Source organism: Pseudomonas sp. UF-293 (genome assembly GCF_058245595.1).
The window spans coordinates 114,022-170,365 of the sequence record NZ_JBSICA010000002.1 but is presented as its reverse complement, the minus strand read 5'-3'; the positions used below and the strand labels follow the sequence as shown (position 1 = coordinate 170,365).

Below are 56,344 nucleotides of genomic sequence, written 5' to 3'. Positions count from 1 at the left end.
GGTCAGGCCTTCTTCGGTGGCCGAGCCAAGCAGGCCGCCAGCCACTGCACCGATGACCGCAGCGACGATGCTGCCCTTGCCGCCGCCGATGGCACTACCGCCGACGCCGCCGACCACTGCGCCCGCTGCGCCGCCGATCGGGGTCTTGGTGCCTTCGATTTTTACCGGTCGCAGGGATTCGATGGTGCCCATGCGAATCGTCTGCACGCGACGCGCTTCGTCACGGGAGTAGGAGTCGCCGGTGAGGCTCGATTGGCAGCCGGTCAGCAACATCGCCATCGTCGAAAAGGAAGCAACCAGCAGAACAGACTTACGCATAGCATCAACTCCAAAAGAACATGTGTTCATTAAACCCCGTGGCCTGGCGCCTGTCACGACACCATCCGGATAAAATTGGCTTCCATTCAGGCCTGGTACAGATGCCCGCGAGCGTCCCATCAAGGTAGCGTCAAATCAGCGATCCTGCGCCATCCGCGTTTATCTCGCTCGGTAGACTGCTCAGGGTGCCAGTCGTTCCAGAATCCACTCGGCGCCCTGGAGGCGGTAGTTGAGGCGATCGTGCAGACGGCTCGGACGGCCCTGCCAGAACTCGATGCGCTCGGGCAACAAACGATAACCACCCCAATGTTCCGGGCAGTGCGGCTGAGTGTCGCTGAAGCGTTGCTCGGTGGCTTTGAGCAGATCTTCCAATTCACCACGACCGTTGATGACCCGGCTCTGCGGTGAGGCCCAGGCGCCGAGACGACTGCCCAGAGGACGCACCTGGTAATAAGCATCGGACTCCTGCGGCGTGACCTTCACTACCCGCCCTTCGACGCGCACCTGACGCTCCAGCGTTGGCCAGAAGAAAGTCATGGCGGCAAACGGATTGGCCGCCAGATGCTGGCCCTTGGCGCTGTCGTAGTTGGTGAAGAAGGTGAAGCCCTGCTCGTCCAGGCCTTTGAGCAACAAAATGCGGCAATGCGGACGACCGTCGGCATCGACCGTGGCCAAGGTCATGGCATTGGCTTCCACCGGCGCCTGCTCGGTTTTCACCGCATCGGCGAACCACTGGTGAAACAGCGCAAACGGCTCGGCCGGGGCTTGCGCCTCGGTCAAACCGTCACGGGTGTAGTCGCGACGCATATCGGCCAGAGCCTGGGTCATGGCGGATTCCTTTTCGTTAGCGGATCACTTTTTTGCGGCGTCGGCTGCGGCGACTTTCTTGTCGGTCGCGGCGGCTTTGGCTGGCGCAGTCTTTTTCGCCGGAGTCTTGGCAGGAGCCTTCTTCGCTGGGGCCTTGGCGGCAGCTTTCTTGGCTGGCGCCTTTTTCGCCGCCGGCACAGCGGCTTTTTTCGCGGCAGGCGCCGGGGTAACCGGTTTGGCCACTGGCTTGACGTCTTGCGCAGCAACCATCGTCACCGGCTTCGGCGCTGGCATGTTGTATTTGCTCAGCAGCGCGACCATGGTGTTTTGCGGCGTCACCAACAGCTCGACACGACGGTTCAAGGCACGGCCTTCAACGCTGTCATTGGCCGCACGCGGCGCTTCGGAACCCATGCCGCGCAACATCAGGCGATCGCGCTGCAAACCACTGAGGCGGAAGATTGCCGCCACCGATTGTGCACGCTCCTGGCTCAGCTTGATGTTGGCCGGCGCAGCACCGCTGGTGTCGCTGTGACCGAGCACCAGCACGGCGGTTTTCGGGTCGGCTTCAAGGATTTTCGCCACGCGAGTGAACGGGCCAAGGGTGATCGGCAGCAGCATCGCCGGGCGATCCGGGTTGAACGAACCTTCAACCGGCGCCGTCACCACCAGCACGTTGTCGCGACGCTCGAGTTGCAGGTTGCTGTCCTTCACCGCCTCACGCAGACGCGGCTCGTAGTCGTCGAGCCAGGCCTGAGTCACCTTCGGATCCGGCATCGGCACGGCTTTGACGGTTGGCTGATCCTTGCCGCCGAACGGCCACCACCATTTGCCATTGGACTGCGCCTCGGCTTTGGCCACTTCGACCGGTTTGGCTTCAGGTTTGACCTCGGCCTTCAGATCGGCCTTGACTGCTTCATCGCTGGAACCGAACGGCCAGTACCACGGGTTGCTGCTTTCGGCTTTGGCCACTGGCGCGGTCGCCGCAGGTTTCAAAGGAGCCGGGGCCGGGGCTGAATCTTTGGCCGCGACTTTGTCGGAAGAACCGAACGGCCACCAACTGCCACCGTCTGCATCGTTTTTCGGGTTCTGTGCGCAACCGGTGATCGCTACACACAGGGCCAGGGCGAGGGTCTTTTTAGATGACATTGAAAATCCACAAAATGAAGTAATGAAAAATCAGAGCACTTTCGCCCGGATAAACAGCCGTTTTGAAACGCAAATCCCTTCGAGGTTCCGACCCTGGAACCTCTGTTGAAGCTTTACAGACAAGTGGCAAGCACCCGCGCCAGCTTTTGTGCGCGCGGATCCATCAAAACGTAAGGCCCCAGGGTATTTGTCACGAAGCCGAAAGCCACATCGTGCTCAGGATCAGCAAAACCGATCGAGCCGCCCGCTCCCGGATGGCCGAACGCGCGCGGGCCGAGGCCATAGGTGGCGTTGGGCACGTCCGGTTGATCGAGCATGCAGCCGAGGCCGAACCGGGTGCGCGTGAGCAAGATCTTGTCGTCGCCGAGGCTGTGCTCGCGGGTCAGCTCTTCGAGCATCTCGCTCCCGAGCAGGCTGCCGTCGAGCAGGCCGGCATAGAACCCGGCGAGACTGCGCGCATTGCCGTGGCCGTTGGCCGCCGGTTGCTGCATGCGTCGCCATTCCGGCTTGTTGGTGCTGGTCAGCACTGACGGCGGATTGGTAAAAGCGCGGGTGGTCATCGCCGTCGGTTCGCGCATGGTCACTTGCAGCAGGCGCTGGGCCGCAGCGTCGCCGGCGTTGCCCTTGCCACGGGCGATGTGCGCTACCCGATGAAATTCTTCGTCGGCCAGGCCCACATGGAAATCCAGGCCCAACGGTTTGGCCACCCGAGCGACGATAGACTCGCCCGGCCCACGACCGTCGGCGCGGCGCAGCAATTCGCCGACCAGCCAACCGTAGGTGATCGCGGCATATCCGTGGCCGGTGCCCGGCGTCCACCATGGCGCTTCGGCCGCGAGTGCGTCGACCATGGTTTGCCAGTCGTAAAGGGCTTCTGGGGCGAGCAGTTCGCGCAGCGCCGGCAAGCCGGCCTGATGGCAAAGCAATTGGCGCAGGGTGACGGATTCTTTGCCGGCGGCGGCGAATTCCGGCCAGTAGCGGGCAACCGGGGCCTCGAGTTGCAACTTGCCTTCAGCCACCAGTTGCAGCGCGGTAACGGCGGTGAAGGTCTTGGTGCAGGAGAACAGGTTGGCGATGGTGTCGCTCTGCCAGGCTTCGCTGCCGTCCTTGTCGGCGGTACCGGACCAGAGGTCGAGGACGGTTTCTCCACCGACCTTGATGCACAAGGCTGCGCCGCGCTCCTGGGGATCGTCGAACAGTGCGGCGAAAGCCTCGCGCACCGCTTCGAATTGAAGCTCGTAATGTCCCTGAATCTGCACCCGCAACTCCCCCGCGAAAACGCTCTACAAAGTGGCCCGCATTGTTCCAGCCCTTGAGGGATTTGGGAACAGGCGCGGGCCAGACGGTTGATCGGCAATTTGTGGTGATCACTTCGCGAGCAGGCTCGCTCCCACACTGGGTCTCAACAGCAGCGGAGATCCCCTGTGGGAGCGAGCCTGCTCGCGAATAACGACTACGCGGTCTGAAACCTAGTGACCATTGCCCGAATGCCCACCCGCCTGTGCAGCCTCCGCCGCTTTGCCAGCCTCGGCCTTGCGCCCGCCTTCAACCTCGGCAGCCGGGGTTTTCTGCGCCTCCTTGCCCAGTTGTTCAAGCGCCTGCAGATTGCTTTTACGCACCGCCTCGACAAAGCCCTGATACGGCAGGTCAGTGACCCCGACCAGACCGAAATGGCCGTTCTCGCCGTCGAGCAAACGCCCGGTCACCGGTTGGTCGAGATACTGGAACCAGTGCACGCCGACAATCGACGGTTCGCTCAGCGCCTGTTTGAGGAAGTTGGCATAGGCCGGACCGCGATCTTCCTCCTTGGCCAGCTGCGTCACGCCGCCCCAGAACGGACCTCGGTCGGCCGAGCCGAAGTTGAATTCGGTGATCAGCACCGGTTTGTCCAGCGCCGCCAGCGCGGCGAAGTCGTAGCCGTCCTGCGGCTTGAGCGTGTACATGTTGAAGCTCAACACATCGCAATACTGCGCGCAGGAGGCCACGGCTTCAGGGGTACTGATGGCGAAGCGACCGCCAAGGAGCATCTGGTTCGGCGCGTGCCATTTCAGCGAATCGGAAATGGTCTTGAAGTAGGTATCGGCGAAGACCTTTTGGAAGTACCTGAAATCCGCCTCGATTTCCGGATGTTCCGGGTTCGGCAGCGGCGGCACGAACCCCGGGTCTTCCATCAATTCCCATGCCGGCAACTCGATGCCCCAGGCCTTGGACAGTCCGGCCTGATTGCGGTACTTGTCGCGCAATTGCTTGAGAAAGGCGCGTTTGGCCGGCACGTCGGTGGTCATTTTCAACGTGCCGTAAGCCAACGCGTAGCGAGCCTTCGGATCGTCGCCAGGGCCGGCCCAGGCCAGTTCGTTGTCGGCGTAATAACCGATCAGCCAAGGATCATCACGGTGATCGCGGGCGGCAATGGCTACGGCGCGCTCGGTGGCCATGGCGAAACGCGGATCGAACGGATCCGGCATGCCGCCCCACCAATCGCTGCCAGTGCTGATACTGGCGTAATCGCCGACGATCGACAGCGGCAAGGTGTACGGCACGCGTTCAGCGTCCGCCAGCGCTGGCGCGCTCCAGTTGCCAACGGTGTTGAAACCCCAGGCTTGCAGGCGATCAAGGGTATGGCGGGTCCAGCGCTCCTCATCAATCCTGGCTGTGCACGGAGCTGTTTGCGTGCCGGACGCTTGCACCGCGTCAGTCTGCGCCGCTTCGGCGATACCGGATTTCGGCTCGACAGGCACCGCTGCAGTTTCAGCCGCCTGCACCGAACCGGCCTCAGCCGCTCCAGCCTTCGCCGCTTCGGCAATCCCGGCCTTGTTGTCGCTGTCGGCCTTGCACGGTTCGCCGTACAGGCGTTGCAGATTGGCGCCATAGAAGTCGTACCAGCGGCCGTTGCCGTAGCCACGGCCCTGATCGGCACCGTTGCCGCCACGGTTGTCGCCCTCGCCGAAATGCGCGGCCAGCGGGTCGTCGTTCTTCGGCAACGATTCAAACATGTATTCACGACCAGCCACGTAGGTCTGGTTGACTTGCGAGCTCACCGTGTTGACGCCCAGCGAGTAGAACGGGTGGCCTTCAGGCGTCACCAGATACCAGCGGCCATCGCGTTTTTCCGTGCGAAAGAAACCGCTCGCCTTGAAGGCCGGGCCTTTGTTCCAGCCGCCGAACTTGTCCAGCGAAGCCTTTTCACGCGCGGCCAGCCACGTATTCAGCTGTTGCAGCTCTTTGCTGGCGGCGCTTTTCAGTTGTTCGTCGCTGCTGACTTTTTCCGGCCATTTACTCCGGGTTGACTGCCCGTAGGCGTCGACCAGATTGCCGTACACCGCGCGCGTCAGCGATTCGCCGTCCTGCACGCCGAACCGCTCGAGCAACAGGCTCTGGGCAACTTTCGGCTGATCCATCGACAGACTCACCGAAACCACCTGGCTGCGATCAATCTCGCCGGTGCTGCTGGCCAGCAGAATGCGTTGGCCATCGACAGTCATTGGCATCGGCGGCCCGGCTTTCATGCCCTGGCTCAGCGGCGTCGAAGCCACCAGCGGCACCAGCAAGGTTTGCGCGGGGCCGGCCGGCAGATCGACGCGGCTGATCAGGGTGCGGCCATCGTTGCTCTGGATCTGCACATAGACCGTCACCGCCCAGTTCATCGCACTTTGCAGACGCAAGCTCATCATGCCGGACTGCGACCAGTCCCAGGCGCCGGTCTGCGGGGTCAGGCGCAAGGTTGGCCGGGCGACCGGGTTGAACGTCACCCGCCGCAGCACTTCGCCTTCGGCGGTCTGTTCGGCATTGGCCTGCGGCAGGTCGGCGTTTTCCGTGGCGACCTTGACCACGTCGGCCGGGCGCACGAAGTTGAACAGCGTCTGCTGACCGGCAGGAGCCGCCAGCAACGGCGCGGCAAAGATCAAGGCGAAAACAGCGGGCAACGAACGGCGGATCATAAGAACGGAGTTCTCCCTAACGACCAGTCAAGGTCAGTGGAACAGCGGTGGCAGAGAGATAGACAACGCGGTGGGCCAATCGGCCCACCCGTGTCTCAGGATATTTCACGACGGAAAGGCGGCAACGCATTGAGGATCGCCTTGCCGTAGCGCTGAGTGACCAGACGCCGGTCGAGCAAGGTGATGGTGCCGCGGTCTTCTTCGGTGCGCAGCAATCGGCCGCAGGCCTGAACCAGTTTCAGTGAGGCATCGGGCACGGAGATTTCCATGAACGGATTGCCGCCGCGCGCCTCGATCCACTCCGACAACGCGGCTTCGACCGGATCGTCAGGCACCGAGAAGGGAATCTTGGCGATCACCACGTGCTCGCAGTAAGCACCCGGCAAATCGACACCTTCGGCAAAACTGGCCAGCCCGAACAGCACGCTGGAATCACCGCCATCGACCCGCGCCTTGTGCTTGTTCAGAGTTTCCTGCTTCGACAGGTTGCCCTGAATGAACACTTGCTTGCGCCAGTCGCGGTCGAGACCGTCGAACACGTCCTGCATCTGCTTGCGCGAAGAGAACAACACCAGCGTGCCACGGGAACCTTCGACCAGATCCGGCAGTTCGCGAATGATCGCCGCCGTGTGAGCAGCGGCATCGCGCGGGTCGGCCTTCAGGTCCGGCACGCGCAACACGCCGGCATCGGCATGATGGAACGGGCTCGGCACCACCGCTGTGACAGCCTTTTTCGGCAGACCGGCGCGCATGCGGAAACGATCGAAAGTGCCCAGCGCCGTCAGCGTCGCCGAGGTCACCAGGCAGCCGTAAGCGACATTCCACAAACTGCGACGCAAGGTTTCCGCCGCCAGAATCGGGCTGGCGTTGACCTCGATGTCGAACAGCGAACCGCTTTCGGCCAGGGTCAGCCAGCGTGCCATGGGCGGGCTGTCTTCCGGGTCTTCGGCGGTGAACGCGGTCCACAATTCCCAGTTGCCGGAAGCGCGGGACAACAGGCTGCCGAACAGTGGATACCATTCTTCGGCCTGATTGCTGGCGATGCCGATATTGACCTCGCCGTCCATGCCTTCCTTGAGCAGGTCGGTCAGGCGCTGGAACAGGTCGTTAAGGCGCGAATAGCCTTTTTTCAGCTCGATGCCCATCTCGCGCATGTCCTCGGGAATCACCCCGCCGACAAAGCGATGTCGTGGACGTTCGCGGCCTTCGACGTCTTCGCCGGGTTTGAAATCGGCGATCTGCTCGCACGCGGTGAACATGAACTGCTGCTGGGTCTTGATCTCCCGCGCCAGCTCCGGCACCTGCTCGATCAGCTTGCCAAGATCGCCCGGCAGCGGATGTTGCGCGAGCAGTTTGGTCAGATTTTTCGCGGTGGTCTCCAGCCAGTCGGCGGTGGAACGCAGGCGCGTGTAATGGGCGAAGTGGCCGATGGCCTTGTCCGGCAGGTGGTGGCCTTCGTCGAACACGTAAATGGTGTCGCGCGGGTCGGGCAACACGGCGCCGCCGCCCAACGCCAGATCCGCCAGGACCATGTCGTGGTTGGTGACGATCACGTCGACCTTGCCCATGCCTTCGCGAGCCTTGTAGAAGGCGCACTGGCCGAAGTTCGGGCAATGACGGTTGGTGCACTGGCTGTGATCGGTGGTCAGGCGCGCCCAGTCGGCGTCTTCCAGCGCGTTCGGCCAACTGTCGCGGTCGCCGTCCCACTTATTGCCGGCGAGTTTTTCGATCATGCTGGTGAACAGCTTCTGACTGGCCTCGTCGACTTCGATCTTGAAGCCTTCTTCTTCGAACAACTGCGCGGTGGCGGTTTGCGCGTGGCCTTCCTGCAACAGCATGTCGAGCTTGGACAGGCACATGTAGCGGCCACGGCCCTTGGCCAGGGCGAAGCTGAAATTCAGCCCGCTGTTGCGCATCAGGTCAGGCAAGTCCTTGTAGACAATCTGCTCTTGCAGGGCGACGGTCGCGGTGGCGATCACCAGACGCTTGCCGGCCAATTTCGCCGTGGGGATCGCCGCCAGGCTGTAGGCCACCGTCTTGCCGGTACCGGTGCCGGCTTCCACCGCGACAATCGCGGGGTCGCCACTGCGCCGGCCTTCGTCGTCGGTGTCGATGTCACCGAGGACCTTGGCGATTTCGGCGATCATCAGGCGCTGGCCGTAACGCGGCTTGAGGCTCTTGGCCTCTAGAAAACGCGAATAGGCGCCCTGGATCGTGGTTTTGAGTTCAGTGCTGATCATTGAGTGTCGGGCGCAAAACGCTGGATAAATTTTCAGTGGTTTGATTCGGCGGCTATCATACCCCGCTAATCGATCCCGCGCAGAACGGAGTGCCCGAATGACACCTTTTAGCCTCGTTTACCCCCTGCATGTCCTTGCCGCTCTGGTGTGGGTCGGCGGCATGTTTTTCGCCTGGATGGTCTTACGCCCTGCGGCTGTGAAGGCTCTTGACGGCCCTGCTCGCCTGACCCTGTGGGTGGAAGTGTTTCAAGGTTTTTTCCGTTGGGTCTGGGTCGCGGTGATCCTGTTGCCGATCAGCGGCGTGGGCATGTTGCATCTGCAGCAGGTCGGCTTCGAGACCGCGCCGAAGTATGTGCAGGTGATGATCGGTTTGTATGTGGTGATGACGGCACTGTTCATCCGCATTCAAGGGCTGATGCTGCCGGAGTTGCGCAAGGCGGTTGAGGCGAAGGATTGGCCCGCGGGTGCGGCGGTGCTGGGGCGGATTCGGCGGGTGGTAGGGCTTAATCTGCTGGTCGGGTTGGTGCTGGTGGCGGTGGCTGCGGCTCGGCCGATGTTCTGACGATGATCGTTCCCACGCCGAGCGTGGGAACCATCAGCCTTCTTACAAACGTTGCACGGTAACCGAACCCGCCGCCCCCACCGGCCCCGGCTGGCCATCCGCGCCGGCCTTGCCGTTCTTGCCGCCGTCAGCGCGGTACACCAGGCAGCCCTTCGACATGCCGCCCTTCCCTGCCTTACCACCGACACCCGCCGGGCCGCCGGCACCGCCAGCCACGTTGACCTTGATCAGCTCGGCCGGGAAATCCCGTGGCACGGCGAGGCGCACCAGCGCACCCGGCGCGCCTGGCTGGCCATCGCTGCCGTCACTGCCATCGGCGCCGTGGCCGGCCGAGCCGTAGGTGCAGCCCGGATCTTCACCGTTGCCGCCGTCGAGGCCGACAAAACCTGGCGCACCCCTGCCACCACGGGCATCGACCGTCAGTTGCGGCGCGCTCAGGGCCTGGAATTGCAGATTCAGATTGCGCCCGGCCCGGGCCGCTTTTTCGTAAGTGCCGGGGGCGCCGCGTGCAGTGATCTGGCTGCCCTCGCTCAACTCAGCGCGCTTGACCTTCACTTCCAGCGCTTGTTCAGCCGGAACGATGGCGATGCGCGCTTCGTGGCCCAGACGCAATTCATCGATGTTCAATTCGGTCACATTGGACGGGATCAGCAAGGTGCCGTAATCGGCGACCTCCAGCTTCTCCAGTTGCAGCGTGCTGGTGGTGTTGGGCAAACGCATCAGCGAATTGCTTTGCACATTGACCACCTGGGCGCAGGCCAGTGGACTGATGAATGCAGCGAGCAGGCAGAGTTTACGCATGGGAAGAAGCCTCCGGAGCGGCCGGGGCCGGGATGGTTTGCAGGTGGAAAACGCCGAACAACAGGATGCGGCCTCGATCACGCCAGGGATGCGGACGACCCTTGAGGCTGCGGTTGCACAGCAGCACTTCGAGTAGATGAATCAGCAACAACAGAGCGCCGGCCAGATTGACCAGCAGATGCAGCGGATGAACAAACGGCACCAACTGATTGGCCAGTACCACGCAGCAGAACAGCAGGGTCAGCAAACGCCCCAGCCCCCAGAACACCTTCATACGCTCCCCCGTGTTGCGAATTATTCTTTGCACGCACAGTACCGGCTTCTGCGGGGGATAAGCCAGAGGGAAAAATGAAATTTGTGCAAACGCTGATGAAATGGCTGCCGGGCCGATGATTTCGGCCCGGCAGCTCTAGCCAGCGGACTACAGACCCTTCCTAACGATTGATATGCAGTTCGACCCGGCGATTTTCCGCGCGGCCTTCATCGCTGGCGTTATCGGCCACCGGTTCACTCTCCCCCCGGCCTTCGCTGGTGAGTTTGTTCGGCGCCAGGCCTTGACTCAGCAAGTACGCGGCGACACTGCTCGCGCGCCGCTCGGACAAAGCCTGGTTATAGGCGTCGGAGCCTTTGCTGTCGGTGTGCCCGATAACTTTGATGCTGACCACATCAGCATTGCGCAGTTTGTCCATCAAGGTATCGAGCTGGGCTTTTGCCGCCGGGGTCAGATCGGACTTGTCGAAATCGAACAGCACATTGCCGGCATCGTTCAAGGTAATCACCTCGGTTTGCGGCACCGGTTCGACCGGTTTTACTGCCACCGGATATTGCGGCAGCGGGCAGCCACGGTGATCGACTTCGGTGTTTTCCGGCGTGTCCGGGCAGCGGTCGCGGCGGTCAAACACGCCGTCGCTGTCTTCGTCGCCGTCCTGGGCGTAACAGATCAGCCCGCCGGTGACGATACCCAGTGCCGCGCCGCCACCGGCCCAGCCGGCGCTTTCGATGGCGCCAAGACCGCCGCCGACCAGGCCACCAAGCAGGCTGCAGATCGGCCACGTACGTTGATTGAGAGGGGCGGTGCCATCGCTGTGAGTGGCACAACCGGTGAGCAAGCTGCCAAGCAGCACCGGCAAGACGGACCTTGAGAAAACACGCATTTGTGAACGCTCCTGTGTACCGGCCCATACCGGTTACACAGGAGTAAAGACCCGCATCCGCGACTGCACAAGCCGCGGATGCGAGAGGGGCTAGCGGACGATTTTGATTTCGGTGCGACGGTTCTGTGCACGACCATCGGCCGACTTGTTGTCAGCGACAGGCTGGCTTTCACCAAGGCCCGACACCGAAACGAAGCTGGCACGTGGCACGCCCTGCTGGATCAGGTATTCCACCACCGAATGCGCACGACGATCCGACAGTTTTTTGTTGTAGGCATCGCTGCCGACACTGTCGGTGTGACCGGTCACGGTCAGTTGCGCGGTAGAGGATTCCTGTTTCAGGCGATCGGCGACCTTGTCCAGCACCTGCTTGTCAGGGCCGGTCAGCGTGGCTTTGTCGAATTCGAAATGCACATCACGAATGACGATGGTTTCTTCCTTGACCACAACCGCTTCTTCGACCACTGGCGCAGGCGTCGGTGGCGGGCAACCGTCAGCATCGACCTGCACGCCTTTAGGTGTGCCCGGGCACTTGTCGCGACTGTCCGGCACGCCATCGCCGTCTTCATCGCCATCACCATGCACCCAGCAGTAAGCCGCTGCCGTACCGCCGACCAGCAGCGCACCGTAGCCAGCCCACGATGCGCTTTCCGTCGCGCCGAGACCGGCACCGACCACACCGCCGACCGCCGCACAGGTCGGCCAGTCGGTTTTCTGCAAACCTGCACAACCAGTCAACACACTGGTTAGCAGAACCAAGGGTAATGCTGTCCGAACTATGCTCATCTAGTTTTCTCCTGAGGGATCGGCTTAAAACCGATTCAGGGAGTAAAGACCGGAGTTTTAATCTCCGCCAGCAATAGGCCACCGCTGTTTGCGACCGTGTTCACAGGGGTTTGCCTCTTTATAGGGGAAACGACGCCACCGGGCGCTTTGCCGACGCAGTCTGGCAGGCTAGTCTTGGCGGTCTGACTGAGGAGCTTCGATGAACGTCGCCATTTCTTCGCGCACGCCACAACAGGCGTTGGCCGCTTTGCTGGATCGCTACGCCCCGGCTCGACTGCTGCTGATCGGCGCCAGCGAATTTCCCGCATTGAGCGCTTTCAAGGGCGCACATCCAGACACCGTGGTCGCCCATGCCGCGCCCGGCGCACTGCCCGCCGAACTGGCCGCGCAACGCTTCGATCTGGCACTGGTAGTCGATTGCCTGGAACATTTGCCCAAGCGCGATGGCCTGAATCTGTTGGGCGGCATCCGCAATCTCAACGCCAGCCGCATCGCGGTGCTGGCAGATCTGGCGGCCATTGGCTGGCAGGAAACCGATTTCTATTCGCTGGCCCTGCAGGCCAGCGAGCGCTTCCAGCGCGACGAGCAGGTGCTGACCCTGTTCACCTACGATCTGCTTGACTACAAACAAGTCCCCGACTGGCTCAATTCACGCTTCTGGGCCAATCCGGAAAACTTCGGGAAATACTGGTGGTAATGCAATGAGTACAGCCATTTGCCCTTGCGGCAGCGGCAATCTGCTGGACGCCTGCTGCGGCCCTTATCATGACGGTCACCCGGCTCCGTGTGCGGAAGCCTTGATGCGCTCGCGCTACAGCGCTTATGTGCTGGGGCTGGTCGACTATCTGGTGGCGACTACCCTGCCCGCCCAACAAGCGGGATTGAACAGGCAATCGATCAGCGACTGGAGTGCACAAAGCACCTGGCTTGGCCTTGAGGTCGAGAGCTCGGAAGTGTTCGGCGGCCAGCCGGAACACGCTTTTGTGTCCTTCACTGCGCGCTGGCATGACAGCCAGGGCGAGCACAGTCATCGCGAGCGCTCTTCATTCGTGCAGAACGCCGGGCGCTGGTACTTCATCGATCCGACGGTGCAGATGAAACTGGGGCGTAATGACGGCTGCCCGTGTGGCAGCGGGCAGAAGTTCAAGAAGTGTTGTTCGGGGTATTTCGGCGCTTGAGCTGAAGATCAAAGGATCGCAGCCTTCGGCAGCTCCTACACGGGATTAGCCGAAGGCTGAAATCTTTTAAGGTCTAGACTGGGCACAAAGGGAGTCAATTTCATGCTCGGTCGCCGGCGCACATTACATTTTCTGCTGTTGATGCTGATCGTAAACCTCGGCGGCTGTGCCTCGTGGTTCAGCGACGACAGCGTCGAGCCCGCCGTGCATCTGGTGAAAGTCGAGGTGGTGCGGGCCAAGCTGCTCGAACAGAAATTCATCCTGCACTTTCGCGTCGACAATCCCAACGACAGCGACCTGACCGTGCGCGGCCTCGAATACCGGATTCACCTGGCCGACATGCTGCTCACCGAAGGCGAGCATGAGCACTGGTTTACCGTCGGGCCCAAGCGCAGCGCTTACTTCAAAGTGCCGATCCGCACCAACCTCTGGCCGAAGGTCAAACAGGTGGTGAAACTGCTGAAAAACCCGAACCAGCAGATTCCCTATCGATTGCAGGGGGAAATGGAAACCGGTTTATTCATCGCCCACTACGTGCACCTTGAGCGCAATGGCGTGATAATCCCCGCCGATCTAACTCCGGAGTGACCTCGATGACCCAGCAACCCCATGTCCATGGCCCTGACTGCAACCACGATCATGACCACCATCACGATCACGACCATGGCCATGTCCACGGCCCGAACTGCGGCCACGCCCACCAGGAACCGGTGCGCAACGCCCTGAAAGACGTCGGCCGCAACGACCCTTGCCCATGCGGCAACGGCAAGAAATTCAAGAAGTGCCACGGCGCTTGATGGCACTGGCGAAGATCTTCTTCGCCTGACACACCGCTTTCGCGAGCAGGCTCGCTCCCACAGTGACCGCATTCCGATCTCCTGTAGGAGTGAGCCTGCTCGCGATGGGGCCGGCACATTCAACATTGTTGGCGCCTGACTCACCGCTTTCGCGAGCAGGCTCACTTCTACAGGGATCGCGTTTCATCTGAAGAGATATGGTCACTGTGGGAGCGAGCCTGCTCGCGAAGGCGGCGGCGCCTCCACTACAAAACTTCAGCCCGCCGCCAGAATCTGCGAAGAGCCGACCACCGTCGCATACTCCCCATGCAGATTCCCCAGCGACATCCCGTGCACCTCTTCAGCGGTACGCGGTGTGCCGAAATAATCGGCCTTGTCGAAGGTGAAGCACGCATCATCAGCCACAAACGTATCGAATCCCAAATTGCCTGCGGTGCGCGCCGTCGACTCAACAGAGTTATTGGTCGCCACACCAACGATGATCAGTTGCCCGATCCCAGCCTCACGCAACTGCGCCTCCAGCCCACTGACACAAAACGCATCCGGCACCTGTTTCTTGATCAGCCATTCCCCGTCCCGAGGAACAAATCGCTCTTGAAACTCCACTCCGTCCTGCTCGGGCCAGAACACCGAATCAAGCGAGCGCGACAAGTGCTGCACGTGAATCACCGGGCGCCCGCTGCGCCGCCACAGCGCCAATAACTCAAGCATTCTCTCTTCGGCCTGAAGATTATTCCGCCGCCCCAGACGCGGATGCAAAATGCCTTTCTGCTGGTCGATGATGATCAGCGCAGCGTTGCTCTGAAGCTCCATAGCGATCTTTCTCCTGACAGGTATCGAGACTTATTCCGTAGTTCAACATCAGCGCTTTCCCACAGGCAACTGTCACGCCTCTGACCGATCAGCCGACAACTGCATAAATAACCACTCGCCCCGCTTGCGCGGCCCTCGCGCCCTCACTAACGTAGCGGCTTTATTGCGCCCCCAGCCTTATACCCCCGCAGGAGCTTCGCCATGGCCTCGCCAGCCCTTACACATTTTCTTCCCCGGTTCGGCGTTGCCGCAGCAGTGGCCGGTGTCCTCGGCTTGTCCGGTTGCCAGACCTGGAACGCTCAGGACAGCCTGGCGCCGACCTCCGGCGTGCAACCGCTCAAGGGCCTGGCGCAAAACGTTTCGGTGCGACGCAATGCGATGGGCATGCCGCTGATCGAGAGCAACAGCTTCCATGACGCGCTGTTCAGTCTCGGTTACGTCCACGCCAGCGACCGCATCAATCAGATGGTCACCCTGCGCCTGTTGGCTCAGGGCCGGCTGGCGGAAATGTCCGGCGCCTCGATGCTCGATGCCGACCGCTACATGCGCGCGGTCAATCTGAAGAAAAGCGCCGGCGAGCTGTACAAGGCCTCGTCGCCACGGCTCAAGCGCTTCTTCGAAGTCTACGCACGGGGCGTCAACGCCTACCTGTTCCGCTACGCCGACAAGTTGCCGGGCGACCTCGCCGCCAGCGGTTACAAGCCGGAATACTGGAAACCGGAAGATTCGGCGCTGATTTTTGCCCTGCTGAATTTCAGCCAGTCGGCCAACCTGCCGGAGGAAATCCAGTCGCTGGTGCTCGCGCAAACCGTGACCACTGACAAACTCGCCTGGCTGAGCCCGTCAGCACCCGATGAAAACCTGCCAGTGGCTGAAGCCGACAAGCTGCAAGGCCTCAAGCTCAACGGGCAGATTCCGGGGCTGACGGAACTGAGCAGCGCCAGCCAGCAACTGTCGGCGCTGAACCTGCTCGGCACACCGACTGCGAACAACTGGGCGATCGCCCCGCAGCGCAGCCGTAGCGGCAAAAGCCTGCTGGCCAGCGATGCGCACGGGCCGCTGGCCGCGCCGTCGCTATGGAGTTTCGTGCAGATCCGTGCGCCGAAATTTCAGGCCGCCGGCGTCACGGTTGCCGGTCTGCCGATGGTGCTCGGCGGCTTCAACGGCAAAGTGGCGTGGAGCATGACCAGCGTGCTCGGCGATAACCAGGATCTGTTCCTCGAGAAAATCCGCCGTCAGGGCAGCAGCCTCACTTATGAAGTCAACGGCAAATGGCAGCCGCTGGGCGTGCGCAACGAGACCTACTTCGTCAAAGGCCAGCGGCCGATTCGCGAAGCCGTGTACGAAACCCGCCACGGCGCGCTGCTCAACAGTGCTCAGGCAGCGGCGCAAGGCAGCGGTTTCGGCCTCGCGTTGCAGACGCCAAGCTTCACTGACGACAAAACGCTGGATGCCTTCTTCGATCTGACCCGTGCGCAAAACGTCGAGCGGGCCTCGGACGCCAGCCGCGAAATCCGCGCCATTACCCTGAATCTGGTATTCGCCGACGCAAGCAATATCGGCTGGCAAGTCACCGGGCGCTTCCCCAACCGTCGCGAAGGCGAAGGTCTGCTGCCCTCGCCGGGCTGGGACGGACGCTACGACTGGGACGGTTACGCCGACCCGATGCTGCACCCCTACGATCAGGACCCGGCACAAGGCTGGCTCGGCACCGCCAACCAACGCGTCATCCCCGACGGCTACGGCATGCAGCTGTCGAAATCCTGGGCGGCACCGGAGCGCGGCGAACGCCTGGCGGAAATGGCCGGTAGCGGTAAGCACGACAGCCGCAGCGTGATCGCCATGCAATACGACCAGACCACCACCTTCGCCGCCAAGCTGAAAAAAGTCTTCGAAGCGCCGGGCATGAAGCAACCGCTGAAACAGGCGATCGACGCCCTGCCGGACGCCGAGCGCAGCAAGGCCCGCGAAGCCTTCACGCGCTTGATGGCGTTTGACGGCAAGCTGAGCCCGACCTCGGCGGATGCGGCGATCTACGAACTGTTTCTGCAGGAAAGCATGAAGCAGATCTTCCTCGATGAACTGGGTCCTGAGTCGAGCCAGGCGTGGAAGGCCTTTGTCGCCAATGGCGATCTGTCCTACGCGGCGCAGGCCGATCATCTGCTGGGGCGTGAGGACAGTCCGTTCTGGGATGACCTGCGCACGCCGCAGAAAGAAGACAAAGCGCTGATTCTCGCCCGCAGCCTCGCTGCTGCGATTACCACGGGCGACAGCCAGTTAGGCGGCGATCACCGCGCCTGGCAGTGGGGCAAACTCCACAGCTATGCATGGAAAAACAGCGGCGGCCAGACCGTTCGCGGGCCGTTGGCGGCCGGTGGCGATCACACTACCCTGAACACCTCGGCGTTTGCCTGGGGCGAGGACTTCGTCACCACGCGCGCGCCGTCGATGCGCTTTATCGTCGACTTCGGCCAGAGCGAACCACTGATGGCGCAGAACGGTACGGGGCAGTCGGGCAATCCACTGAGTCCGAACTACCTGAACGGGATCGATGCGTGGCTCAAGGGTCAGTACATCGGCCTGCCGATGCAGCCGCAGAACTTTGATCGGGTGTATGGCAAGGCCCGCTTGACCCTCACCCCCGGCAAGTAAACGCAGTTCTCCTGTGGGAGCGAGCCTGCTCGCGAAGACGGAGGCACAGTCAGAATTGATGTGTCCGGTAAACCGCTTTCGCGAGCAGGCTCGCTCCCACATTTGCGTTGCATCGCCCTTAAAAGTCGATCGAACTTCCAGCTTCACGCCCGCCTCATAGTTAACAAGCCCCCCATTGCGGTCATGACATGGATCTTGTTATCGCCCGACCTGAAGGTCTCTACTGCCCCGCCGGGGATTTCTATATCGATCCGTGGCGGCCGGTCGAACGTTCGGTGATCACCCATGCCCATGGCGATCACGCGCGCACCGGTAATCAGCACTACCTGTCGAGCAGTGCCAGCGCCGGGATTCTGCGCGCGCGCCTCGGTCAGGATATCCAGTTGCAAACCCTCGATTACGGCCAGCGCCTGACCCATCACGGTGTGACCTTGAGTTTTCACCCAGCCGGGCATGTCCTTGGTTCGGCGCAGGTGCGCCTGGAATACGGCGGCGAAGTCTGGGTCGCGTCAGGCGATTACAAGGTCGAGCCGGATGGCACCTGCACGCCGTTCGAACCGGTGCGCTGCCACACGTTCATCACCGAATCGACCTTCGGCCTGCCGATCTATCGCTGGCAGCCGCAGGCGCAGATCTTCGCCGAGATCAATCAGTGGTGGGCGGCCAACATCGCCGCCGGCAAGGCCAGCGTGTTGTTCTGCTATTCCTTCGGCAAGGCCCAGCGGATTCTCCACGGCATCGACGAAACCCTCGGGCCGATCCTCAGCCACGGCGCGGTCGAACCGCTGAACCGCGTCTACCGCGATGCCGGTGTGTACCTGCCGCCGACGATCTATGCGGGCGACGTGAAAAAAAGCGATCCGATCATGCGCCAGGCGCTGGTCATTGCTCCGCCGTCGGCGGGCGGCAGCACGTGGATGCGCCGTTTCGGCGATTTCAGCGATGCCTTCGCCAGTGGCTGGATGCGTCTGCGGGGGACGCGGCGGCGGCGCGGCGTCGATCGCGGCTTCGTCCTCTCCGATCACGCCGACTGGCCCGGCCTGCTGTGGGCGATCAACCAGACCGGCGCGGAACGGGTGATGGTTACCCACGGTTCGATCGGCGTGCTCGTGCGCCATTTGCGCGAGCAAGGCCTCGACGCGCAAGGCTTCACCACTGAATACGGCGATGACGAAGACGACAACATCGCCTCTGAAACCACCGTTGCCGAGACCTCCCCATGAAAGCCTTCGCCGAGTTATATGCCGAACTCGACGCCACCACGTCGAGCAACGCCAAGCTGGCGGCGATGCAGGCTTACTTCGCGCAGGCCGCGCCAGAAGATGCCGCATGGGCGGTGTATTTCCTGTCCGGTGGCCGGCCTCGGCAACTGGTGCCAGTGCGCATCCTGCGCGAGTTGGCGGTCGAAGTCTCAGGACTGGAGCCGTGGTTGTTCGAAGAAAGCTATCAGGCCGTAGGCGATCTGGCGGAGACCATTTCTTTGGTGCTACCGGAAAATGCCCACAGCTCCGAGGCCGGTCTTGCTGAATGGATCGAAGACAAGCTGCTGCCATTGCGCGGCGAAACGCCAGAGTATCTGGCGCGCCAACTGCCGATGTTGTGGGCGCAACTGGACCGGCCGAGCCTGATGCTGTGCATCAAGCTGATCACCGGCAGTTTCCGCGTCGGCGTGTCGAAGTTGCTGGTCACCCGCGCCCTCGCCTCCATGGCCGGGCTCGACAGCAAGCGCGTGGCGCAGCGTCTGGTCGGTTACACCGATCTGTCGAACCGGCCCAACGCCGCGAGTTACCTGAAACTCATCGCCCCGGAATCCGCCGACGAACACGCCCAGCGCGGCGGTCAGCCCTACCCGTTTTTTCTCGCCCACGCTCTGTCGCAACCGGTGGAGGAATTCGAAGCCCTGCTCGGCCCGGCCAGCGATTGGCAGGTGGAATGGAAGTGGGATGGCATCCGCGCGCAAGTGGTCAAACGCGACGGCAAGCTGTGGGTGTGGTCGCGCGGCGAGGAATTGGTCACGGAGCGCTTCCCCGAGTTCGATGTGCTGGTCCACGGCTTGCCCGACGGCACGGTGATCGACGGCGAAATCGTCGTGTGGAAGAGCACCCATCCGACTACCGAAGATGCCTTCGATCCGCAATCCGACGAGCCGCCGGCCGTGCAACCGTTCGCCCTGCTGCAACAACGCATCGGTCGCAAGACGCTCGACAAGAAGATTCTCGAAGAAGTGCCGGTGGTAGTGCTGGCCTACGACCTGTTGGAATGGCAGGGCGAAGACTGGCGCAACCAGCCGCAGGTCAAGCGCCGTGCGCAACTCGAAGAGGTGATCGCGCGCTGCAACAGCCCGGTACTGCTGCCCTCCCCGGTATTGACCGGCGAAGACTGGCTCGACCTTGGCCGTCAGCGCGAAGCGTCACGCAAACTCGGCGTTGAAGGCATGATGCTCAAGGCCCGCGATTCGCTGTATGGCGTCGGCCGCACCAAGGACATGGGCGTGTGGTGGAAGTGGAAAGTCGACCCGTTCAGCGTCGACGCGGTACTGATTTATGCCCAGCGTGGACACGGCCGCCGCGCCAGTCTGTACAGCGATTACACCTTCGCCGTCTGGGACGGCCCGCCGGAATCCAGCCAGCGCTCGCTGGTGCCGTTTGCCAAGGCGTATTCGGGGTTGACCGATGAAGAGATGCGCCAGGTCGACAGCATCGTGCGCAAAACCACAGTAGAGAAATTCGGCCCGGTGAGCAGCGTGAAACCGAGTCTGGTGTTCGAACTGGGTTTCGAGGGCATCGCCCTGTCGCGTCGGCACAAGAGCGGCATCGCCGTGCGTTTCCCGCGTATGCTGCGCTGGCGCAAGGACAAGACCGTCGAGGAAGCAGACAGCCTCGCTACCCTGCAGGACCTGTTGGCCTGACTCATTCCCGAGCCGGCGATGATCGTTCCCGCGCTCCGCGTGGGAACGATGGGTCATGCGGGCGCCAAAACGGTGCAGAAATTTTCAGGCATTCACGCCGACGCACTAAATTCTCTCCTGCCCCTGTGCTACAACCTTTTTAAAACACCTGTTCGGCACTCTGGTTCGGAAATTGCTACTTTCTATAGGTCGTAAGCGTTGCAGTAACAATAATTCTGCGCCACAAGCGCTCATATTGGTTCTTAGGGATTGAATAATGAAAAAAGCATTGCTGACCCTTTCTGCACTGGCGTTGTGCATTTCCGCCGGCTCCGCGCTGGCCAAGGAATACAAAGAGCTGCGCTTTGGCGTTGACCCTTCGTACGCACCGTTCGAGTCGAAAGCGGCCGATGGCAGCCTGGTCGGGTTCGATATCGATCTGGGTAACGCGATCTGCGCCGAACTGAAGGTCAAGTGCAAATGGGTCGAAAGCGATTTCGACGGCATGATTCCGGGCCTCAAGGCCAACAAATTCGACGGTGTGATCTCGTCGATGACCGTGACCCCGGCCCGCGAGAAGGTCATCGACTTCTCCAGCGAACTGTTTTCCGGCCCGACCGCTTACGTGTTCAAGAAAGGCTCCGGCATCACCGCCGACGTCGCTTCGCTCAAGGGCAAAACCGTCGGTTACGAGCAAGGCACCATTCAGGAAGCCTACGCCAAAGCCGTGCTGGACAAGGCTGGCGTGAAAACCCAGGCCTATCAGAACCAGGATCAGGTGTATTCCGACCTGACCTCTGGCCGTCTCGACGCCGGTATCCAGGACATGCTGCAAGCCGAACTGGGCTTCCTGAAGTCGCCAAAAGGCGCCGAGTATGAAATCAGCCAGCCGGTCGACAGCGAATTGCTGCCAGCCAAAACAGCTGTCGGTATCAAGAAAGGTAACACTGAGCTGAAGGCACTTTTGGATAAAGGTATCAAAGCGTTACACGACGACGGCAAATACGCCGAGATTCAAAAGAAACACTTTGGCGACCTGAATCTGTACAGCGGCAAATAATGCCCCGGCGCCCATCCTCGATGGGCGCCTTTTCCATCCGCTCAGGTTGCTGATTTATGTTTGAAACCCTCCTGCAAAATCTGGGGCTGGCCTCGTTCAGTCTGCAGGGCTTCGGCCCGTTGCTGCTGCAAGGCACCTGGATGACCATCAAATTATCGGCGATGTCGCTGCTGGTGGCCGTGTTGCTCGGCCTGCTCGGCGCCAGTGCCAAACTGTCGAAAGTCAAACTGGTGCGCCTGCCCGCGCAGCTCTACACCACGCTGATTCGCGGCGTGCCGGATCTGGTGCTGATGCTGTTGATCTTCTACAGCCTGCAAACCTGGCTGACGTCGCTGACCGACTACATGGAATGGGAATACATCGAAATTGACCCGTTCAGCGCCGGCGTGCTGACGCTGGGCTTCATTTATGGCGCGTATTTCACCGAGACCTTCCGTGGCGCGATCCTCGCGGTGCCGCGTGGTCAGGTCGAAGCCGCCACCGCCTATGGCCTCAAACGCGGCCAGCGCTTTCGCTTTGTGGTGTTTCCGCAAATGATGCGTTTTGCCCTCCCAGGCATCGGCAACAACTGGATGGTCATGCTCAAGGCCACGGCGCTGGTATCGATCATTGGCCTCGCCGATCTGGTCAAGGCAGCGCAGGACGCCGGTAAAAGCACCTATCAACTGTTCTATTTTCTGGTCCTCGCCGCCTTGATCTATCTGCTGATCACCAGTGCTTCGAACTTCATCCTGCGCTGGCTCGAACGCCGCTACGCCGCCGGTGCCCGGGAGGCCGTACGATGATCGAACTTCTCCAGGAATATTGGCGCGCCTTCCTTTATACCGACGGCCAGAACATCACCGGGCTGGCGATGACGATGTGGCTGCTGACCGCCTCGATCTGCATCGGCTTCGTCGTCTCGATTCCGTTGTCGATTGCCCGCGTCTCGTCGCATTTCTATGTCCGCTGGCCGGTGCAGTTCTACACCTACCTGTTCCGGGGCACGCCGCTGTATATCCAGTTGCTGATCTGCTACACCGGCATCTATAGCCTCGCCGCCGTGCGCGAACAGCCGATCCTCGACAGTTTCTTTCGCGATGCGATGAACTGCACGATCCTCGCCTTCGCGCTGAACACCTGCGCGTACACCACGGAGATTTTCGCCGGGGCGATTCGCAGCATGAACCACGGCGAAGTCGAAGCGGCCAAGGCTTATGGCCTGACCGGCTGGAAGTTGTACGCCTACGTGATCATGCCGTCGGCACTGCGCCGTTCGTTGCCTTACTACAGCAACGAAGTGATCCTGATGCTGCACTCGACGACCGTGGCGTTCACCGCGACCATTCCCGATATCCTGAAAGTCGCGCGGGATGCCAACTCGGCAACCTTCCTGACCTTCCAGTCATTCGGTATCGCCGCGCTGATTTATCTGACCATTACGTTTGCGCTGGTCGGCCTGTTCCGCCTCGCCGAACGCCGCTGGCTGGCCTTCCTCGGGCCGACTCACTAGCACCGGTTTGAAAATAAAGAGATAACAATGCGCCACCAGATCCATGACTTGCTGGCCCCGCTGCCGGGGACCGCACGGCAGATTCACAGCTTCCACTTCGGCCCACAGCAGGCCAAGGGCAAGGTTTACATTCAGGCGTCGCTGCACGCCGACGAACTGCCGGGCATGCTGGTCGCCTGGCACCTGAAACAGCGTCTGGCCGAGCTGGAAGCCGCCGGCCGCCTGCGCAGCGAAATCGTCCTCGTGCCGGTGGCCAACCCGGTCGGTCTCGAACAAGTGCTGATGGATGTGCCGCTGGGCCGTTACGACCTCGAGAGTGGGCAGAACTTCAACCGCTGGTTCGTCGACCTCAGCGAAGAAATCGGCAACGCCATCGAAGGCCAGTTGAGCGACGATGCGCAGCACAACCTCGAACTGATCCGCGCCAGCCTGCGCAACGCCCTCGACCGTCAGACGCCGACCACGCAACTGCAATCCCAGCGTTTGACCCTGCAACGCCTGGCCTGCGATGCCGACATGGTGCTGGATTTGCACTGTGACTTCGAGTCGGTAGTGCACCTGTACACCACGCCCGAGGCGTGGCCACAGGTCGAGCCATTGGCGCGCTATATCGAAGCCCAGGCCAGTCTGCTCGCCACCGACTCTGGCGGGCAGTCGTTCGACGAGTGCTTCACCCTGCTCTGGTGGCAGCTGCGCGAGCGCTTCGGCGAGCAGTTCGAGATTCCGCTGGGCAGCTTTTCGGTGACCGTCGAATTGCGCGGCCAGGGTGACGTCAATCACCCACTGGCCAGTCGCGATTGTCAGGCGCTGATCGATTACCTGATCCAGTTCGATGCCATCGTCGGCGAGACCAAGCCGCAACCGCCGCTGCCGTACCCGGCCACGCCGCTGGCCGGGGTCGAACCGGTGACCACGCCAGTCGGCGGCCTGCTGGTGTACTGCGCCACACCCGGCCAATACCTGGAAGCCGGCCAGCAGATCGCCGAAATCATCGACCCGGTCCACGACAAGGTCACCCCCATTCATTGCACCGCCGCCGGCCTGCTGTATGCGCGCTCGCTGCGGCGCATGGCCACTGCCGGCATGGTCATCGCCCACGTCGCGGGCGCCGAAGCCTATCGCAGCGGCTACCTACTTTCGCCTTGAGGATGCTCGTCCATGTACAAACTGACCGTTGAAGGCCTGCACAAAAGCTATGGCGATCATCAGGTGCTCAAAGGCGTTTCGCTCAAGGCCAAAACCGGCGACGTGATCAGCCTGATCGGCGCCAGCGGCTCGGGCAAAAGCACCTTTTTGCGTTGCATCAATTTTCTCGAACAACCGAATGACGGCGCCATGAGCCTCGATGGCCAGGCGATCCGCATGGTCACCGACCGCCACGGCATGCACGTCGCCGACGCCGATGAACTGCAACGCCTGCGCACGCGGCTGGCGATGGTGTTCCAGCATTTCAACCTGTGGAGCCACATGACCGTGCTGGAAAACATCACCATGGCCCCGCGCCGGGTGCTGGGTTGCAGCAAACAGGAAGCCGAGGATCGCGCCCGACGTTATCTGGACAAAGTCGGCTTGCCGGCGCGGGTCGCCGAGCAATACCCGGCGTTTCTCTCCGGCGGCCAGCAACAGCGCGTGGCGATCGCCCGGGCACTGGCGATGGAGCCGGAAGTGATGCTGTTCGACGAACCGACCTCGGCACTCGACCCGGAACTGGTCGGCGAAGTGCTGAAAGTGATTCAGGGCCTGGCCGAGGAAGGCCGGACGATGATCATGGTCACCCACGAAATGAGTTTTGCGCGCAAGGTGTCGAATCAGGTGTTGTTTCTGCATCAGGGTCTGGTGGAAGAAGAAGGTGCGCCCGAAGAAGTGCTGGGCAATCCGAAAAGCGAACGGCTGAAGCAGTTTCTGAGCGGCAATCTCAAATAACGCCGTACACAATTCCCCTGTAGGAGCTGCCGAAGGCTGCGATCTTTTGACTCTGCTTCAAGGATCAAAAGATCGCAGCCTCGTTTCACTCGTCAGCTCCTACAAGGGAATCGCGTTGTTTTAAACCTTTGGTCTGTTGCTGTGGTCTCTGAAACAACACCTCCAGAGCGCACGCAGCCGGCATGGCGAAATCCCCCGACTTTGCAAAAACCTGGTTCAGCGCCCGCGACTGGAAGCCGTTCGCCTTTCAGAAACAGGTATGGGCGGCGGTGAAAAACGGTGAGTCCGGATTGCTCCACGCCAGCACCGGCGCCGGCAAAACTTATGCGGTATGGTTTGCTGCGCTCAACCGCTTCGCCCGCTTGCAAACTCCCGTGGCCACGCCGCGCAAACGCAAACCGCCGGCCGAACCGCTGACGGTGCTGTGGATCACGCCCATGCGCGCCCTCGCCGCCGATACCGCCCGCGCTTTACAAAGCCCGGTCGATGAATTGCAGATCCCGTGGAGCATCGGCCTGCGCACCGGCGACACCAGCAGCAGCGAGCGCGCTCGTCAGGGCCGGCGCTTGCCGACGACGCTGATTACCACCCCGGAAAGCCTGACTCTGTTGCTCGCCCGCGCCGATGCGCGCACGGCGTTGTCGACCCTGCGCATGATCGTCGTCGATGAATGGCACGAGTTGCTCGGCAACAAACGCGGCGTGCAACTGCAACTGGCCCTCGCTCGCCTGCGGCATTGGCAGCCGGAACTGATCGTTTGGGGCGTTTCCGCCACCCTTGGTAATCAATCTCACGCCGAGCAAGTGCTGATCCCACAGGGCGGCGGCGTCAGTGTTCAGGGCAAAAGCGAAAAAACCCTGCAAGTCGACACCCTGCTCCCACCGGCCATCGAGCGTTTTCCCTGGGCCGGCCACATCGGTCTGAAGATGCTGCCGCAGGTGGTGGCCGAACTCGATGCCTGCGCCAGCAGCCTGGTGTTTACCAACACCCGTGCGCAATCAGAGATCTGGTATCAGGCGCTGCTGGAAGCGCGGCCGGACTGGGCCGGGCTGATTGCGTTGCACCACAGCTCACTGTCCCGGGACACCCGCGACTGGGTCGAGCAGGCGTTGAAGAATGGCCAATTGAAAGCGGTGGTGTGCACCTCGAGCCTGGATCTGGGCGTGGACTTCTTGCCGGTCGAGCGCGTGCTGCAGATCGGCTCGGCGAAAGGCGTCGCGCGCTTGATGCAACGTGCCGGGCGCTCCGGCCACGCACCTGGGCGCACCTCGCGGGTAACGCTGGTGCCGACCCACAGCCTGGAACTGATCGAGGCGGTCGCCGCACGCGACGCCGTCGAGCAACGGCGCATCGAGCCGCGCCTGTCGCCGCACAAGCCGCTGGACGTGCTGGTCCAGCATTTGGTCAGCATGGCCCTTGGCGGTGGCTTTATTCCTGAAGACTTGTACGAAGAAGTCCGTGGCGCCTGGGCTTATCGTGACCTGACAGCGGCAGACTGGGCCTGGGCGCTGGCGTTCGTACGCCATGGCGGGATGTCTCTTACAGCGTATCCGGATTACCGCCGGGTCGAGCCGGACGAACACGGCGTCTGGCGTGTGCCGGATGCGCGTCTGGCGCGGCGCCATCGCATGAGCATCGGCACCATCGTCAGCGACGCGAGCATCAACCTGAAATTCTGGAGCAAGGGCGGCGGCGGCAAACAGCTGGGCAGCGTCGAGGAAGGCTTTATCGCCCGACTGAAACCCGGCGATGGCTTCCTCTTCGCCGGCCGCTTGCTCGAGTTGGTGCGGGTGGAAAACATGACCGCCTACGTCAAACGCAGCACGGCGAAAAAAGCCGCTGTACCGCGCTGGAATGGCGGACGCATGCCGTTATCCAACGAACTGGCCGAAGCGGTGGTTGCACGCTTCAGCGCCGGTGCTCAAGGCCAATTCAAAGGCCCGGAAATGCACGCGTTGCGGCCCCTGCTGGAGACGCAGATACGCTGGTCCGGCTTGCCCACCACGGAAAATCTGCTGGCCGAGGTACTGAAATCCCGCGAAGGCTGGCACCTTTTCCTTTATCCATTCGCCGGACGACAAGTGCATCTGGGACTGGCCAGCCTGTTGGCGTGGCGCGTCAGTCAGCGCCAGCCCGTGACCTTCTCGATCGCGGTCAACGATTACGGCCTGGAACTGCTCAGCGCCACACCGGTGGATTGGACTACGCATCTCGACGCGCACCTGTTCAACGCCGATAACCTGTTGCTGGACGTGCTGGCCAGCCTCAATGCCGGTGAACTGGCGCTGCGCCGCTTCCGCGAAATCGCGCGGATCGCCGGGCTGGTGTTCGCCGGATATCCAGGCGCACCGAAAAGCACCCGCCAGGTGCAGGCGTCGAGCGGTTTGTTCTTCCAGGTATTCAAACAATACGACGCGGACAACTTGCTGCTGGCCCAGGCTGGGGAAGAAGTCCTACGCGAAGAACTGGATATTCGTCGTTTGGAGCAGACTTTGGAGCGGATCAATCGGATGAAACTGGACGTGCATCAAGTTAAACGTCCTACACCACTGGGCTTTCCGCTGCTGGTAGAGCGGATGCGCGAGAGCATGAGTTCGGAAAAACTGGCTGACAGGATCAGAAGAATGGTCGGTGACCTGGAAAAAACCGCTGATAACGGAAAATCGTCGTGAGTGCGTACCCGGTGCGCTTGGCCGGCGAAGAATTGTGGTTGCTGCCGGAGAAAGCGCTGTATTGGCCAGCGCAGGAAGCATTGCTGATCGCCGATGTGCATTTCGGTAAGGCAGCGGCCTATCGCAGCCTCGGCCAGCCGGTGCCGCATGGCACGACCGCGAGCAACATTGAGGTGATCGACGCGTTGCTGGCACGGCTACCTTGTCGCCAGTTGATCTTCCTCGGGGATTTTCTGCATGGGCCTGGTTCACATGTCCCGACCACACTGAATGCGCTGGCAGAGTGGCGAGCACGGCACGCTGACCTGCCGATGACGCTGATTCGCGGCAACCACGACAAACGCGCAGGCGACCCACCAGCCTCGCTGAATATTCGCGTAGTGCCAGAGCCGCTGTTACTCGGACCGTTCGCCCTGCAGCATGAGCCCGATCCGCATCCCGAGCGGCATGTGCTCGCCGGCCACGTGCATCCGGTTTATCGATTGCACGGCAAAGGTCGGCAGAGCTTGCGCCTGGCCTGCTTCAGGTTGGGTGAGCGCATCAGCCTGATGCCGGCGTTCGGTGCGTTTACCGGCGGCTATCAGGTCGAGCGCGACGACAGTTGCCGAGTCTTCGTGATCGGCGACAACGAAATATGGCCCGTCAACTAGATCGCAAATCGATCAGGCTGACGGGCCATATTCATCACAGTGGATCAGGCCACAGGAGCCGGAGGAGGTTCGTCCGGCAGCGTCGGTTCGCCTGGTTCGGTCGGTTGTTCGTTGGGAGTATCGGGATCGGGCTGGCCGGGCACGCCGGACAGGCTCAAAGACGGATTTGCCAATAACGACCAGGCCAGAACGCCTATCTGATTGGGCTCAAGCCTTGCCAGTTCAGCGCTGATTCGCGGGTCGATCTTCATAGGGCACTCCTCAGTGAAGGCCCGGATTTGTGTGTAACAAAAACGGGCAGTACACCCCATAGAGTGTCTGCCCGCCAAAGAATTCCCGACATCCGTCGGATGGTCGATCAGGTACGCGGCAACGTTACGCCACGCTGGCCCTGATATTTGCCGCCACGATCCTTGTAGGAAACTTCACATTCTTCATCGGATTCAAGGAAGAGCATCTGCGCCACGCCTTCGTTGGCGTAGATTTTCGCCGGCAGGTTGGTGGTGTTGGAGAACTCCAGCGTCACGTGACCTTCCCACTCAGGCTCAAGCGGAGTGACGTTGACGATGATGCCGCAGCGCGCGTAGGTGCTTTTACCCAGGCAGATGGTCAGCACGTTGCGCGGAATGCGGAAGTACTCGACGGTGCTGGCCAGGGCGAAAGAGTTCGGCGGAATGATGCAGACGTCGCTGTGGATGTCGACGAAGCTGCCGGCGTCGAAGTTCTTCGGATCGACAATGGCGGAGTTGATGTTGGTGAACACCTTGAAGTGGTTGGTGCAACGCACGTCGTAGCCGTAGCTAGACACGCCGTAGGAAATCACCCGACTGTCATCGCTGCCGCGCATCTGGCGCTCGACGAACGGTTCGATCATCCCGTGTTCCTGCGCCATGCGGCGAATCCACTTGTCCGATTTGATGCTCATGGCGGGTTTGTCCTGAATAGCGAGGTGGAAAAATTCTGTCCGGCATCTTACCGGGCGCGTCGTCTCGTTCAAAGTGCGCAACGCAAATCTCGGCGAACACCCCGTATTTACGCGATGTGGCGACGAACCGTCGCACCGCCGATCCCTAAAACACAGAATCCTTTGCAAGAAACATTGGCACGTTCCGGAAAAAGGGTTAAGGTGGCGTCACTGTGTTGCTTGTGTCACTGAGAATCTCTACACGATATGTTGAATTTCGATCCAACCATCTACAAGAATTTTTCCTGCTCTTTGCACTCAGTCTCGGCCAGGGTTCTTCCTGAGTCGCAGTTATCTTTGTTCAAGGAGTTACACCATGTCTAATCGCCAAACCGGTACCGTTAAGTGGTTCAACGATGAAAAAGGCTTCGGCTTCATCACTCCACAATCCGGTGACGACCTGTTCGTTCACTTCAAAGCTATCCAATCCGACGGCTTCAAAAGCCTGAAAGAAGGCCAACAGGTTTCTTTCATCGCTACCCGCGGTCAGAAAGGCATGCAAGCTGAAGAAGTACAAGTTATCTAACTTGTAGCTTCTTTAGAAAAGAGCCCCGCCCTTAAAAGCGGGGCTTTTTTGTGTCTGTATATTTTGTTTGCCCCTCTTTTTGCCTCCGCTCTATATGATCCGCGCCCTGGAATCACATGGAAGAAGCAGGATGCAATTCATCTCTTTGAACACATTCAACGCGTTGCTGTTGGCGTTCGCCCCCCCTCTGAATGCAGAGACCAAATCTGATCATCCGACGGTGATTCTCGGCATGAACCCTCGTGCGACATATCTGGCGAAAGGACCAGAAGTCAATGGCCACTCTTCGATGCAACTCAGAGGCGCAGCGCTCCTGACGCTCTCGACTCCTCACGCCTGCGGGAGCAACGAGGTCTATTTGACGCCAGAATCATTGGGCATTCCGAACGAATCATTTCGACGAGCGCTCGGCGAAGTCCAAGACTTGATCGACCAAAAAATCCCCCTGATTCTGACGCTCTCCGCTTGCGAGCGAAAACGCGCCTTCTTCGAAAAGGTACGCCCCTGCACTCCTGAGGAGTGCGCAGACCTGACGAACCCTCTGGCAGACGACAAGCTTTATCTGGACGAGCACCTCAAGCCGATCGGCGAAGGCCTGGCGTTGTACTACCTGAAAATGCCAATGTCCTATGACGAAAAAAAACAGGCGTGGCAAGCACAAATTTTTTACCGGGACACGCGAAGTCTACGCAGCGAGCATTACGTCGACAGAGAAGACTTCGCTTCAGCGAAACCCGTTCTGACATACAAAGCTTACTATCGAAACGGAAAACCCCGCCGGACCTACCAGAATGATGCTAACGGCCTGCGTCAGGGCGAGGCGCTGACATACTCCGAACAAGGGGTCGTCATCAAGCGTGAAAACTACCTCAACAACCATCTCGAGGGTTGGCAATTTATCTATCACGAAAATGGCAAAATCGCTGAGTCCTACAATTGGCATCTGGGCAAGCATGTAGATGGCGAGTATTTGGAATATGACGAGGACGGGACGCTGATCGGGCGCAGCAGTTATCGAAATGACGTTCTCCACGGCCCTGCCCTTGGATACCACTCGAATGGACAGATCAGGTACGAAACCGTTTTCATCAACGGCAAATCCCAAGGGCCAAATAATCATTATTTTGATAATGGAGCCGTTGAGACCTCCCGCACCAATGTCGACGGCAAGCCAGATGGCTGGCTAACCACTTACTTCATCGACGGGACAGTCAAAGAGAAACAGTTTTACAGAGACGGTGTGCAACGAAGCTATGAGCAATGGAATGAGCAAGGCAGGCAAACCTTGCAGTGGCAGTGGGATAAAAAACATCGCCAACAGGGCGACTTCAAACAGTGGTACGCGACCGGCCAGCTTAAAGAACATCGAAAATACAAAGACGGCAACCTTCACGGATCATCCACGACATGGCACGAAAACGGTGAGATGGCTTCATTTACCGATTATATCGATGGTGCCGAGCATGGACCGATGCGCTTCTTCAGGAAAGACGGCAGCCTGAGCTACCAATGCCAATACCAGATGGGCGTCAGGCAGGGAGAATGTGTTTCGATTCCCGTCAGCAAGACCAAAGCAGAAAGCTGACAATGAAAAACCCCCGCAATCACGGGGCTTTCTCCTTTCTAGCGCAGGTGTTTACCAGGCCACGCCAAACCCAGCGGTATAACGGGTCTTGCTCAGATCCGCATCGTTGGTGCCACTGATGATGTCGCGCTCGGCCTTGAGGTTGAGCGACGCCCAGTCAGTGACCTTGTAGCGCAGGCCCAGCTCGGCATCCAGTGCGTAATCGGCAACGCCCGAGAGCGGCTTGCCGACTTCGCCATTGGTGAAGAACTCGACCTTCTTGCCGATCAGGTAGCGGTTGTAGTCCCACTTCATCGCGACGGAATAGAAGTTGTCCTTGCTGCCATCGCGATATTCGTAATCGGTGCGGTTGAGCAACGAACCCAGCGAGAACGCGCCCAGTTCGTCATCCCAGAACTGGTAGCCCGGACCGGTACCGACCACGCGCTGACGCGCCAGCTCTTCAATGTGATCACGCTTGTAGTTGATGCGCCCCTGCCAGAACCACTGATCGGTGAGGAAGCGGTCGAGGGAGTATTCGGCGCGCCAGTTGTTGGTGGTGGTTTCCGCATCCTGCACTTCGCGGTTGTACTCGCCCTCGGCGGTATGGCGCCAGCGACCATGGCGAGCCGAGGTCTTGAAGCCAACGTCGTAATCGTCAGTGTCCTTTTCGGCGCGCTGATAATCCAGGGCCAGATCGACGTTGCCCTTCCACACCAGGTCAGTGACGATCGGCTTGGGCTTGAGGATCTGCTGAATGCTCGCCAGCTCGACCGTCTTCGGCGCCTCGCCATTGGCCAGGGTGACCTTGCCGTCGTCGGCCGCCGTGAGCGACTTCGACACTTCGCCAGCGTAGGCGTCCTGCTTCACTAGCAGGTGCTGATCGCTGTCGAGGGTCTTGACCTCTTTCCAGTCAATCGCCACCGCACCGGCGTATTTGGTCTGGATCAACAGCTTGCCGCCGTCGAATACCGTGATGGTGCCGCTCAGCTTGTCGCCGTTTTTCAACCAGACGGTGTCGGCAAGCAGGGGCGTGGACGCGCTGAAAACAGCAAGGCACAACAGGGTTCTGGGGAACATAAGCAGATCGGGGGCTCAGAGTTGGCGAAAAAGGGTCGGCATTATCCGTAGGATTTTGCCCATGACAAGGACTGACCGGACTATTTCAATTGAGTTCATTTCTCAACTGGACCGCGAGCGTATACCCTTGTCGCCATCGTCACGCCAATGCTCAGGAGCCGCGCACGTGAAAGACCCGCTCGACAGCGTCGAAAACGATGCGCAAATCCGACGCACGGCACTCTACTCGACGCTCGCGCAAGTGCCCGAAGGCAAAGTCGTCAGTTATGGACAGTTGGCCGAACTCGCCGGACTGGGCCGCGCCGCGCGCTGGGTCGGACGGACTTTGAGCCAGTTGCCCGGCGACACCAGGCTGCCCTGGCACCGTGTTCTCGGCGCCGGCGGGCGCATCAGCCTGCCGGTCGGCAGCCCCTCCGGTGATGAGCAACGTGCGCGATTGCGCATGGAAGGCATCACCGTCCAGAACAATCGTGTGGATATTCGGCGCCATGGCTGGCGTCCGGTAGAGCACAGCGGTTAGAGTGCGCGCTTTGTTTTCGCAATTTTGAGGCAGACTTCAGCCCATGCCCCGTAAAACCTGGCGCGCCGCGCTCGCCGCCTATGCCAGTCCTTCGACGCTCGTGCTGTTGTTGCTCGGTTTTGCCGCCGGCCTGCCGTACATGCTGGTGTTCTCGACGCTCTCCGTATGGCTGCGTGAAGCGGGCGTGGCCCGTGAAACTATTGGCTATGCCAGCCTGATCGGCCTGGCGTATGCGTTCAAATGGGTCTGGTCACCGCTGCTCGACCAATGGCGCCTGCCCTTGCTGGGCAAGCTCGGCCGCCGCCGTTCCTGGCTGGTGCTGTCTCAGGCACTGGTGATTCTAGGCCTGATCGGCATGGGTTTCTGTGATCCGCAGAAGCATTTGTCCTGGCTGATCGCTATCGCCGTCGTCGTCGCCTTTGCCTCCGCCACTCAAGATATCGCGGTCGACGCCTATCGCCTGGAAATCGCCGATGACAGCCGCCAGGCCGCCCTCGCCGCCAGCTACATGTCCGGTTACCGCGTTGCCGCCCTGCTCGCCACCGCCGGCGCGCTGTTCTTCGCCGAGGGGTTCGGCTCCACCGGCTTCAACTATAAACACGCAGCGTGGACCGGCACCTATGTGCTGTTCGGCGCATTGATGGTGCCCGCGCTGCTGACCACGCTGTTCATGCGTGAGCCGCCCGTGCCGCTGCGCACGCAGCTGCAGGCCGGGCGCTATACGTTCATGCATCAATTGATGTCGGTGTTCGTGCTGATCATATTGCTGGTCTCCGTACCGGCGATGTTTACCCAGTTGTACAACACCGATTTCGCTGGTGTGCTGTTCGGCGACATGAGCCCGCTCGATCTGCTGCTGGAAGACCGCGCCTTCCTGCGCGCCATTCTCTATACCCTTCTCACCGGGATGTGCCTGTCGGCCATGGGCCGGCGCGGACTGGCACCGGTGCTGACGCCGGTCAACGACTTCATTCTGCGTTATCGCTGGCAGGCGCTGTTGCTGCTGGGCCTGATCGCCACCTATCGCATGTCCGACACGGTAATGGGCGTCATGGCCAACGTGTTCTATATCGACCAGGGTTTCACCAAGGATCAGATCGCCAGTGTCAGCAAAATCTTCGGCCTGATCATGACTCTCGTCGGCGCCGGCATGGGCGGGCTGTTGATCGTGCGCTTCGGCATTCTGCCGATCCTGTTTATCGGTGGCGTGGCTTCGGCGGCGACCAACCTGCTGTTCGTCATGCTCGCGGACATGGGCCCGAACCTGCAGATGCTGGTGGTGACCATTTCCCTCGACAACTTCAGCTCGGGCCTGGCGACATCGGCGTTCGTTGCCTACCTGTCGAGCCTGACCAACCTGAAGTTTTCCGCTACGCAATATGCCCTGCTCAGCTCGATCATGTTGCTGCTGCCGCGTTTGATGGGTGGCTACTCCGGCGTGCTGGTGGAGAAATTCGGCTATCACAGCTTCTTCCTCATCACCGCCCTGCTCGGCGTGCCGACGCTGCTGCTGATTGCACTGCACTGGTTTCAGGAGCGCCGCCGCGAAGGGCCGACACCAACGCCCGAGCCTGCACCGACGCCGGTCACCGAAGAATCGTAGGACGCTTCGCCAGTGGCGGGAGGAATCCCGCCACTCGACCTCTGTGCCGGCCACACTTCTGTACGGCAGCAAAACTCGCCGGTACACTGCTCCGTCATTTCCAGTCATAGCAACCGACAACGGCCAACCATGCGCACCAGTCAATTTTTGCTCGCCACACAGAAAGAAACGCCTTCCGACGCGGTCGTGATCAGCCACCAGCTGATGCTGCGCGCCGGCATGATCCGCAAGCTTGCCTCGGGCCTCTACACCTGGCTGCCGATGGGCCTGCGAGTCATGCGCAAGGTCGAAGCCATCGTTCGCGAAGAGATGAACGCTGCCGGTTCTCTGGAAGTGTTGATGCCGAGCACCCAACCGGCCGAGCTGTGGCAGGAATCGGGGCGCTGGGAAGAATACGGCCCTGAGTTGCTGCGCATCAAAGACCGCCACGGTCGTGACTTCTGCGCGGGCCCGACCCACGAAGAAGTGATCACCGATCTGATGCGCAACGAGTTGAGCAGCTACAAGCAGCTGCCAATCAACCTGTACCAGATCCAGACCAAATTCCGTGACGAAATCCGCCCACGCTTCGGCTTGATGCGCGGCCGCGAATTCATTATGAAGGACGCCTACTCCTTCCACGCCGATCAGGCGTCGCTGCAGGTCACCTATGACCGCATGCACGAGGCGTACTGCAACGTGTTCACGCGTCTGGGCCTGAAGTTCCGCCCGGTAGAAGCTGACAACGGTTCGATCGGTGGTGCCGGTTCCCACGAATTCCACGTGCTGGCCGAGTCCGGCGAAGACGATATCGTCTTCAGCAACGGTTCCGACTACGCGGCAAACATCGAAAAAGCCGAAGCGGTGCCACGGGAAACCTCGCGCCCTGCGCCAACCGAAGAGCTGCGTCTGGTCGACACACCGGACACGAAAACCATCGCGGCGCTGGTGGAAAAATTCAATCTGCCGATTGAAAAGACTATCAAGACCCTGATCGTCCATGCCGAAGAAGAAGGCAAGCTGATCGCGCTGGTGATTCGTGGCGACCACGAGCTGAACGAAATCAAGGCTGCCAACCAGCCTGGCGTGGCCAGCCCGCTGGTCATGGCCTCCGATGCCGAACTGCGTGACGCGATTGGCGCCGGCGCCGGCTCGCTCGGCCCGCTGAATCTGCCACTGCCAATCATCATCGACCGCTCGGTCGCGATGATGAGCGACTTCGGCATCGGCGCGAACATCGACGACAAGCACTACTTCGGCGTGAACTGGGAGCGCGACCTGCCGGTTCCAACCGTTGCCGACCTGCGCAATGTGGTCGCCGGCGACCCAAGCCCGGACGGCAAAGGCACGCTGGAGATCAAGCGCGGCATCGAAGTCGGCCACATCTTCCAGCTGGGCAACAAGTACAGCAAGGCGATGAAGTGCGAAGTGCTGGGCGAGAACGGCAAGCCGGTGACCCTGGAAATGGGCTGCTACGGCATCGGCGTATCGCGCGTGGTGGCTGCTGCCATCGAGCAGAACAACGACGCCAACGGCATCATCTGGAGCGACACGCTGGCGCCATTCCAGATCGCGCTGGTACCGCTGCGCTATGAAACCGAGCAGGTGCGCGAAGCCACCGACAAGCTGTACGCCGACCTCACGGCCGCCGGCTTCGAAGTCCTGCTGGACGATCGCGACAAGAAAACCAGCCCGGGCATCAAGTTCGCGGACATGGAGCTGATCGGCATTCCACACCGGATCGTGGTCAGCGACCGCGGCCTCGCCGAAGGCAACCTGGAATACAAGAGTCGTTCCGAAGCAGAGGCGCAAGCACTGCCGGCGGCCGATGTTGTGTCCTTCCTTCAGGCCCGTATCCGCCGCTGAAACCAGATAGAGACGTCATGTTCAAGCGAAACACCTTAGGCCTCGGTGGCGCCGCCCTGTGCGGCGCCCTGCTGGTCAGCGGCTGCGCCAATCACATGTCGCAACGCAGCGAGCACGAAGAGCGGGTCGAGCGAAAGTTGCTCGATCACAGCCTGCAGATCGATGTCGGCGAGCCCAAGGTGCTCGAGCTGCCGCAGCGACGTGTGAAGATCAACGAGCAGAAGACTTTCGAAGTCACCGAGTTTGAGGTCACCCGTCGTTACGACCGCTACACGCCTTATCAACCCTGGCGCGAAGTCTATGAGATTCCGCTGGGTGCGGTGGCCGTGGTCGGTGGTGTCGGTGCCAACGTGGTCAACGTGTTCGCCCTCGGCAACCTGCCGGACAGCGTCACCAGGGATTGGCTGAGCTACGGTTTCGCCGGGCTCAACCCGTTCATGAACGTGCAGTCCAACGGTCGCGCGCAGCAGAACCTTGCGGGCATCGACGAAGTCCAGCGCGACAAGCGCACGGAGTATTCGAGCCTGCCATGGAGCGAGCGGCCGGTGCAGGTCAAGGCCGGCAAGCAGACCTTTGACATGACCACCGATCGCAACGGCGTGTTGCGCTTGAACCTGCTCGACAGCCCTTTCGCCGAACATGACCTCAACCATGTTGGCCGCTTGCAGATCAGTGTCGAAGACGCCAAGGACGACGTACATACCGACTCGACGCTAATGCTCAGCGGCCACCTGCGCGGTAAGTTGATTGAGGCGCACGGGCTGATTTACGACGATCTGGAAGATGACGAAGTGAGCCAGTGGGTACACCGGGTCAAACGCTTGTCGGAACTGGGTCTGGAAGAAGAAGCCAGCGAACTGGAACAAAGCCTGATCGAACTGACCCGCAATGATCCTGAGTTGCAGACTGAGTTTCTCAAGTCTCTGGCCAAGGATGCCGGGCGTCTGGTGGCTGATCCGGGACCGAATTAACGATTAAAAGCTTCGTCGGAACGCCGCCCGGAGCAGGCTCGCTCCCACAAGGGATTTGTGAACGCCGCAGATCCAATGTGGGAGCGAGCCTGCTCGCGAAGAGGCCCTGCCAGGCGCCGCGAATCTAACGCTCAAACAACTCCATCTGCTCAAACCCGCCGCGCAAATCCTCCAGCCTCACCCCCACCCCCAACAACCGCACCGGTTTGCCACCGCGATTGAACGCCTGCGTCAGCAGCAACTGATAACTACCCAAATCGCGCCCTGCCCCGGCCTGTTCCAGCGTGGTCTGGGTGAAATCATGGAATTTGACTTTGACGAACGGCTTGCCCGGTCGATAACTGCTGTCGATCCGCGCCATGCGGTTTTTCAAGGTGTCGAGCAACTCGGGCAATTTGTCCAGGCAGCTGCGCAAGTCCGGCAGATCAACGTCGTAGGTGTTTTCCACACTGATCGACTGGCGGCGGCTGTCGTTGTGCACCAGCCGCTCATCGATTCCACGGGCCAGATTCCACAAGCGCTCGCCGAAACTGCCGAATTCGCGCACCAGCGCCAGCCTGCCCCACTCGCGCAGGTGCTGGCAGTCAACGATACCAAGCTTGCCGAGCTTGTCGGCGGTGACCTTGCCGACGCCGTGCAGCTTGCTCACGGGCAGACCACTGACGAACTCCTCGACCTGATCCGGGGTGATCACGAACAAACCGTTGGGTTTTTTCCAGTCGCTGGCGATCTTCGCCAGAAACTTGTTTGGCGCAACGCCTGCGGAAACGGTGATGTGCAATTGGTTGGAGACCCGACGACGAATGTCTTGGGCGATGCGCGTGGCGCTGCCGCCGAAATGCGCGCTGTCGGACACATCGAGGTAGGCCTCGTCCAGCGACAGCGGCTCGATCAGGTCGGTGTAGTCGGCAAAGATCGTATGAATTTCCTTCGACGCTTCGCGATAAGCCTCCATGCGCGGCTTGACGATGGTCAGGTCCGGGCACAGCTTCAACGCATGCCCGGAGGCCATCGCCGAGCGCACACCATAGGCGCGCGCTTCATAGTTGCAGGTAGCAATCACCCCGCGTCGATCCGCCGAACCACCCACTGCCAACGGCTTGCCGGCCAGACGCGGATCATCGCGCATCTCGATGGCGGCGTAGAAACAGTCACAGTCAATGTGGATGATTTTTCGCTGGGTCATGTCGGATAAAGACAACGTGGCAAGCCGGAGCGGCAGTATCTCACTCACACCTGTATATAGCACCAGTGGTTGAATGTTCTTTTCCGACCGTAGGAGATTTCCAATGAATTTATTTTTTCAATCACAGATCAACGGGCAATAGAGCTGAAAGCCTTGCACCACCTGCCCTGCGCGACGGTCGCCCGCCCGGAAAAGACGCTAAGCGCTTGAACCTCAACAGATTTATCCAGATCGACGGTTGACACACTCGCGAACCTCTGTAGAATGCCGCCACACAGACGCGGGATGGAGCAGTCTGGTAGCTCGTCGGGCTCATAACCCGAAGGTCGTCGGTTCAAATCCGGCTCCCGCAACCAAACATCAAAGAAGGCTACTCGAAAGAGTGGCCTTTTTTGTATCTGTCGAAAAAGTCCTTTCGCAACAATGATCTGTCACTGTGCAGTGAACCGCTGGGGATCATCAGAACCACTGACTTGCGACTATGCTTGAGTCGCGGACAGGGTTTGTGCAATCCAGGAACTGCCCTCGCCGATGCCCGACGAGAGGCGTAGTATTTTGTGATTATTTTTTTCTACAGGGATTGGTAACTTGGCTGGATACCTCCATCCTGTCGCGCACAATCCAAGAGGTGATTGATGCGCGCCAACTCGTCTGATCCACAAGACACCGTTACAGCAGAACAACCGATCAAACCCGAGCGTTTGCGCTGGCTGGATCGGTTAAGCAAATACCGTCAGCCGATCGGTCTGGCCGTCACGTTGCTGCTGTTTGCCATTGCCCTGATTGCCTGCCGCCATCTGCTCGCCGAGCTCGATCTCGACGCGTTGCATGACTCGATTCTCGACGTGCCGAAACCCGCCCTGCTTGGCGCCATAGGTGCGACCGTGGTCGGTTTCATTATTCTGCTCGGCTATGAATGGTCGGCCAGCCGCTACGCTGGCGTGAAACTGCCGCCGCGCACGCTTGCCCTGGGCGGCTTCACCGCATTTGCGATTGGCAATGCCATTGGTCTGTCGCTGCTGTCCGGCGGCTCGGTTCGTTATCGTTTATATGCGCGATTGGGCGTCGGTGCGTCGGAAGTCGCGCACATGACCTTGTTCGCCAGCCTCTCGCTGGGCTGCGCTTTGCCACCGCTGGCCGCGCTGGCGACCTTGAGCAACCTGCCCGCCGCCTCGCAAGCCTTGGGATTGTCCGAAGCCTTGCTCGGCTCTGTCGCCGCTGCCGTACTGATCCTCGGTGCAGTGCTGGCGATCGGCATCTATCGCCGTCGTCTGCCGGAACAACCCTACCCCGACAATCTGCTGGTCCGTGCCGGGCGGCGCACCCTGCGCCTGCCGGGTCGGCGTCTGACCTTCCTGCAATTGGTGATCACCGCCCTCGACGTCGCGGCTGCCGCCACCGTTCTGTATTTGTTGCTGCCGGAAGCGCCGCCGTTTGCGCCGTTCCTGCTGGTGTACCTGCTGGCCCTCGCCGCCGGTGTACTCAGCCATGTGCCGGGCGGCGTCGGTGTGTTCGAAGCGATTCTGCTCGCCGCGTTTGCCGACAAGCTCGGCGCCGCGCCGCTGGCCGCTGCCCTGCTGCTGTATCGCCTGATCTACGTGGTGTTGCCGCTGCTGGTCGCGTGCGTACTGCTGCTGATCAACGAAGGCCAGCGCCTGTTTCAATCCCAGACCATGCGCGCCGCGTCCGGTCTGGCCGCGCCGGTGCTGGCGGTGCTGGTGTTCCTGTCTGGCGTGGTGCTGCTGTTTTCCGGCGCGACCCCGGAGATCGACACGCGCCTGGAGCACATCGGTTTTCTGATCCCGCATCGCCTGGTCGACGCCTCGCACTTCGGCGCCAGCCTGATTGGCGTGCTTTGCCTGTTGCTCGCCCAAGGGTTGCGCCGTCGTTTGTCGGCGGCATGGATGCTGACCACCATTCTGCTGCTGGTCGGCGCCCTGCTCTCGCTGCTCAAAGGCTTCGACTGGGAAGAAGCCACGTTGATGACGTTGACGGCCGCGCTGCTCGGCGTGTTCCGCCGCTCCTTCTATCGCCCGAGCCGCCTGACCGAACTGCCGTTTTCGCCGCTTTATCTGGTCGCCAGTCTCTGCGTGCTGGGCGCTTCGGCCTGGTTGCTGCTGTTCGCCTATCAGGACGTGCCCTACAGCCATCAATTGTGGTGGCAGTTCACACTCGATGCTGACGCGCCGCGCGGCCTGCGCTCGCTACTCGGTGCCGCGGTGTTGCTGGTGATCATCTCGCTGACCTGGCTGCTGCGCACCGCGCGCCCGGTGATTCATTTGCCAACGCCGGACGAACTCGACCGCGCGGCAAAAATTCTCATGGCCTCGTCGCAACCCGACGGCGGTCTCGCGCTGACCGGTGACAAGGCGTTGCTGTTTCACCCCAACGACGAAGCGTTCCTGATGTACGCCCGTCGTGGCCGCAGTCTGGTGGCGCTGTATGACCCGATCGGGCCGAGCCAGCAACGTGCAGAAATGATCTGGCAGTTCCGCGACCTCTGCGACATCCACCACACTCGTCCGGTTTTCTATCAAGTGCGTGCAGAGAACCTGCCGTACTACATGGACATCGGCCTGACCGCGATCAAGCTCGGCGAAGAAGCCCGGGTCGATCTGCTGCGCTTCGATCTGGAAGCCAAGGGCAAGGAGATGAAGGATCTGCGCTACACCTGGAACCGTGGCACCCGCGATGGCCTGTCGCTGGAAATCCATGAGCCGGGGCAGGCGCCTATGGATGAGCTGAAGGTGATTTCCGATGCCTGGCTGACCGGCAAAAACGTGCGCGAGAAAGGTTTCTCCCTCGGTCGCTTCAGCGACGATTACCTGAAGCATTTCCGCATTGCGGTGATTCGCTTCGAAGGCCGCCCGGTGGCGTTCGCCAATCTGCTCGAGACCTACAGCCACGATCTGGCCAGTCTCGACCTGATGCGAGCGCACCCGGAAGCGCCGAAGCTGACCATGGAATTCATGATGGTCGGCCTGATTCAACACTATAAGAGTCACGGATACGCGCGCTTCAGTCTGGGCATGGTGCCGTTGTCGGGGTTGCAACCCCGGCGCGGCGCACCGCTGACCCAGCGCCTGGGCTCGATGGTTTTCCGCCGTGGTGAGCAGCTGTACAACTTCCAAGGCTTGCGCCGTTTCAAAGACAAGTTCCAGCCTGACTGGGAACCCCGTTATATGGCCGTGCCCGCCGGACTCGATCCGCTCGTGGCGCTGGCCGACACTGCCGCCCTGATCGCGGGCGGCTTGACTGGATTGGTGAAACGCTGATGATTCAACGCTCCCTGAAGTACATCCTGGCCGCCCTGCTGGTGCTGGCCGTGATTGCCGGCGGCGGTTACTGGTACCTCAAACGTCCGGCACCGGAACCGACCGTCGAACAGCTCAAACCCGCCGATGGCGCCGCCATGACCCGGGTCATCCCGGGCAGCAAGCCGAAAGCGCAGGTACTGGTCGCCGTTACCGACGAGCAGAAGCTCTCCGAAAAACAACTGACTACCCTCAGCCGTAGCGCTTCGGCGCAGATCGTGCAGGTGATTCTGCCCAAGGACTGCCTGCTGCAAAGCCGCGCCCTGCAATCGGGCCTGCGCGAATTGAACGGCCCGGCCACTCTGGTCAGCGGCATCGGCCCAGGCGCCGTGCTGGCGTGGCGCTGGCTGGCGGAACAAAAGGACGACAAGGCCCAGGCGGTCTCCGTCGACTTGGCTCTGGAAAAACCCGGCTGCACCCACCTGCTGCCGAAATCCGCCGCCCACGGCCACTGGCTGGTGGCGTGGAACGATAACCCGGACGACGCCAGCGCAGGTTTCGTGCGCGATCAACCGAACGCCGAAACCAGCATCAGCGACTACGACATCAACCTGCCGCAAGTGCTGAACAACGAACTGCGCAAAATCCTCGTCGGCGGCGACAAGGCCAACGGCGGCCTGGCGATCCCGGTCGTGGAAGTGCCGGCCGGCCAGGCCAATGAAACCGTGACCCTGTTTCTCTCCGGCGACGGCGGCTGGCGCGATCTCGACCGCGACGTGGCCGGGGAAATGGCCAAGATCGGCTACCCGGTGGTCGGCATCGACACCCTGCGCTACTACTGGCAGCACAAGAGCCCGGAACAAAGCGCGCTCGACCTCACCGAACTGATGCAGCACTACCGGCAGAAATGGGGCACCAAGCGCTTCATCCTCACCGGTTACTCGTTCGGTGCTGATGTGTTGCCAGCGATCTACAATCGCCTGCCAGAGAACGAGCAGCAACGTGTAGACGCAATCATCCTGCTCGCCTTCGCCCGCACCGGCAGCTTCGAAATCGAAGTCGAGGGCTGGCTGGGCAACGCCGGCAAAGAAGCCGCCACCGGCCCGGAAATGGCCAAGCTGCCAGCGGCGAAGGTTGTGTGCATCTATGGTGAAGAAGAGACCGATGAAAGCGGCTGCACGGACAAGACTGCAGTCGGTGAAGCGGTGAAACTGCCCGGCGGGCATCACTTCGATGAGAACTATCCAGCGCTGGCCAAGCGTTTGGTGGACTTGATCGAGAAGCGTCAGAGCAAGGACTCGGTCGCCGAAGAGTGATCTGAGCCACGTCCACAAAAAGCCCCCGCAACTTCGCAGTTGCGGGGGCTTTTTACATTCCAGCAGCCACCAAAATCCCTGTGGGAGCGAGCCTGCTCGCGAATGCGGTGGGTCAGTTTACAGATTCGGCGACTGACACTACGCCTTCGCGAGCAGGCTCGCTCCCACAGGGGTATTGCGCTGGATTCAGCGGTTTTGTGGCAAGGCTCGTAAATTTCTTGACTCTTCAGGAAGCTAAAATCACCAAATGTCCACATTCCATAAAACGTGGACACCTGCTTAATTGGCATTATCGAATCGTCAACTCCACATTCATCTACCGAACAAATACCCACAAAATCGCCAGCAACGTTTAGTATCGTTTACTTCCAGTCTCGCAATATCAGATGACGCCCACAGACCTTGTAGGCAAACTCCGAAACTCTTGTTGGGGCGCTGTGCCGCTCTATTGCGCTGTTTTTCGACGGGATACTCTGCGGACGTCGCTGACCCATTCAGCGATCGGGTGTGGTAACCCGGTTAGGCAAAGTGCAACAGTGCCTCCATCACGACATCAGGCGTTCTTTCACGCCTGTAATTCACTGTCATGGCAGCTGTACGTGGGAGACCTTCGGGTCTGCCGGTTTCTTTGCTCTCCCGGTTTACCACCCTGCGTACAGCTGCCACCCATTCGTGTGGTAACGAATGCGGCAGCTCCTCGTTTTAGGGAGCAAAACAATGAGCAAAGAAATTCCGTCAACGCCTTCAGACCTTAAAACCATCGGCTTCACCCCTTTCCTCTACAACTCGGATCAAGCGTTCTTCAACGTCCGCTCCGGCATCCCGATCATCGATGCCTTGTCCCAATCCTCCGACCTGCTATACCTCGCCAAATCCTTCGCAGAAGACGCCGCCTTCATCAGAGACACCGACCGCCATGCCTGGGCTGCGCATTACCTGACGGTGATGGGCAAGGCCTTGATTGATGATGTGATCCAAGCGCTGATCCCACGACCTGCGCGTACGAAGACCGAGTCTGAAGCTGATCTGTCTGAGCGCACCTCTTGATTCAACCCAATACCTTGTGGGAGCGAGCCTGCTCGCGAATGCGGTGGTTCAGCCACCACATGCTTCGACTGACACTAAGCCTTCGCGAGCAGGCTCGCTCCCACAGGGGATTTTCGGTGGATTGAAAGTGTATGAGCAGACACGAAAAAGCCCCCGCCAGCCACAAGGCTGACGGGGGCTTTCATTTGAGGTCAGGCTTACATCTCCACCTGCGTCCCCAACTCAATCACCCGGTTCAGCGGCAGATTGAAGAAGCGCAAATTGCCATTGGCGTTCTTCAACATGAACGCGAACAACGCTTCACGCCAACGCGCCATGCCTTCCAGCTTCGAAGCAATCACCGTTTCGCGGCTGAGGAAGTAGGTGGTGCGCATCGGGCTGAAATCCAGATCATCGAGATGACACAGCTTCAGCGCCTGCGGCACGTCCGGCTCGTCAGTGAAGCCAAAGTGCAGGATCACCCGGAAGAAGCCCTCCCCATGCGCTTCCACTTCGAAGCGTCGCGATGGCGGTACGCGCGGGATGTCTTCGTAGACCACGGTCAGCAACACCACTTGCTCATGCAGCACCTGGTTGTGCAGCAGGTTGTGCAACAGCGCGTGCGGTACGGCGTCGGAGCGTGCGGTGAGGAACACCGCGGTGCCTTGCACCCGATGCGGCGGTTGCACGCGGATGCTGCTGATGAAGATCGGCAGCGGCAACGCGCCTTCGTCGAGGCGTTCGACCAGCAGTTGTTTACCGCGCTTCCAGGTGGTCATCAGCACGAACAGGGCGATACCGGCGATCACCGGGAACGCGCCGCCTTGAACGATCTTTGGCACGTTGGCGGCGAAGTACAGACCGTCCACCAGCAGGAAGCCCAGCAGCACCGGCACCGCGAGGATCGGTGGCCATTTCCACAGCAGCAGCATGACCGCCGACACCAGAATGGTGGTCATCAGCATGGTGCCGGTCACCGCCACGCCGTAGGCCGAAGCCAGTGCGCCGGAGGATTCGAAGCCGATCACCAGCAAGACGACGCCGACCATCAGCGCCCAGTTCACCGCGCCGATGTAGATCTGGCCCTGCTCATCGCTGGAGGTGTGCTGGATGTACATGCGCGGAATGTAGCCGAGCTGGATCGCCTGACGGGTCAGGGAAAACGCGCCGGAAATCACCGCTTGCGAGGCGATCACCGTGGCCAGGGTCGACAGACCGACCAGCGGAATCAGCGCCCAGCTTGGTGCCAGCAGGTAGAACGGGTTGCGCGCGGCGTCAGGGTTATCGAGCAGCAATGCGCCCTGGCCGAAGTAGTTGAGCACCAGCGCCGGCAGCACCAGCAGAAACCAGGCGCGGGCGATGGGCTTGCGGCCGAAGTGGCCCATATCGGCATACAGCGCTTCCGCGCCGGTCAGCGCCAGCACTACGGCGCCGAGGATCGCTACGCCCATGCCCGGGTGCACGACGAAAAAATTCACCGCCCACATCGGGTTCAGCGCGTGCAGCACTTCCGGCGTGTGGCTGATGCCGTACACACCGAGGGCGCCGAGGACCAGGAACCAGGTGACCATGATCGGCCCGAACAGAATGCCGATCCGCGCGGTACCGTGGCGCTGAATCAGAAACAGCGCGACCAGCACCACCAGCGACAACGGCACCACCCAGTGATCGATGCCATCAAACGCCAGACCCAGGCCTTCGATCGCCGACAGAACCGAAATCGCCGGGGTGATCATGCTGTCGCCGTAGAACAGCGCCGCCCCGATCAGCCCGCACACCACCAGCAGCGTGCGCAGGCGCTTGCGCCCTGCCGCTGCCCGCCTTGCCAGTGCCGTAAGGGCCATGATGCCGCCCTCGCCCTGGTTGTCGGCGCGCAGGACGAACATCATGTATTTGATCGAGACCACCCAGATCAGCGACCAGAAGATCAACGACAGAATGCCCAGCACGCCGTCGTGATTGACCGGCACGCCGTAACCGCCGGAAAACACTTCCTTGAGGGTGTACAACGGGCTCGTGCCGATGTCGCCATAAACCACCCCGACCGCCGCGACCAGCATGCTCAGCGGTCTGCTCGCCGAACCCTCGGCGCCCGCCGCATGACTACTTGCCTGACCCATCCAACACTCCTGATCTCGATACCGGCTTCTTTGAAGGAAGCACTATGCTTTGAGTTGCAGCATGCGCTGTTTTACCTGTTGTTACAGACCAATGATTGACTGCACGAAATCGGTAAAGCTCAACGGCGCGAAGCATAGCGCAGCACTCGTCGTATTTCCCCGTATAAAGCTGGTCAAGTGCGTTGCCCGCCGCTAGAATTGCGCACTTTTTGATCAGAGGCGCGCCCCAAGCGCCCATCCGTCGGCTTGCGCACCAAGCAAGCGACGTCACAAAACACCGAGGTTAGACATGTCCACCACTCCTGCGCCGGCCAATCCAAAGGTTGGCTTTGTATCTCTGGGTTGCCCGAAAGCACTGGTCGACTCCGAGCGCATCCTGACCCAGCTGCGCATGGAAGGCTATGACGTGGTGTCCACCTATCAGGACGCCGACGTCGTGGTGGTCAACACCTGCGGCTTCATCGATTCGGCCAAGGCTGAGTCGCTGGAAGTGATCGGCGAAGCGATCAAGGAAAACGGCAAGGTCATCGTCACCGGTTGCATGGGCGTGGAAGAAGGCAACATCCGCGACGTACACCCGAGCGTGCTCGCCGTGACCGGTCCGCAGCAGTACGAGCAAGTGGTCAACGCCGTGCACGAAGTGGTGCCGCCGCGTCAGGATCACAACCCGCTGATCGACCTGGTGCCGCCGCAAGGCATCAAGTTGACCCCGCGCCACTACGCGTACCTGAAGATTTCCGAAGGCTGCAACCACAGCTGCTCGTTCTGCATCATCCCGTCGATGCGCGGCAAACTGGTCAGCCGTCCGGTCGGTGATGTGCTCGACGAAGCCCAGCGCCTGGTCAAGTCCGGCGTCAAAGAGCTGTTGGTGATCTCGCAAGACACCAGCGCCTACGGCGTCGACGTGAAATATCGCACCGGTTTCTGGAACGGCGCGCCGGTGAAAACCCGCATGACCGAACTTTGCGAAGCCTTGAGCACCTTGGGCGTCTGGGTCCGCTTGCACTACGTTTATCCGTACCCGCACGTCGACGAGCTGATTCCACTGATGGCCGCCGGCAAGATCCTGCCGTACCTGGACATCCCGTTCCAGCACGCCAGCCCGAAAGTGTTGAAGTCGATGAAACGCCCGGCGTTCGAAGACAAGACTCTGGCGCGGATCAAGAACTGGCGCGAAATCTGCCCGGACCTGATCATCCGTTCGACCTTCATCGTCGGCTTCCCGGGCGAAACCGAAGAAGACTTCCAGTACCTGCTCAACTGGCTGACCGAAGCCCAGCTCGACCGCGTCGGCTGCTTCCAGTACTCGCCGGTGGACGGCGCGCCAGCGAATGATCTGGATCTGGAAGTGGTACCGGACGACGTCAAGCAGGATCGTTGGGAGCGCTTCATGGCGCACCAGCAGGCGATCAGCTCGGCACGCCTGCAAATGCGCATCGGTCGTGAGATCGAAGTGCTGGTGGACGAGGTTGACGAACAAGGCGCGGTCGGCCGTTGCTTCTTCGACGCCCCGGAAATTGATGGCAACGTGTTTATCGACAATGGCAGCAACCTGAAGCCGGGCGACAAGGTCTGGTGCAAGGTGACTGACGCTGACGAATACGACTTGTGGGCTGAGCAGATCTAAGCACCGCAAAATACCTGTGGGAGCGAGCCTGCTCGCGAATGCGCTGGGTCTGTCGCTGTAAATATTGCCTGACACAATGCTTTCGCGAGCAGGCTCGCTCCCACAAGGGGCAGTGCACGATTCAAAAAGCCTCGCTCGATGCGGGGCTTTTTTGCGGCTATCGTTTAGCGGGGGACGGACTCCCTTGAACCGCACAAGAGGCATACGCACATGCGTCAGCATTCGGTCATCCACACACCGAAAATCAGCGATTACGAAGAACTGACCCGGGTCTGGGAGGCCTCGGTTCGCGCTACTCATCAGTTCCTGCCGGACAGCTACATCGAGCTGCTGCGCAATCTGGTGCTCACCCGCTATCTCGACGCGGTCATGCTGATCTGCACCAAGGACCGCCAGCAGCGCATCACCGGGTTTGCCGGTGTGGCGGCGGGCAAGATTGAAATGCTGTTCATCGATCCTGATCATCGTGGTCAAGGCTTGGGCAAGCAGTTGCTCCGCTATGCGATCGAACGGCTCAACGCCGATGAACTCGACGTCAATGAGCAGAACCCGCAAGCCTTGGGCTTTTATGAAAAGCAGGGCTTCGAGGTGATCGGCCGCTCCGAGGTCGATGGCATGGGCCAGCCGTATCCGCTACTGCATATGCGCCTGCGGCAGTCCCAGCAGCGCTCAAGCAACGGCTGACACACCATGAAACCCCTGTGGGAGCGAGCCTGCTCGCGAAGGCGGTGTACCAGTCACTGCACACATCGACTGGCAGGACGCCTTCGCGAGCAGGCTCGCTCCCACATTGAATACAGCGCCTGCAAATGGAACCGGGCTTAACCGCTTCCACACAGGTACAATGCCCACCCCTTTTTTGTTACGGCCCTGTCATGACTGACCCGATTCGCCTCTCCAAACGCCTCATCGAACTGGTCGGTTGCTCCCGCCGGGAGGCCGAGCTGTTCATCGAGGGCGGCTGGGTCACCGTGGACGGCGAAGTCATCGATGAGCCGCAATTCAAGGTTGGCGAGCAAAAGGTCGAGCTCGACAAGGACGCCAAGGCCACCGCGCCGGAGCCGGTGACCATCCTGCTCAACGCGCCCGCCGGCATGGATGTCGACAGCGCCATGCAATCGCTCAGCGCCGAAACCCTCAGCGAAGAGCATCGCTACGGCAAACGTCCGTTGCGCGGGCATTTCCTGCGCCTGACCGCCAGCGCCGACCTGCAGCCCAAGGCCAGCGGCCTGTTGGTATTCACCCAGGACTGGAAAATCCTGCGCAAGCTCACCGCCGACGCGGCGAAGATCGAGCAGGAATACATCGTCGAAGTCGAAGGTGAGATGGCTGCCCACGGCCTCAACCGTCTGCAGCATGGCCTGACCCACAAGGGCAAGGAGCTGCCGCCGGTCAAGGCCAGCTGGCAGAACGAAAACCGTCTGCGCTTCGCCATGAAAAACCCGCAGCCGGGAATCATCGCGCAGTTCTGCGAAGCGGTTGGCCTGAAGGTCATCGGCATCCGTCGCATCCGCATCGGCGGCGTGTCGATCGGCAAGGTCCCGCTCGGCCAGTGGCGTTACCTGTCCGGCAAAGAGAAGTTCTAGAACTTCCACTGCCGCCACACATTTCGGCAGCGCCCGCGAGCGCTGCCCACAACGCATCAGGATTACCGACATGGTTCATAACGACGTACTGCGCAGCGTGCGCTACATGCTCGACATCAGCGACAAGAAAGTTGTCGAGATCATCAAACTCGGCGGCATGGACGTCACGCTCGCCGATGTCATCACCTGGCTCGACAAGAAAGAAGAAGACGAAGAAGGCTTCGTACGCTGCCCGGACGAAGTCATCGCGCACTTCCTCGACGGCCTGGTGATCTTCAAGCGTGGCAAGGACGAAAGCCGTCCGCCACAGCCGATCGAAGTGCCGGTGACCAACAACATCATTTTGAAAAAACTGCGTGTGGCCTTCGAACTGAAAGAAGACGACATGCACGCGATCCTCAAGGCTGCCGAGTTCCCGGTGTCCAAGCCTGAGCTGAGCGCACTGTTCCGCAAGGTCGGCCACACCAACTATCGCCCGTGTGGCGATCAGTTGCTGCGTAACTTTCTCAAAGGACTCACGCTGCGCGTTAGAGCGTAAAGCTGCTACAAGCTGCAAGCTGCAAGTTAGCCCCTGCTTTAACTTGCCGCTTGTGGCTTGCAACTCGAAGCTGGCCGCATGGCCCCTCATTCCCTGCAAAAATAGTGGCTCCGCTTTTCGCGGCTGACGACTAGGGTGTATTGATCCCTAATCTTCAGGATTCGCCATGCATCCCTACTTTTCCCTGCAAGGCCGCACCGCTCTGGTGACTGGCGGTACTCGTGGTATCGGCAAAATGATCGCCAAGGCGTTCGTCGAGGCCGGCGCCCATGTCTACGTGTGCTCGCGCGACGTCGAAGCCTGCCATCAAACCGCCGAAGAACTTGGCGCCTTGGGCACTTGCCACGGCGTGGCGGCAAATCTGGCGACCGAAGAAGGCGTGCGGGAACTGGCCGCGCGCCTGGGCGAGCAGATCACTCATCTGGACATTCTGGTGAATAACGCCGGCACCACGTGGGGCGCGCCGCTGGAGAGCTATCCGGTCAAGGGCTGGGAAAAGGTCATGCAGCTCAACGTGACCTCAGTGTTCAGTTGCATCCAGCAGTTCTTGCCGCTGCTGCGAGAGGCCGGTTCAGCGGCGAATCCGGCACGGATCATCAATATTGGTTCGGTAGCGGGGATTTCTTCGTTTGGCGAGCAGGCGTATGCCTATGGGCCGAGCAAGGCCGCCCTGCATCAGTTGTCGCGCATTCTCGCGCGGGAACTGGTGAGCCAGCACATCAACGTCAACGTGATTGCGCCGGGAAGGTTCCCGAGCAAGATGACCCAGCATATCGGTAATGATGAACAGGCGCTGGCTGAGGATACTGCGCTGATTCCGATGAAGCGCTGGGGGCGCGAGGAAGAGATGGCGGCGCTGGCGATCAGCCTGGCGAGTACGGCGGGGGCTTATATGACCGGGAATATCATTCCTCTTGATGGTGGCTTCAGCCTGTAGGTCGGCGGTGCAGCCTTCGCGAGCTGGCTCGCTCCCACAGGGGTTTCGTACACGACGCAGCTTCATTGTGGGAGCGAGCCTGCTCGCGAAGAGGCCAGCCCTGTCACCACCAGACTTGAAGCGAGCCGGGTTATCATGCCCGCCCTACCCCGCTTCGATCCAAGACCATGACTTACAGCGTCTCCCCCATCGGCTTCGTGCGCTCCTGCTTCAAGGAGAAGTTCGCCATCCCGCGCCAGCCGCAACTGGCCCCGGCCGCCCGTGGCGTACTGGAACTGGTCGCGCCGTTCGACCAGGGTGACGCCGTGCAGGGGCTAGAGCAGGTCAGTCATGTCTGGCTGTTGTTTCTGTTCCATCAGGCCCTCGAAGACAAGCCACGCCTGAAGGTGCGCCCGCCCCGGCTGGGCGGCAACAAGTCGATGGGCGTGTTCGCCACCCGCGCCACGCACCGGCCGAACGGCATCGGGCAATCGGTAGTCAAGCTGGACAGGTTCGAAGCCAATCGGCTGTTTATCTCCGGGATCGATCTGCTCGACGGCACGCCGGTGCTGGATATCAAACCGTACGTGCCCTATGCCGACATCATCCCCGGGGCAACCAATGACATCGCCAGCGCGGCGCCGCAGTTGATCGACGTGCGGTGGGTGGAAGCGGCCTTGAAACAAGCGCACGCCCACGCTCAGCGTCTCGATGAGCCATTGATTGAGCTGATTGAACAGTGCCTGGCTCAGGATCCGCGCCCGGCGTATCAGACACCGGCACCGGAACGTGAATATGGCGCGCAGTTCTGGGATCTGGACGTGCGCTGGCATTACCCGACGCCCGAACAGATCCGCGTGCTGGAAGTCATCCCGGCCGAAGCATAAAGCCCGCAAACGAAAAAGCCCGCGCGGCCTTCTCAGGCAACGCGGGCTTTTACTGTCACACCCAAAAACCAACTGTGGGAGCGAGCCTGCTCGCGAAGGCGTCGTGTCATGCAACATCAACGTTGATGACAGACCGCATTCGCGAGCAGGCTCGCTCCCACAGGTATCGCAGGTTATTTTTCGACGAACGCACGCTCGATCAGGTAATCACCCGGCTCGCGCATCCGCGCCGAGATCTTCAGGCCGAAGCTGTCGAGCACTTCGCTGGTCTCGTCGAGCATGCTCGGGCTGCCGCAGATCATCGCGCGGTCGTCCTGCGGGTTGATCGGTGGCAGGCCGATGTCGCTGAACAGCTTGCCGCTGCGCATCAGGTCAGTCAGACGACCCTGATTCTCGAATGGCTCGCGGGTCACCGTAGGGTAGTAGATCAGCTTGTCACGCAGCGCCTCGCCGAAGAACTCGTTCTGCGGCAGGTGCTCGGTGATGAACTCGCGGTAGGCGACTTCGTTGACGTAACGCACACCGTGAACCAGGATCACTTTTTCGAAGCGCTCGTAGGTTTCCGGGTCCTGAATGACGCTCATGAACGGCGCCAGACCAGTGCCTGTGCTCAGCAGGTACAAATGCTTGCCCGGGTTCAGGTCATCAAGAACCAGCGTGCCGGTAGGCTTCTTCGAGATGATGATCTCGTCGCCTTCCTTCAAGTGCTGCAACTGGGAGGTCAGTGGACCGTCCTGCACCTTGATGCTGAAGAACTCGAGATGCTCTTCCCAGTTCGGGCTGGCGATCGAGTAAGCGCGCATAAGCGGGCGGCCGTTGGGTTGTTGCAGGCCGATCATCACGAACTGACCGTTCTCGAAGCGCAGGCCCGGATCGCGGGTGCACTTGAAGCTGAACAGAGTGTCGTTCCAGTGATGAACACTGAGGACACGCTCGTGGTTCATGTTGCTCATGTACGTTTGACTCCTGGAGATTGGTCTGCGCGGCTCAATGAGGCTTAACGTGCGCAATTGCATCGCATTCTAATAGCGACGACAATATCTGTTAACTGGATTATTAAGATAAGGGTTATCGGTTATATCGATATGCGATTTACTCTCCGTCAACTGCAAGTCTTCGTCGCCGTCGCCCAGCAGGAAAGCGTATCCCGTGCTGCGGGTCTGCTCAACCTCTCGCAGTCGGCGGCCAGCACTTCGATCACCGAGCTCGAGCGTCAGTCCAGCTGCCAACTGTTCGACCGCGCCGGCAAACGCCTGAGCCTCAACGCCCTCGGCAAACAACTGTTGCCGCAAGCCGTGGCCCTGCTCGATCAGGCCAAGGAAATCGAAGACCTGCTCAATGGCAAATCCGGTTTCGGCTCTTTATCAGTGGGGGCGACGCTGACCATTGGCAACTATCTGGCCACCCTGCTGATCGGCAGCTTCATGCAGCGACACCCGGAAAGTCAGGTCAAGCTGCACGTGCAGAACACTGCCAATATCGTGCAGCAAGTCGCGCATTACGAAATTGATCTGGGTCTGATTGAAGGCGATTGCAGCCACCCCGACATCGAAGTGCAGAGTTGGGTCGAGGATGAGCTGGTGGTGTTCTGCGCGCCGCAGCATCCGTTGGCCAAACGCGGCAGCGCGACCATGGAAGAGCTGACCCACGAGGCGTGGATTCTGCGTGAACAGGGTTCCGGCACGCGCCTGACCTTCGACCAGGCCATGCGTCACCATCGCAGCGCGCTGAACATCCGTCTTGAGCTGGAACACACCGAAGCGATCAAGCGCGCAGTGGAATCAGGTTTGGGGATTGGCTGCATTTCGCGGTTGGCGCTGCGCGATGCCTTCCGCCGGGGCAGTCTGGTGCCGGTGGAGACGCCAGACCTGGATCTGGCGCGGCAGTTCTACTTCATCTGGCATAAACAGAAGTACCAGACTTCGGCCATGCGCGAATTCCTCGAGCTGTGCCGCGCCTTCACCGCCGGGGTGCAGCGCAGCGACGAGATCGTCTTGCCGACCATCGCTTAAAGCAGAATCACCGCCCACACCAGTCCGATCATGCTCAACGCCACGAACTGCGCGGCGCTGCCCATGTCCTTGGCGTTCTTCGACAGCGGGTGCAATTCCAGCGAGATGCGGTCAATGGCCGCTTCCACCGCCGAATTCAGCAACTCGACAATCAGAGCCAGCAAACACACGGCAATCAACACCGCCTGCTCGACACGGCTGACATTGAGGAAGAATGTCAGCGGAATCAGCACCACGTTGAGCAGCACTAATTGGCGGAATGCCGCTTCGCCAGTGAAGGCCGCGCGCAGACCGTCGAGCGAGTAGCCGGACGCGTTGAGGATGCGTTTCAGGCCGGTTTGGCCCTTGAAAGGTGACATAAGAAAGAAACCAGCCAAAAAGGAGTGGGGAAGCTAGATCAACGAAAGTCAAAAAAGCGTGAAACTGCCAGCCATCACTGGCTCGGAATTGACTCAAGTTGTTGCAGCAGTAAAGCCGCTTGCGTGCGAGTGCGCACGTTCAATTTACGAAAGATCGCCGTGACATGGGCCTTGATGGTCGCTTCCGATACGCCCAACTCATAAGCGATCTGCTTGTTCAGCAGACCTTCGCAGACCATGGTCAACACACGGAACTGCTGCGGCGTCAGACTGGCAAGGCCATCACTGGCAGCTTTCGCCTCATCCGACACGCTCACCGCTTCGAAGGCTTGCGGCGGCCAGAACACGTCGCCATCGAGCACTTTGCGCACGGCTTCCTGGATCACGCTCAAGTCACTGGATTTGGGAATGAAGCCGCTGGCGCCGAACTCGCGGGATTTGACCATCACCGAGGCTTCTTCCTGGGCCGAAACCATCACCACCGGAATCTGCGGATACTGCCCGCGCAGCAGCACCAAGCCGGAAAAACCGTAGGCGCCGGGCATGTTCAGATCCAGCAGGACCAGATCCCAGTCAGCCTTTTCGGTCAGGCGAGCTTCCAGTTCGGCAATGCTCGCCACTTCCACCAGCCGCACATCCGGGCCAAGGCCCAGCGTCACTGCTTGATGCAGCGCGCTGCGAAACAGGGGGTGATCATCGGCAATCAGGATGTCGTATGTGGCCATTTTTCAAATGATCCTGTTTTTGATGGCAGACGCGGTGCATTCCGCTCTGACCAAAGCAACTCGAGACAGCGCTTGGAGGCGCGATCCACAGGGGCACGTTCAACGCCAATCAACAGCAAACACGGCGTTTCAAACCTTGGCCGCACCCTAATCGGCGCCAAGCATGCCCAGCGTAACCGGGGTGGTCAAGCAACATGGCCAGCGCTGTCGACAGTATGGGCCACTATTGGGCCAACTCCGGCTGCGGCTTTCGTATATAGGGCAACAGCTCGGCGTGAGCGGGGGTCGATTCGTTCATGTCCAGTTGCTGCTTGGCACCTAGGTAATGCTGGCTGAACACATCGAAATAGGCGTCCAGCGCCGAGGCGGCAACGCTGTCACCGGCCAGTTCCAGGCACAGTGCGGCGACTTCAGCGGTACACAAATGCTCGCTGCGAGTCGAACGGCGCAAGCGATAGCGCGAGAGTCTGTCGGGCAGCAGGCTGAGGATCGGCAAGCGGTCGAAATACGGACTCTTGCGAAAGATCTTGCGCGCCTCGGTCCACGTCGCATCGAGCAGAATGAACAGCGGGCGCTTGCTGCTATCGACTGTCACCGTGTTGGTCACCCGCGACGGCTCGACATACTCACCCGGAAACACCAGATACGGCTGCCACTGCGGATCGTTGAGCAGTGCGAGCATCTGCGAGTCGGGCTCGGTGCGTGACCAGATGAACGCATGGTTATCGCGCACCACGTCGGCGATCAGCCAACCGGTGTTGCTTGGCTTGAACACTTCCTTGCCGGTCATGATCAGACACACGCCGGAACGGGTGTCGACGCTTGGCCGCCACGCGCACAGGCAATGACTGATGATCACTCGACAATCGCGGCAGCGTTCAGAGCGAAAGCCGCGCGCCTGAATCGGCTTGATGCCTTCGTCCTCACGCTGATCGCGCAGGCGGGCCACGGCGTTGGGGGCATGGTTCATCGCAGGCAACACCGGCAGACAGGGAAACTCGGCACAAAAGACACTCGGCAGGGCAATAATGGCCGGCAGTTTACCAGAGCGACGGCCACAAGCCTGTACCGTCCAGACCGGCTCCCCTATAATTTGCCGCCACTGAACGCACCGCCCCGTGACGGGTCGAACCACCAGTCACCGAATCAGGAGAGTTTCATGCTGCGCCTTATCGTTCCCACCGCTGCCATTCTGCTGGCGTCGTCCTTTACTGCTCAGGCTGCGTCCCTGAGTGAGCAGAATCTGAACCGAGAGCTGCGCAACGTCGCCGCCCAAAGCAGCGTCGGCACGCCACGGGCGATCAATGAAGACATTCTTGATCAGGGCTACACCGTCGAGGGCACGCAGTTGATCAACCATCTGAGCGTGCAGAAGAGCCACGCCGACAAGATGCGCGCCGATCCCAAGGCTGTGTATTTCCAGTTGGGCGCGTCGGTGTGCAACAACCCGTCGTACCGCAAGCTGATGGCCAAGGGCGCGATCATGCGTTATGACTTCACCGAAGTGAAAACCAACAAAGCGATCGGTTCGGCCAGCTATCAGGAATCCGACTGCCCGAAAGCCGCGCCTGCCAAGAAAAAGTAATCAGCGCGAAGCCTTGGCGCGCCGCTGTTCATCCTCGGCGCGCAGTTCCGCCACCAGAGCCTGCAGATAGCGCGAGCGACGTTCGCCGCCGGCCAATCGTCGGCAGCACTCCTCCTCGAGACTCAACTGATGGGTCTTGGCCGACTCTTGCAACATCCGATACAGCTGCGTATCGATCTCCAGAACCACTCTGACCATGCATCCCGCCTCCTTGCCACCCTCGAATCCTTGAATTTTCCCGCCTTGCGCAAACGC

At 60.6% G+C, this 56,344-nt stretch carries 53 protein-coding genes and 1 tRNA gene (1 of these 54 cut by a window edge); 33 read left to right on the top strand and 21 right to left on the bottom strand.

Annotated elements, in window-relative coordinates; genetic code table 11:
- The 6 genes from AC4IHP_RS03200 to dinG all read right to left on the bottom strand — a co-directional run.
- Positions 1-318 carry the 5' portion of an outer membrane lipoprotein gene (locus tag AC4IHP_RS03200; RefSeq protein WP_016771369.1) on the bottom strand. 147 nt of this gene lie to the left of the window's left edge, so 318 of the gene's 465 nt are visible here — the first part of the coding sequence; the start codon lies at positions 316-318; the stop codon falls past the left edge of the window.
- Between the two features lie 180 nt (positions 319-498).
- On the bottom strand, positions 499-1,146 hold the full coding sequence (gene pdxH, locus AC4IHP_RS03195; RefSeq protein ID WP_460124661.1) for a pyridoxamine 5'-phosphate oxidase: 648 nt from the start codon (positions 1,144-1,146) through the stop codon (positions 499-501).
- A gap of 24 nt (positions 1,147-1,170) precedes the next feature.
- Positions 1,171-2,274 (bottom strand): OmpA family protein, encoded by a 1,104-nt coding sequence (locus AC4IHP_RS03190; RefSeq protein WP_490830854.1) that lies wholly within the window; start codon positions 2,272-2,274, stop codon positions 1,171-1,173.
- A 113-nt stretch (positions 2,275-2,387) separates the two neighbouring features.
- Positions 2,388-3,533 (bottom strand): serine hydrolase domain-containing protein, encoded by a 1,146-nt coding sequence (locus tag AC4IHP_RS03185; protein WP_460124655.1) that lies wholly within the window; start codon positions 3,531-3,533, stop codon positions 2,388-2,390.
- Positions 3,534-3,743: 210 nt separating this feature from the next.
- Positions 3,744-6,212, bottom strand: coding sequence for a beta-galactosidase (locus AC4IHP_RS03180; protein WP_490830853.1), 2,469 nt, complete (start codon positions 6,210-6,212; stop codon positions 3,744-3,746).
- 95 nt (positions 6,213-6,307) lie between these two features.
- Entirely contained in the window at positions 6,308-8,452 is a 2,145-nt protein-coding gene (gene dinG / locus AC4IHP_RS03175) for an ATP-dependent DNA helicase DinG (protein WP_024011911.1), read from the bottom strand.
- A 97-nt stretch (positions 8,453-8,549) separates the two neighbouring features.
- Between dinG and AC4IHP_RS03170 the strand changes: the two genes are divergently transcribed.
- Complete coding sequence (locus tag AC4IHP_RS03170) at positions 8,550-9,014, top strand: CopD family protein (RefSeq protein WP_130912005.1); 465 nt, start codon at positions 8,550-8,552, stop codon at positions 9,012-9,014.
- Positions 9,015-9,056: 42 nt separating this feature from the next.
- Here AC4IHP_RS03170 and AC4IHP_RS03165 read toward each other — a convergent pair whose 3' ends face one another.
- The 4 genes from AC4IHP_RS03165 to AC4IHP_RS03150 form a co-directional block, all read right to left on the bottom strand.
- The gene (locus tag AC4IHP_RS03165) at positions 9,057-9,815 is read right to left on the bottom strand and encodes a collagen-like triple helix repeat-containing protein (RefSeq protein ID WP_490830852.1); all 759 of its coding nucleotides are present in this window, start codon (positions 9,813-9,815) and stop codon (positions 9,057-9,059) included.
- Positions 9,808-10,089 carry a DUF1145 domain-containing protein gene (locus tag AC4IHP_RS03160; protein ID WP_016771375.1) on the bottom strand — a complete coding sequence of 94 codons (282 nt, stop codon included), beginning with the start codon at positions 10,087-10,089 and terminating at the stop codon, positions 9,808-9,810. Before AC4IHP_RS03160 ends, AC4IHP_RS03165 begins: the two co-directional genes overlap by 8 nt.
- 160 nt (positions 10,090-10,249) lie before the next feature.
- Positions 10,250-10,969, bottom strand: a complete 720-nt coding sequence (locus AC4IHP_RS03155; protein WP_490830851.1) for a PA1041 family peptidoglycan-binding anchor lipoprotein — start codon at positions 10,967-10,969, stop codon at positions 10,250-10,252.
- Between the two features lie 90 nt (positions 10,970-11,059).
- The gene (locus tag AC4IHP_RS03150) at positions 11,060-11,755 is read right to left on the bottom strand and encodes a PA1041 family peptidoglycan-binding anchor lipoprotein (RefSeq protein WP_024011908.1); all 696 of its coding nucleotides are present in this window, start codon (positions 11,753-11,755) and stop codon (positions 11,060-11,062) included.
- A 199-nt stretch (positions 11,756-11,954) separates the two neighbouring features.
- Here AC4IHP_RS03150 and AC4IHP_RS03145 point away from each other — a divergent pair, with 199 nt between their 5' ends.
- The 4 genes from AC4IHP_RS03145 to AC4IHP_RS03130 all read left to right on the top strand — a co-directional run bounded on the left by AC4IHP_RS03145 (position 11,955) and on the right by AC4IHP_RS03130 (position 13,730).
- A complete protein-coding gene (locus tag AC4IHP_RS03145) occupies positions 11,955-12,452 on the top strand; it encodes a DUF6231 family protein (RefSeq protein ID WP_490830850.1) in 498 nt (165 codons plus the stop codon).
- A 4-nt stretch (positions 12,453-12,456) separates the two neighbouring features.
- On the top strand, positions 12,457-12,933 hold the full coding sequence (locus AC4IHP_RS03140) for a YchJ family protein (protein ID WP_460124640.1): 477 nt from the start codon (positions 12,457-12,459) through the stop codon (positions 12,931-12,933).
- Between the two features lie 102 nt (positions 12,934-13,035).
- Positions 13,036-13,521 (top strand): LEA/WHy family protein, encoded by a 486-nt coding sequence (locus tag AC4IHP_RS03135; RefSeq protein WP_024011906.1) that lies wholly within the window; start codon positions 13,036-13,038, stop codon positions 13,519-13,521.
- A 5-nt stretch (positions 13,522-13,526) separates the two neighbouring features.
- Positions 13,527-13,730 (top strand): SEC-C metal-binding domain-containing protein, encoded by a 204-nt coding sequence (locus tag AC4IHP_RS03130; RefSeq protein ID WP_003198420.1) that lies wholly within the window; start codon positions 13,527-13,529, stop codon positions 13,728-13,730.
- A gap of 255 nt (positions 13,731-13,985) precedes the next feature.
- Here the strand turns inward: AC4IHP_RS03130 and AC4IHP_RS03125 are convergent, their stop codons facing one another.
- Complete coding sequence (locus AC4IHP_RS03125) at positions 13,986-14,543, bottom strand: cysteine hydrolase family protein (RefSeq protein WP_490830849.1); 558 nt, start codon at positions 14,541-14,543, stop codon at positions 13,986-13,988.
- 201 nt (positions 14,544-14,744) lie between these two features.
- Here AC4IHP_RS03125 and AC4IHP_RS03120 point away from each other — a divergent pair, with 201 nt between their 5' ends.
- The 10 genes from AC4IHP_RS03120 (at position 14,745) to pdeM (ending at position 27,879) form a co-directional block, all read left to right on the top strand.
- Complete coding sequence (locus AC4IHP_RS03120; protein WP_490830848.1) at positions 14,745-17,195, top strand: penicillin acylase family protein; 2,451 nt, start codon at positions 14,745-14,747, stop codon at positions 17,193-17,195.
- A gap of 188 nt (positions 17,196-17,383) precedes the next feature.
- Complete coding sequence (locus AC4IHP_RS03115) at positions 17,384-18,418, top strand: ligase-associated DNA damage response exonuclease (RefSeq protein ID WP_490830847.1); 1,035 nt, start codon at positions 17,384-17,386, stop codon at positions 18,416-18,418.
- Positions 18,415-20,103 (top strand): ATP-dependent DNA ligase, encoded by a 1,689-nt coding sequence (locus AC4IHP_RS03110; RefSeq protein WP_490830846.1) that lies wholly within the window; start codon positions 18,415-18,417, stop codon positions 20,101-20,103. Before AC4IHP_RS03115 ends, AC4IHP_RS03110 begins: the two co-directional genes overlap by 4 nt.
- 256 nt (positions 20,104-20,359) lie before the next feature.
- Complete coding sequence (locus AC4IHP_RS03105; protein WP_039762609.1) at positions 20,360-21,142, top strand: transporter substrate-binding domain-containing protein; 783 nt, start codon at positions 20,360-20,362, stop codon at positions 21,140-21,142.
- Between the two features lie 56 nt (positions 21,143-21,198).
- Positions 21,199-21,927 (top strand): ABC transporter permease, encoded by a 729-nt coding sequence (locus tag AC4IHP_RS03100; protein WP_016771383.1) that lies wholly within the window; start codon positions 21,199-21,201, stop codon positions 21,925-21,927.
- A complete protein-coding gene (locus tag AC4IHP_RS03095; protein WP_490830845.1) occupies positions 21,924-22,634 on the top strand; it encodes an ABC transporter permease in 711 nt (236 codons plus the stop codon). The genes AC4IHP_RS03100 and AC4IHP_RS03095 overlap by 4 nt, the downstream gene beginning before the upstream one ends.
- Positions 22,635-22,661: 27 nt before the next feature.
- Complete coding sequence (locus AC4IHP_RS03090; protein ID WP_490830844.1) at positions 22,662-23,780, top strand: succinylglutamate desuccinylase/aspartoacylase family protein; 1,119 nt, start codon at positions 22,662-22,664, stop codon at positions 23,778-23,780.
- A 12-nt stretch (positions 23,781-23,792) separates the two neighbouring features.
- A complete protein-coding gene (locus tag AC4IHP_RS03085; protein ID WP_490830843.1) occupies positions 23,793-24,557 on the top strand; it encodes an ABC transporter ATP-binding protein in 765 nt (254 codons plus the stop codon).
- A gap of 182 nt (positions 24,558-24,739) precedes the next feature.
- Positions 24,740-27,229, top strand: a complete 2,490-nt coding sequence (locus tag AC4IHP_RS03080; protein WP_490830842.1) for a ligase-associated DNA damage response DEXH box helicase — start codon at positions 24,740-24,742, stop codon at positions 27,227-27,229.
- Entirely contained in the window at positions 27,226-27,879 is a 654-nt protein-coding gene (gene pdeM / locus AC4IHP_RS03075; RefSeq protein WP_460124615.1) for a ligase-associated DNA damage response endonuclease PdeM, read from the top strand. Before AC4IHP_RS03080 ends, pdeM begins: the two co-directional genes overlap by 4 nt.
- Before the next feature lie 44 nt (positions 27,880-27,923).
- Here pdeM and AC4IHP_RS03070 read toward each other — a convergent pair whose 3' ends face one another.
- Complete coding sequence (locus tag AC4IHP_RS03070) at positions 27,924-28,130, bottom strand: hypothetical protein (RefSeq protein ID WP_039762600.1); 207 nt, start codon at positions 28,128-28,130, stop codon at positions 27,924-27,926.
- A 107-nt stretch (positions 28,131-28,237) separates the two neighbouring features.
- Entirely contained in the window at positions 28,238-28,804 is a 567-nt protein-coding gene (gene dcd, locus AC4IHP_RS03065) for a dCTP deaminase (RefSeq protein ID WP_007940589.1), read from the bottom strand.
- A 355-nt stretch (positions 28,805-29,159) separates the two neighbouring features.
- On the opposite strand from dcd, the gene AC4IHP_RS03060 reads away from it, so the two are divergent.
- Both AC4IHP_RS03060 and AC4IHP_RS03055 read left to right on the top strand, forming a co-directional pair.
- A complete protein-coding gene (locus AC4IHP_RS03060) occupies positions 29,160-29,369 on the top strand; it encodes a cold-shock protein (RefSeq protein ID WP_002554837.1) in 210 nt (69 codons plus the stop codon).
- A 130-nt stretch (positions 29,370-29,499) separates the two neighbouring features.
- Positions 29,500-30,954, top strand: a complete 1,455-nt coding sequence (locus AC4IHP_RS03055; RefSeq protein WP_490830841.1) for a toxin-antitoxin system YwqK family antitoxin — start codon at positions 29,500-29,502, stop codon at positions 30,952-30,954.
- A 51-nt stretch (positions 30,955-31,005) separates the two neighbouring features.
- On the opposite strand, the gene AC4IHP_RS03050 is transcribed toward AC4IHP_RS03055, so the two are convergent.
- Complete coding sequence (locus AC4IHP_RS03050) at positions 31,006-32,013, bottom strand: DUF481 domain-containing protein (RefSeq protein WP_460124607.1); 1,008 nt, start codon at positions 32,011-32,013, stop codon at positions 31,006-31,008.
- Positions 32,014-32,179: 166 nt separating this feature from the next.
- Here AC4IHP_RS03050 and AC4IHP_RS03045 point away from each other — a divergent pair, with 166 nt between their 5' ends.
- From AC4IHP_RS03045 to AC4IHP_RS03030, 4 genes are all read left to right on the top strand, one after another.
- Positions 32,180-32,533, top strand: a complete 354-nt coding sequence (locus tag AC4IHP_RS03045) for an MGMT family protein (RefSeq protein ID WP_071174585.1) — start codon at positions 32,180-32,182, stop codon at positions 32,531-32,533.
- Positions 32,534-32,576: 43 nt separating this feature from the next.
- A complete protein-coding gene (locus AC4IHP_RS03040) occupies positions 32,577-34,136 on the top strand; it encodes an AmpG family muropeptide MFS transporter (protein ID WP_310406819.1) in 1,560 nt (519 codons plus the stop codon).
- Positions 34,137-34,265: 129 nt separating this feature from the next.
- Positions 34,266-35,981: a proline--tRNA ligase gene (locus tag AC4IHP_RS03035; protein WP_490830840.1), complete on the top strand. Its 1,716-nt coding sequence runs from the start codon at positions 34,266-34,268 to the stop codon at positions 35,979-35,981.
- A gap of 17 nt (positions 35,982-35,998) precedes the next feature.
- Complete coding sequence (locus AC4IHP_RS03030) at positions 35,999-36,952, top strand: hypothetical protein (protein ID WP_206420954.1); 954 nt, start codon at positions 35,999-36,001, stop codon at positions 36,950-36,952.
- A gap of 124 nt (positions 36,953-37,076) precedes the next feature.
- Here AC4IHP_RS03030 and dinB read toward each other — a convergent pair whose 3' ends face one another.
- Positions 37,077-38,138 carry a DNA polymerase IV gene (gene dinB / locus AC4IHP_RS03025; protein WP_490830839.1) on the bottom strand — a complete coding sequence of 354 codons (1,062 nt, stop codon included), beginning with the start codon at positions 38,136-38,138 and terminating at the stop codon, positions 37,077-37,079.
- Positions 38,139-38,417: 279 nt separating this feature from the next.
- Between dinB and AC4IHP_RS03020 the strand changes: the two genes are divergently transcribed.
- The 4 genes from AC4IHP_RS03020 to AC4IHP_RS03005 all read left to right on the top strand — a co-directional run bounded on the left by AC4IHP_RS03020 (position 38,418) and on the right by AC4IHP_RS03005 (position 43,755).
- Positions 38,418-38,494: transfer RNA gene (locus tag AC4IHP_RS03020), tRNA-Met, on the top strand.
- A gap of 279 nt (positions 38,495-38,773) precedes the next feature.
- On the top strand, positions 38,774-41,413 hold the full coding sequence (mprF, locus tag AC4IHP_RS03015) for a bifunctional lysylphosphatidylglycerol flippase/synthetase MprF (protein WP_460124596.1): 2,640 nt from the start codon (positions 38,774-38,776) through the stop codon (positions 41,411-41,413).
- The gene (locus AC4IHP_RS03010; RefSeq protein WP_490830838.1) at positions 41,413-42,708 is read left to right on the top strand and encodes a virulence factor family protein; all 1,296 of its coding nucleotides are present in this window, start codon (positions 41,413-41,415) and stop codon (positions 42,706-42,708) included. Before mprF ends, AC4IHP_RS03010 begins: the two co-directional genes overlap by 1 nt.
- Before the next feature lie 717 nt (positions 42,709-43,425).
- Positions 43,426-43,755: a DUF3077 domain-containing protein gene (locus tag AC4IHP_RS03005; protein WP_460124590.1), complete on the top strand. Its 330-nt coding sequence runs from the start codon at positions 43,426-43,428 to the stop codon at positions 43,753-43,755.
- A 197-nt stretch (positions 43,756-43,952) separates the two neighbouring features.
- On the opposite strand, the gene AC4IHP_RS03000 is transcribed toward AC4IHP_RS03005, so the two are convergent.
- The gene (locus tag AC4IHP_RS03000) at positions 43,953-45,794 is read right to left on the bottom strand and encodes a potassium transporter Kup (protein ID WP_372339860.1); all 1,842 of its coding nucleotides are present in this window, start codon (positions 45,792-45,794) and stop codon (positions 43,953-43,955) included.
- Between the two features lie 349 nt (positions 45,795-46,143).
- On the opposite strand from AC4IHP_RS03000, the gene rimO reads away from it, so the two are divergent.
- The 6 genes from rimO to tsaA all read left to right on the top strand — a co-directional run bounded on the left by rimO (position 46,144) and on the right by tsaA (position 51,408).
- Positions 46,144-47,481 carry a 30S ribosomal protein S12 methylthiotransferase RimO gene (gene rimO, locus AC4IHP_RS02995; protein ID WP_024011887.1) on the top strand — a complete coding sequence of 446 codons (1,338 nt, stop codon included), beginning with the start codon at positions 46,144-46,146 and terminating at the stop codon, positions 47,479-47,481.
- Between the two features lie 210 nt (positions 47,482-47,691).
- Entirely contained in the window at positions 47,692-48,165 is a 474-nt protein-coding gene (locus AC4IHP_RS02990) for a GNAT family N-acetyltransferase (RefSeq protein ID WP_073475936.1), read from the top strand.
- 191 nt (positions 48,166-48,356) lie between these two features.
- Entirely contained in the window at positions 48,357-49,067 is a 711-nt protein-coding gene (locus AC4IHP_RS02985) for an rRNA pseudouridine synthase (RefSeq protein ID WP_039762586.1), read from the top strand.
- A 70-nt stretch (positions 49,068-49,137) separates the two neighbouring features.
- Positions 49,138-49,605, top strand: a complete 468-nt coding sequence (locus AC4IHP_RS02980) for a YehS family protein (RefSeq protein ID WP_016771408.1) — start codon at positions 49,138-49,140, stop codon at positions 49,603-49,605.
- Positions 49,606-49,771: 166 nt separating this feature from the next.
- Entirely contained in the window at positions 49,772-50,542 is a 771-nt protein-coding gene (locus AC4IHP_RS02975) for an SDR family oxidoreductase (RefSeq protein WP_490830837.1), read from the top strand.
- 167 nt (positions 50,543-50,709) lie between these two features.
- Positions 50,710-51,408, top strand: coding sequence for a tRNA (N6-threonylcarbamoyladenosine(37)-N6)-methyltransferase TrmO (gene tsaA, locus AC4IHP_RS02970; RefSeq protein WP_490830836.1), 699 nt, complete (start codon positions 50,710-50,712; stop codon positions 51,406-51,408).
- Between the two features lie 173 nt (positions 51,409-51,581).
- Here tsaA and fpr read toward each other — a convergent pair whose 3' ends face one another.
- Complete coding sequence (fpr, locus tag AC4IHP_RS02965) at positions 51,582-52,361, bottom strand: ferredoxin-NADP reductase (protein WP_007908723.1); 780 nt, start codon at positions 52,359-52,361, stop codon at positions 51,582-51,584.
- 132 nt (positions 52,362-52,493) lie between these two features.
- Between fpr and AC4IHP_RS02960 the strand changes: the two genes are divergently transcribed.
- Positions 52,494-53,420 (top strand): LysR family transcriptional regulator, encoded by a 927-nt coding sequence (locus AC4IHP_RS02960; protein WP_024011881.1) that lies wholly within the window; start codon positions 52,494-52,496, stop codon positions 53,418-53,420.
- Here the strand turns inward: AC4IHP_RS02960 and AC4IHP_RS02955 are convergent.
- The 3 genes from AC4IHP_RS02955 to AC4IHP_RS02945 all read right to left on the bottom strand — a co-directional run bounded on the left by AC4IHP_RS02955 (position 53,417) and on the right by AC4IHP_RS02945 (position 55,474).
- Positions 53,417-53,779, bottom strand: coding sequence for a diacylglycerol kinase (locus AC4IHP_RS02955; RefSeq protein WP_016771411.1), 363 nt, complete (start codon positions 53,777-53,779; stop codon positions 53,417-53,419). The two genes, AC4IHP_RS02960 and AC4IHP_RS02955, sit on opposite strands and share 4 nt — an antisense overlap.
- A gap of 74 nt (positions 53,780-53,853) precedes the next feature.
- A complete protein-coding gene (erdR, locus tag AC4IHP_RS02950) occupies positions 53,854-54,504 on the bottom strand; it encodes a response regulator transcription factor ErdR (protein ID WP_460124574.1) in 651 nt (216 codons plus the stop codon).
- A gap of 223 nt (positions 54,505-54,727) precedes the next feature.
- Positions 54,728-55,474 (bottom strand): tRNA-uridine aminocarboxypropyltransferase, encoded by a 747-nt coding sequence (locus AC4IHP_RS02945; protein WP_460124571.1) that lies wholly within the window; start codon positions 55,472-55,474, stop codon positions 54,728-54,730.
- A 189-nt stretch (positions 55,475-55,663) separates the two neighbouring features.
- On the opposite strand from AC4IHP_RS02945, the gene AC4IHP_RS02940 reads away from it, so the two are divergent.
- The gene (locus tag AC4IHP_RS02940) at positions 55,664-56,089 is read left to right on the top strand and encodes a PA3611 family quorum-sensing-regulated virulence factor (RefSeq protein WP_007908738.1); all 426 of its coding nucleotides are present in this window, start codon (positions 55,664-55,666) and stop codon (positions 56,087-56,089) included.
- On the opposite strand, the gene AC4IHP_RS02935 is transcribed toward AC4IHP_RS02940, so the two are convergent.
- On the bottom strand, positions 56,090-56,287 hold the full coding sequence (locus AC4IHP_RS02935) for a hypothetical protein (RefSeq protein WP_460124568.1): 198 nt from the start codon (positions 56,285-56,287) through the stop codon (positions 56,090-56,092).
- Positions 56,288-56,344: the final 57 nt, after the last annotated feature.

Bases quoted from the DNA above. Each gene is read 5' to 3' on its own strand.
- AC4IHP_RS03150 (WP_024011908.1), bottom strand. From the start codon at position 11,755: ATGAGCATAGTTCGGACAGCATTACCCTTGGTTCTGCTAACCAGTGTG.
- AC4IHP_RS03125 (WP_490830849.1), bottom strand. From the start codon at position 14,543: ATGGAGCTTCAGAGCAACGCTGCGCTGATCATCATCGACCAGCAGAAA.
- pdxH (WP_460124661.1), bottom strand. From the start codon at position 1,146: ATGACCCAGGCTCTGGCCGATATGCGTCGCGACTACACCCGTGACGGT.
- AC4IHP_RS03095 (WP_490830845.1), top strand. From the start codon at position 21,924: ATGATCGAACTTCTCCAGGAATATTGGCGCGCCTTCCTTTATACCGAC.
- AC4IHP_RS03130 (WP_003198420.1), top strand. From the start codon at position 13,527: ATGACCCAGCAACCCCATGTCCATGGCCCTGACTGCAACCACGATCAT.
- AC4IHP_RS02945 (WP_460124571.1), bottom strand. From the start codon at position 55,474: ATGAACCATGCCCCCAACGCCGTGGCCCGCCTGCGCGATCAGCGTGAG.
- AC4IHP_RS02940 (WP_007908738.1), top strand. From the start codon at position 55,664: ATGCTGCGCCTTATCGTTCCCACCGCTGCCATTCTGCTGGCGTCGTCC.
- mprF (WP_460124596.1), top strand. From the start codon at position 38,774: ATGCGCGCCAACTCGTCTGATCCACAAGACACCGTTACAGCAGAACAA.
- AC4IHP_RS03070 (WP_039762600.1), bottom strand. From the start codon at position 28,130: ATGAAGATCGACCCGCGAATCAGCGCTGAACTGGCAAGGCTTGAGCCC.
- AC4IHP_RS03140 (WP_460124640.1), top strand. From the start codon at position 12,457: ATGAGTACAGCCATTTGCCCTTGCGGCAGCGGCAATCTGCTGGACGCC.
- AC4IHP_RS03005 (WP_460124590.1), top strand. From the start codon at position 43,426: ATGAGCAAAGAAATTCCGTCAACGCCTTCAGACCTTAAAACCATCGGC.
- dinB (WP_490830839.1), bottom strand. From the start codon at position 38,138: ATGACCCAGCGAAAAATCATCCACATTGACTGTGACTGTTTCTACGCC.
- fpr (WP_007908723.1), bottom strand. From the start codon at position 52,361: ATGAGCAACATGAACCACGAGCGTGTCCTCAGTGTTCATCACTGGAAC.
- AC4IHP_RS02985 (WP_039762586.1), top strand. From the start codon at position 48,357: ATGACTGACCCGATTCGCCTCTCCAAACGCCTCATCGAACTGGTCGGT.
- AC4IHP_RS03160 (WP_016771375.1), bottom strand. From the start codon at position 10,089: ATGAAGGTGTTCTGGGGGCTGGGGCGTTTGCTGACCCTGCTGTTCTGC.
- AC4IHP_RS03100 (WP_016771383.1), top strand. From the start codon at position 21,199: ATGTTTGAAACCCTCCTGCAAAATCTGGGGCTGGCCTCGTTCAGTCTG.
- AC4IHP_RS02975 (WP_490830837.1), top strand. From the start codon at position 49,772: ATGCATCCCTACTTTTCCCTGCAAGGCCGCACCGCTCTGGTGACTGGC.
- AC4IHP_RS03080 (WP_490830842.1), top strand. From the start codon at position 24,740: ATGGCGAAATCCCCCGACTTTGCAAAAACCTGGTTCAGCGCCCGCGAC.
- dcd (WP_007940589.1), bottom strand. From the start codon at position 28,804: ATGAGCATCAAATCGGACAAGTGGATTCGCCGCATGGCGCAGGAACAC.
- dinG (WP_024011911.1), bottom strand. From the start codon at position 8,452: ATGATCAGCACTGAACTCAAAACCACGATCCAGGGCGCCTATTCGCGT.
- AC4IHP_RS03145 (WP_490830850.1), top strand. From the start codon at position 11,955: ATGAACGTCGCCATTTCTTCGCGCACGCCACAACAGGCGTTGGCCGCT.
- AC4IHP_RS03030 (WP_206420954.1), top strand. From the start codon at position 35,999: ATGTTCAAGCGAAACACCTTAGGCCTCGGTGGCGCCGCCCTGTGCGGC.
- AC4IHP_RS03040 (WP_310406819.1), top strand. From the start codon at position 32,577: ATGCCCCGTAAAACCTGGCGCGCCGCGCTCGCCGCCTATGCCAGTCCT.
- AC4IHP_RS03090 (WP_490830844.1), top strand. From the start codon at position 22,662: ATGCGCCACCAGATCCATGACTTGCTGGCCCCGCTGCCGGGGACCGCA.
- AC4IHP_RS03055 (WP_490830841.1), top strand. From the start codon at position 29,500: ATGCAATTCATCTCTTTGAACACATTCAACGCGTTGCTGTTGGCGTTC.
- erdR (WP_460124574.1), bottom strand. From the start codon at position 54,504: ATGGCCACATACGACATCCTGATTGCCGATGATCACCCCCTGTTTCGC.
- AC4IHP_RS03060 (WP_002554837.1), top strand. From the start codon at position 29,160: ATGTCTAATCGCCAAACCGGTACCGTTAAGTGGTTCAACGATGAAAAA.
- AC4IHP_RS03165 (WP_490830852.1), bottom strand. From the start codon at position 9,815: ATGCGTAAACTCTGCCTGCTCGCTGCATTCATCAGTCCACTGGCCTGC.
- AC4IHP_RS03155 (WP_490830851.1), bottom strand. From the start codon at position 10,969: ATGCGTGTTTTCTCAAGGTCCGTCTTGCCGGTGCTGCTTGGCAGCTTG.
- AC4IHP_RS02955 (WP_016771411.1), bottom strand. From the start codon at position 53,779: ATGTCACCTTTCAAGGGCCAAACCGGCCTGAAACGCATCCTCAACGCG.
- AC4IHP_RS03050 (WP_460124607.1), bottom strand. From the start codon at position 32,013: ATGTTCCCCAGAACCCTGTTGTGCCTTGCTGTTTTCAGCGCGTCCACG.
- AC4IHP_RS03085 (WP_490830843.1), top strand. From the start codon at position 23,793: ATGTACAAACTGACCGTTGAAGGCCTGCACAAAAGCTATGGCGATCAT.
- AC4IHP_RS03115 (WP_490830847.1), top strand. From the start codon at position 17,384: ATGGATCTTGTTATCGCCCGACCTGAAGGTCTCTACTGCCCCGCCGGG.
- AC4IHP_RS03010 (WP_490830838.1), top strand. From the start codon at position 41,413: ATGATTCAACGCTCCCTGAAGTACATCCTGGCCGCCCTGCTGGTGCTG.
- AC4IHP_RS03170 (WP_130912005.1), top strand. From the start codon at position 8,550: ATGACACCTTTTAGCCTCGTTTACCCCCTGCATGTCCTTGCCGCTCTG.
- AC4IHP_RS03120 (WP_490830848.1), top strand. From the start codon at position 14,745: ATGGCCTCGCCAGCCCTTACACATTTTCTTCCCCGGTTCGGCGTTGCC.
- AC4IHP_RS02980 (WP_016771408.1), top strand. From the start codon at position 49,138: ATGGTTCATAACGACGTACTGCGCAGCGTGCGCTACATGCTCGACATC.
- AC4IHP_RS02990 (WP_073475936.1), top strand. From the start codon at position 47,692: ATGCGTCAGCATTCGGTCATCCACACACCGAAAATCAGCGATTACGAA.
- AC4IHP_RS03110 (WP_490830846.1), top strand. From the start codon at position 18,415: ATGAAAGCCTTCGCCGAGTTATATGCCGAACTCGACGCCACCACGTCG.
- AC4IHP_RS03190 (WP_490830854.1), bottom strand. From the start codon at position 2,274: ATGTCATCTAAAAAGACCCTCGCCCTGGCCCTGTGTGTAGCGATCACC.
- AC4IHP_RS03035 (WP_490830840.1), top strand. From the start codon at position 34,266: ATGCGCACCAGTCAATTTTTGCTCGCCACACAGAAAGAAACGCCTTCC.
- AC4IHP_RS02960 (WP_024011881.1), top strand. From the start codon at position 52,494: ATGCGATTTACTCTCCGTCAACTGCAAGTCTTCGTCGCCGTCGCCCAG.
- AC4IHP_RS03000 (WP_372339860.1), bottom strand. From the start codon at position 45,794: ATGCTGGTCGCGGCGGTCGGGGTGGTTTATGGCGACATCGGCACGAGC.
- AC4IHP_RS03180 (WP_490830853.1), bottom strand. From the start codon at position 6,212: ATGATCCGCCGTTCGTTGCCCGCTGTTTTCGCCTTGATCTTTGCCGCG.
- AC4IHP_RS02935 (WP_460124568.1), bottom strand. From the start codon at position 56,287: ATGGTCAGAGTGGTTCTGGAGATCGATACGCAGCTGTATCGGATGTTG.
- rimO (WP_024011887.1), top strand. From the start codon at position 46,144: ATGTCCACCACTCCTGCGCCGGCCAATCCAAAGGTTGGCTTTGTATCT.
- AC4IHP_RS03105 (WP_039762609.1), top strand. From the start codon at position 20,360: ATGAAAAAAGCATTGCTGACCCTTTCTGCACTGGCGTTGTGCATTTCC.
- AC4IHP_RS03135 (WP_024011906.1), top strand. From the start codon at position 13,036: ATGCTCGGTCGCCGGCGCACATTACATTTTCTGCTGTTGATGCTGATC.
- tsaA (WP_490830836.1), top strand. From the start codon at position 50,710: ATGACTTACAGCGTCTCCCCCATCGGCTTCGTGCGCTCCTGCTTCAAG.